The organism is Pseudomonas sp. WS 5411 (genome assembly GCF_012985595.1).
Classification (GTDB): domain Bacteria; phylum Pseudomonadota; class Gammaproteobacteria; order Pseudomonadales; family Pseudomonadaceae; genus Aquipseudomonas; species Aquipseudomonas shahriarae.
Window position 1 is genome coordinate 57,672 of the sequence record NZ_JAARMC010000017.1, and the last position, 41,726, is coordinate 99,397.

The 41,726-nt window shown below is 59.7% G+C and carries 36 protein-coding genes (1 of these 36 only partly in view); 10 read left to right on the forward strand and 26 right to left on the reverse strand.

The genetic code is table 11. The features are described from left to right. The 4 genes from HBR93_RS20120 to HBR93_RS20135 form a co-directional block, all read right to left on the reverse strand. Window positions 1–1,413: the 5' portion of an AMP-binding protein gene (locus tag HBR93_RS20120; RefSeq protein ID WP_057958999.1), read on the reverse strand. It extends 255 nt beyond the left edge of the window; the window shows 1,413 of its 1,668 coding nt (coding positions 1–1,413); the start codon lies at window positions 1,411–1,413; the stop codon falls past the left edge of the window. Between the two features lie 240 nt (window positions 1,414–1,653). Then, a complete protein-coding gene (gene sixA / locus HBR93_RS20125; RefSeq protein ID WP_057438880.1) occupies window positions 1,654–2,103 on the reverse strand; it encodes a phosphohistidine phosphatase SixA in 450 nt (149 codons plus the stop codon). Further along, window positions 2,100–2,447 (reverse strand): DUF4389 domain-containing protein, encoded by a 348-nt coding sequence (locus HBR93_RS20130; RefSeq protein ID WP_169960933.1) that lies wholly within the window; start codon window positions 2,445–2,447, stop codon window positions 2,100–2,102. The genes sixA and HBR93_RS20130 overlap by 4 nt, the downstream gene beginning before the upstream one ends. 10 nt (window positions 2,448–2,457) lie before the next feature. Next, window positions 2,458–3,483 (reverse strand): NAD(P)H-dependent glycerol-3-phosphate dehydrogenase, encoded by a 1,026-nt coding sequence (locus HBR93_RS20135; RefSeq protein WP_057958997.1) that lies wholly within the window; start codon window positions 3,481–3,483, stop codon window positions 2,458–2,460. A gap of 195 nt (window positions 3,484–3,678) precedes the next feature. Between HBR93_RS20135 and HBR93_RS20140 the strand changes: the two genes are divergently transcribed. The 5 genes from HBR93_RS20140 (at window position 3,679) to fabB (ending at window position 10,627) form a co-directional block, all read left to right on the forward strand. Then, the gene (locus HBR93_RS20140; protein WP_169960934.1) at window positions 3,679–5,799 is read left to right on the forward strand and encodes a TonB-dependent receptor; all 2,121 of its coding nucleotides are present in this window, start codon (window positions 3,679–3,681) and stop codon (window positions 5,797–5,799) included. Window position 5,800: 1 nt separating this feature from the next. Next, complete coding sequence (locus HBR93_RS20145; protein WP_258558591.1) at window positions 5,801–6,733, forward strand: ABC transporter substrate-binding protein; 933 nt, start codon at window positions 5,801–5,803, stop codon at window positions 6,731–6,733. Further along, window positions 6,730–8,631, forward strand: a complete 1,902-nt coding sequence (locus tag HBR93_RS20150) for an ATP-binding protein (protein WP_115127698.1) — start codon at window positions 6,730–6,732, stop codon at window positions 8,629–8,631. The genes HBR93_RS20145 and HBR93_RS20150 overlap by 4 nt, the downstream gene beginning before the upstream one ends. Window positions 8,632–8,879: 248 nt before the next feature. After that, window positions 8,880–9,395, forward strand: coding sequence for a 3-hydroxyacyl-[acyl-carrier-protein] dehydratase FabA (gene fabA, locus HBR93_RS20155; protein ID WP_057958993.1), 516 nt, complete (start codon window positions 8,880–8,882; stop codon window positions 9,393–9,395). Between the two features lie 11 nt (window positions 9,396–9,406). Further along, entirely contained in the window at window positions 9,407–10,627 is a 1,221-nt protein-coding gene (fabB, locus tag HBR93_RS20160) for a beta-ketoacyl-ACP synthase I (RefSeq protein ID WP_057438874.1), read from the forward strand. Window positions 10,628–10,796: 169 nt separating this feature from the next. On the opposite strand, the gene HBR93_RS20165 is transcribed toward fabB, so the two are convergent. The 3 genes from HBR93_RS20165 to HBR93_RS20175 all read right to left on the reverse strand — a co-directional run bounded on the left by HBR93_RS20165 (window position 10,797) and on the right by HBR93_RS20175 (window position 14,098). Beyond that, window positions 10,797–12,422 carry a methyl-accepting chemotaxis protein gene (locus HBR93_RS20165; protein ID WP_057438873.1) on the reverse strand — a complete coding sequence of 542 codons (1,626 nt, stop codon included), beginning with the start codon at window positions 12,420–12,422 and terminating at the stop codon, window positions 10,797–10,799. A gap of 139 nt (window positions 12,423–12,561) precedes the next feature. Further along, the gene (locus tag HBR93_RS20170; RefSeq protein WP_057438872.1) at window positions 12,562–13,026 is read right to left on the reverse strand and encodes a DUF3859 domain-containing protein; all 465 of its coding nucleotides are present in this window, start codon (window positions 13,024–13,026) and stop codon (window positions 12,562–12,564) included. A 67-nt stretch (window positions 13,027–13,093) separates the two neighbouring features. Continuing rightward, window positions 13,094–14,098 carry an amidohydrolase family protein gene (locus tag HBR93_RS20175; protein ID WP_115127695.1) on the reverse strand — a complete coding sequence of 335 codons (1,005 nt, stop codon included), beginning with the start codon at window positions 14,096–14,098 and terminating at the stop codon, window positions 13,094–13,096. A gap of 139 nt (window positions 14,099–14,237) precedes the next feature. Between HBR93_RS20175 and HBR93_RS20180 the strand changes: the two genes are divergently transcribed. Together HBR93_RS20180 and HBR93_RS20185 are read left to right on the forward strand one after the other, a co-directional pair. Next, window positions 14,238–14,654, forward strand: a complete 417-nt coding sequence (locus HBR93_RS20180) for an OsmC family protein (RefSeq protein ID WP_057438871.1) — start codon at window positions 14,238–14,240, stop codon at window positions 14,652–14,654. Between the two features lie 64 nt (window positions 14,655–14,718). After that, window positions 14,719–15,585, forward strand: a complete 867-nt coding sequence (locus tag HBR93_RS20185; protein ID WP_169960935.1) for a pirin family protein — start codon at window positions 14,719–14,721, stop codon at window positions 15,583–15,585. A gap of 93 nt (window positions 15,586–15,678) precedes the next feature. Here HBR93_RS20185 and HBR93_RS20190 read toward each other — a convergent pair whose 3' ends face one another. From HBR93_RS20190 to HBR93_RS20205, 4 genes are all read right to left on the reverse strand, one after another. Beyond that, window positions 15,679–16,407, reverse strand: coding sequence for a dienelactone hydrolase family protein (locus HBR93_RS20190; RefSeq protein ID WP_057958988.1), 729 nt, complete (start codon window positions 16,405–16,407; stop codon window positions 15,679–15,681). Window positions 16,408–16,474: 67 nt separating this feature from the next. Beyond that, complete coding sequence (gene htpG, locus HBR93_RS20195) at window positions 16,475–18,379, reverse strand: molecular chaperone HtpG (protein WP_057438909.1); 1,905 nt, start codon at window positions 18,377–18,379, stop codon at window positions 16,475–16,477. Window positions 18,380–18,468: 89 nt separating this feature from the next. Further along, window positions 18,469–18,933, reverse strand: coding sequence for a PaaI family thioesterase (locus HBR93_RS20200; RefSeq protein ID WP_057958987.1), 465 nt, complete (start codon window positions 18,931–18,933; stop codon window positions 18,469–18,471). After that, window positions 18,930–19,406: a PaaI family thioesterase gene (locus tag HBR93_RS20205; protein ID WP_057438867.1), complete on the reverse strand. Its 477-nt coding sequence runs from the start codon at window positions 19,404–19,406 to the stop codon at window positions 18,930–18,932. The genes HBR93_RS20200 and HBR93_RS20205 overlap by 4 nt, the downstream gene beginning before the upstream one ends. Window positions 19,407–19,564: 158 nt before the next feature. Between HBR93_RS20205 and HBR93_RS20210 the strand changes: the two genes are divergently transcribed. Next, complete coding sequence (locus tag HBR93_RS20210; RefSeq protein ID WP_029292691.1) at window positions 19,565–19,816, forward strand: hypothetical protein; 252 nt, start codon at window positions 19,565–19,567, stop codon at window positions 19,814–19,816. 73 nt (window positions 19,817–19,889) lie between these two features. Here the strand turns inward: HBR93_RS20210 and HBR93_RS20215 are convergent, their stop codons facing one another. The 12 genes from HBR93_RS20215 to sdhC all read right to left on the reverse strand — a co-directional run bounded on the left by HBR93_RS20215 (window position 19,890) and on the right by sdhC (window position 34,292). Then, the gene (locus tag HBR93_RS20215) at window positions 19,890–20,291 is read right to left on the reverse strand and encodes an MAPEG family protein (protein WP_057438866.1); all 402 of its coding nucleotides are present in this window, start codon (window positions 20,289–20,291) and stop codon (window positions 19,890–19,892) included. Continuing rightward, window positions 20,288–21,028 carry a DUF599 family protein gene (locus tag HBR93_RS20220; RefSeq protein ID WP_057958986.1) on the reverse strand — a complete coding sequence of 247 codons (741 nt, stop codon included), beginning with the start codon at window positions 21,026–21,028 and terminating at the stop codon, window positions 20,288–20,290. The genes HBR93_RS20215 and HBR93_RS20220 overlap by 4 nt, the downstream gene beginning before the upstream one ends. 200 nt (window positions 21,029–21,228) lie before the next feature. Next, window positions 21,229–22,542, reverse strand: coding sequence for a branched-chain amino acid transport system II carrier protein (gene brnQ / locus HBR93_RS20225; protein ID WP_057444573.1), 1,314 nt, complete (start codon window positions 22,540–22,542; stop codon window positions 21,229–21,231). Between the two features lie 373 nt (window positions 22,543–22,915). Next, window positions 22,916–23,797 carry a succinate--CoA ligase subunit alpha gene (sucD, locus tag HBR93_RS20230; protein WP_057438865.1) on the reverse strand — a complete coding sequence of 294 codons (882 nt, stop codon included), beginning with the start codon at window positions 23,795–23,797 and terminating at the stop codon, window positions 22,916–22,918. Beyond that, on the reverse strand, window positions 23,797–24,963 hold the full coding sequence (gene sucC, locus HBR93_RS20235) for an ADP-forming succinate--CoA ligase subunit beta (RefSeq protein WP_003233235.1): 1,167 nt from the start codon (window positions 24,961–24,963) through the stop codon (window positions 23,797–23,799). The genes sucD and sucC overlap by 1 nt, the downstream gene beginning before the upstream one ends. Before the next feature lie 202 nt (window positions 24,964–25,165). Next, entirely contained in the window at window positions 25,166–26,602 is a 1,437-nt protein-coding gene (lpdA, locus tag HBR93_RS20240; RefSeq protein ID WP_057958985.1) for a dihydrolipoyl dehydrogenase, read from the reverse strand. Window positions 26,603–26,703: 101 nt separating this feature from the next. Beyond that, on the reverse strand, window positions 26,704–27,927 hold the full coding sequence (odhB, locus tag HBR93_RS20245) for a 2-oxoglutarate dehydrogenase complex dihydrolipoyllysine-residue succinyltransferase (protein ID WP_057438862.1): 1,224 nt from the start codon (window positions 27,925–27,927) through the stop codon (window positions 26,704–26,706). Between the two features lie 44 nt (window positions 27,928–27,971). Beyond that, window positions 27,972–30,803, reverse strand: coding sequence for a 2-oxoglutarate dehydrogenase E1 component (locus HBR93_RS20250; RefSeq protein WP_057438861.1), 2,832 nt, complete (start codon window positions 30,801–30,803; stop codon window positions 27,972–27,974). 260 nt (window positions 30,804–31,063) lie between these two features. Further along, a complete protein-coding gene (locus tag HBR93_RS20255) occupies window positions 31,064–31,768 on the reverse strand; it encodes a succinate dehydrogenase iron-sulfur subunit (protein ID WP_057438860.1) in 705 nt (234 codons plus the stop codon). Window positions 31,769–31,779: 11 nt separating this feature from the next. After that, window positions 31,780–33,552: a succinate dehydrogenase flavoprotein subunit gene (gene sdhA / locus HBR93_RS20260; RefSeq protein WP_029292672.1), complete on the reverse strand. Its 1,773-nt coding sequence runs from the start codon at window positions 33,550–33,552 to the stop codon at window positions 31,780–31,782. A gap of 3 nt (window positions 33,553–33,555) precedes the next feature. Beyond that, entirely contained in the window at window positions 33,556–33,924 is a 369-nt protein-coding gene (gene sdhD / locus HBR93_RS20265) for a succinate dehydrogenase, hydrophobic membrane anchor protein (RefSeq protein WP_029292670.1), read from the reverse strand. Then, window positions 33,918–34,292, reverse strand: a complete 375-nt coding sequence (gene sdhC / locus HBR93_RS20270) for a succinate dehydrogenase, cytochrome b556 subunit (RefSeq protein WP_003172804.1) — start codon at window positions 34,290–34,292, stop codon at window positions 33,918–33,920. The genes sdhD and sdhC overlap by 7 nt, the downstream gene beginning before the upstream one ends. A 364-nt stretch (window positions 34,293–34,656) precedes the next feature. Here sdhC and gltA point away from each other — a divergent pair, with 364 nt between their 5' ends. Further along, the gene (gene gltA / locus HBR93_RS20275) at window positions 34,657–35,946 is read left to right on the forward strand and encodes a citrate synthase (RefSeq protein ID WP_003222994.1); all 1,290 of its coding nucleotides are present in this window, start codon (window positions 34,657–34,659) and stop codon (window positions 35,944–35,946) included. Window positions 35,947–36,456: 510 nt separating this feature from the next. Here the strand turns inward: gltA and HBR93_RS20280 are convergent. The 3 genes from HBR93_RS20280 to HBR93_RS20290 all read right to left on the reverse strand — a co-directional run bounded on the left by HBR93_RS20280 (window position 36,457) and on the right by HBR93_RS20290 (window position 39,540). Next, window positions 36,457–38,115, reverse strand: a complete 1,659-nt coding sequence (locus tag HBR93_RS20280) for a cation acetate symporter (RefSeq protein ID WP_057958982.1) — start codon at window positions 38,113–38,115, stop codon at window positions 36,457–36,459. Beyond that, entirely contained in the window at window positions 38,112–38,423 is a 312-nt protein-coding gene (locus tag HBR93_RS20285; RefSeq protein ID WP_057438858.1) for a DUF485 domain-containing protein, read from the reverse strand. Before HBR93_RS20285 ends, HBR93_RS20280 begins: the two co-directional genes overlap by 4 nt. Window positions 38,424–38,688: 265 nt before the next feature. Further along, the gene (locus tag HBR93_RS20290) at window positions 38,689–39,540 is read right to left on the reverse strand and encodes a glycine betaine ABC transporter substrate-binding protein (RefSeq protein ID WP_057438857.1); all 852 of its coding nucleotides are present in this window, start codon (window positions 39,538–39,540) and stop codon (window positions 38,689–38,691) included. A gap of 273 nt (window positions 39,541–39,813) precedes the next feature. Here HBR93_RS20290 and HBR93_RS20295 point away from each other — a divergent pair, with 273 nt between their 5' ends. Continuing rightward, window positions 39,814–41,367 carry a glycosyl hydrolase family 17 protein gene (locus tag HBR93_RS20295; RefSeq protein ID WP_169960936.1) on the forward strand — a complete coding sequence of 518 codons (1,554 nt, stop codon included), beginning with the start codon at window positions 39,814–39,816 and terminating at the stop codon, window positions 41,365–41,367. The last annotated feature ends 359 nt before the right edge of the window (window positions 41,368–41,726 follow it).

Below are 41,726 nucleotides of genomic sequence, written 5' to 3' on the forward strand. Positions count from 1 at the left end.
CACTGCAGACAGCACGCACAAACCCATCGGCGCGCTCAGGCCATCACCGACCACACACACCTGCTCAATGCGCCCGTGCTCCGCCAGGCGGTTTTCGATGGGGGCCGGGGCGACGTACTTGCCCTTGCTGGTCTTGAAGATCTCCTTGAGCCGCCCGGTCAGGCGCAGGCGGCCTTCGGCATCCTGCTCGCCCTTGTCGCCGGTACGCAGGAAGCCGTCTTCGGTGAGGGTCTCGGCAGTCTTCTGCGGGTCCTTGAAGTAACCGAGCATGGTCGCGCCGCTGCGCACCTGGACTTCACCGGCCGGGTCAATGCGCACCTCCACGTCCGGGCACGGCAGGCCGATCCAGCCAATCTTCTGCTGACCGGGGCGACAGACATGGGAATAACCACAGCTTTCGGTCATGCCATACACCTCCAGCACATCCAGGCCCAGGCGCAGGTACCAGCGTAGCAACGCCTCAGGCACCGGCGCCGCGCCGGACAGGGCCACCCGCACCGCGTCCAGGCCAAGCCCGGCGAGCACCTTGCGCCCGACGCGCTTGCCGATAAATGGCAGGCGCAATAGCAGCTCCAGACGTTTTTCCGGGATTTTGCCGTACACCCCCATCTGGAACTTGGTCCAGATCCGTGGCACGCCAAACAAGGCCGTGGGCCGGGCGCGTTGCAGGTCGGTGAGGAAGGTGTCGAGGCTTTCGGCAAAAAACACCGTTTGCCCGGTGTAGATCGCAGCCATCTCGACAAACATGCGCTCGGCCACATGGCACAGCGGCAGGTAGGACAGCAGCCGGTCGCCCTCCCCCAGGCCGAACAGCTCGGTGCCTCGGGTTGCCGCAAACGCCAGGGCGCCGAAGGTGTGCATCACGCCTTTGGGCAGGCCGGTAGTGCCGGAGGTGTAAATGATGGTGGCCAGGTCCGTGGCAGCCGGCGCCGGGTCATCCTGGATCGGTGAGCAGGCCTGCAGGTCGGCCCAAGTGAAGTCGAACGGGCCCTCGGGGCACAGCGGCAGGCTGATGGTCGCAAGCCCGGCCTTGATGCCTGGGGCCATGGCCGGCCAGTCGTCGAGCTTGCCGATAAACACCAACGCCGCCTCGGAGTGCTCCAGCACATGGGCCACGGAGTCGGCGGTGAGGTTGGGGTACAGCGGCACCGAGACATGCCCGGCCATCCAGATCGCCAGGTCGGCGATAATCCAGTGCGCGCAGTTTTTCGAGATCAGGGCAATGTGCGAGCCCTGGGGCAACTCCCGTGCCCGCAGCCAATGGGCGGCGCAACGGGCCTGGTGGCCGACCTCGCCCCAGGTGAGGGTCTGCACCTCGCCGCCACCCGTGGGCTGGACCAGGAAGCGCTGGCGCGGATGGCGCGCCTCACGTTCAAAGAAGACCTGCAGCGGCAAACGAAAAGCGACAGACATGGGACGCGCTCCTGTGTGTTCCGATGGTAGCCAACCAAGCACTTGCTTGGTGGACTATTCCATGCACACAGGAGCACTGCAAGTCGCTTGCGGGCAGAACGCAATCAAACTGTGGGAAAGGGCTTGTGTGGGGGTGGGCTTGCTCGCGATTGTGCCGTGTCAGTCGATACATTTAGCGACTGATACATTGCTATCGCGGGCAAGCCCGCTCCCACATTGTGCCCAGGTGCGCCTTGGGAACTAAGGGTTTTTCACGCTGTTGAGGCTCATCAGCCCCGCCAGCGGGAAGTCCCCTTCCAGCTCCGCCAGGCTGGCGGTGTGCATCGGTTGCGGCTGGCGCTGGTGCCCGTGCTGCAAAAAGCTGATCAGGTTGCCCACCAAAGGCTGATGGCTGACCAGCAGCACATTGTCATCGGTGTCGAGTTTTTCCAGGACTTGCAGGGGGTTGCCGTCCGGCGTCAGCCACGACACGGTGCGGATTTCTGGCACAAACCCCAACGCCTCGCGCACCAACTGGGCAGTCTGTTGCGCCCGCACATAAGGGCTGGCGATGATCGCGCTGATGGGCTGGCCGATCAGGTGCGCGGCGCTGTGCAGCACTTCTTCGCGGCCACGCTCGGTCAGGTTGCGCTGGGCATCGCTGGGTGCATGGGACTCGGCTTCACCGTGGCGCAACACCCACAGCTTCATAGTTTGGGCTCCTCATCGCGCACCGGGTGCGGGGCTGGCGGCACGCTGTGGGCGGCTTCGCCTTCCGGGGCGCGCGGGGCTGGCCAATCAGCAAAGGGCCAGGGTTTCTGCTCACTGTGGAAACTGCCAAAACGGCCAATCTGCGCGAGGAACTGGCTGAGGCTGTCGCCAAAGTTCATCAGGCCCAGGTTCGGTGCGCCGTAGATCAGGCGGTAGATCAATTGCACCACCACCAACGCCCCGAGGATGAACTGCGCTACTTGCCAGACCAGGGCAAACACCAGCATCCACAGGATGCGCAGGGCAATGGATTCATACTTGGGTGCTGCTTTCGGATCGTTCATCGCGGGTTCCTCAGTTGAAACCACTGGTGGAAATAAAGTCGACATCAGTCTTGGGCTCGGCACGCATCAGCAACTCGATGACCTGGTTCAAGGTGCGCCCTTCGAACAGGATCGCGTGCAGGCCGGCGACCAACGGCATATAGACCCCGGTTTCCTGGGCCTTGGCCTTCAGCACTTTGAGAGTATTGACCCCTTCGGCCACTTCACCCAGGCGGGTGACGGCATCTTCCAGGCTCAGGCCCTGGCCCAGGGCGAAACCGACCTGATAGTTACGGCTTTTCGGTGACGAACAGGTGACGATCAAGTCGCCCACCCCGGCCAGGCCGAGGAAGGTCATGGGGTTGGCGCCCTGGTTGACCGCAAAGCGGGTCATTTCCGCCAGGGCACGGGTAATCAGCATGCTCTTGGTGTTTTCCCCCATGCCCAGGGCCACCGCCATGCCGGCGATGATGGCGTAGACGTTTTTCAACGCGCCGCCCAGTTCTACGCCAAAGCGGTCAGCACTGGCATAGACACGGAAGGTACGGCCATGCAGCACGGCCTGCACCTGTTCGCACAGGGCCTCGTCTTCACTGGCGACCACGGTCGCGGTCAAGGCATGTTCAGCCACTTCCCGCGCCAGGTTCGGCCCGGAGAGCACACCAATGCGCGCCTGGGGCGCGATTTCTTCGAGGATTTCGCTCATCAGCTTGAAGGTCTGGGCCTCGATACCTTTGGTCAAGCTGACCAGCATCTTGCCCGCCAGCCGCTCGGCATGGGGCGCCAGCACCGAGCGCAGGGCACTGGAGGGCAGCGCAACGAAGCACAGGTCGCAGTCATCCAGGGTGGCCTGCAGGTCCGTGACCGGCGTGACCGCAGCGTGAATCTTGATGCCCTTGAGGTAACGGGGGTTTTCGCGGTTGACCCGGATGGCCTCGGCCTGTTCGGGATCGCGCATCCACTGGCGCACCTGATGGCCGTTTTCGGCCAGCAGATTAGCCACGGCGGTACCAAAACTTCCGCCTCCCAGGACCGCAATTGGGCGCTGTTCAGTCATATGCAATCCGTTAATCCATAAGCAGTGGCGATGGCGGCATTATACGGGCCGGCCAGACGGCGACCAGCCCTTCTGTGTTTTCCGCATTTGTCGGAAAATGGCCGAATAGACCACAGTAATTGCGATGGTGCCGACTGGCAAAAGCGCCCGCCTCAGTTAACATGGGCGGCTATCCGCAATTATCAAGGCCGTGCCGTGTATTTGGGCCCTCCTCCTCGTTCATCTCTGTTTCTGGCGCTGTTGGTCAGCACGCCGTTGCTGGCCGACGATCTGTTCCTCGACAACCAGCCACTGCCCCAGGTCCTGACGGCGACCCGACTCAAGCAGTCGGCCGCTGCCGTACCTGGCAGCATGACGGTGATCGACAGCGAACTGATCAAGGCCAGCGGCGCGCGGGATATCGCCGAGTTGCTGCGCCTGGTGCCGGGGATGATGGTGGGCTACACCTCGGGCAACCAGGCTGCAGTCAACTATCACGGCACCAACGCCAGCGAAGCGCGGCGCATGCAGGTGCTGATCGACGGCCGCTCGGTGTACCGCGCCGGCCTGGCCACGGTGGACTGGAGCGATATTCCGGTGGCCATGGAGGATATCGAGCGGATCGAGGTGTTCCGTGGGCCCAATACCGTCAGCTACGGCGCCAATGCGCTGATGGCGGTGGTCAATATCCTCACCCGCTCGCCGGCCAACAGCCAGGGCACTCGGATGAAAATGATCCGGGGCGAGCGCGGGATCAACGATTGGTATGCCAGCCAGGGCCTGGGCTGGGACACCGGCAACCTGCGGCTGTCGCTGTCCGGGCAGCAGGATGACGGCTTTGACAGCGACCGCGTGGGTGCCGACTACCGCGACAGCCGGCGCCTGAGCCGCTTCAGCCTGAAGGTCAGCCAGACCCTCGACCAGCAGCAAAGCATCGACTGGCAGATCAACGCCAAGGAAGGGACCAACCAGCGGCCATACACCTACAAGCCGGTATTTGCCGGGATTACCGATGGCGGTACCGATTCCGACGTCAGCGCCAAGGACTACGCCGCCTCCCTGCGCTGGAACTTCGATTTCAATCCCGACCACAGCATGTATATCCAGGGCTCGGCGCAGCAATGGGATCGCCGGCAGATCTGGAAAGCCTGTGATGCCAAGGTCTCGTTCAGCCCGCAGTTGACGCAACTGTGGCAAATGAACCCCAACTACGCTGAAAAGTTGGCGCGGCACATAAAGGATTTTGAAAACGGCAGCCCACCACCCGGCTCCCCTGCCGAGCAGGCATTGGCCGAAGAAGTCCTGAAACAGTGGAATGACGGCGGCAAGGAAAGTGTCTGCGGCAATATCGACCAAAGCACCAAGGAAAGCCGCTACGACCTGGAAGTGCAGGACACCCTGAGCCTGTCCGACAGCCTGCGCCTGGTCAGCGGCATGAATTACCGCTACGACCGCGCCGATTCCGACACCTACTTCAATGGCCGGCTGGACGACACCACCTGGCGCCTATTCGGCCACCTCGAATGGCGCGCCAGCGAACACTGGCTGTTGCAGGGCGGGGCGATGTATGAAAACACCCAACTGAGCGATAGCTCGCTGACGCCCAGGGTCGCAATCAACTACCTGATCAACCCGCGCCACGGGCTGCGGGCGGTGTACTCCGAAGCCATCCGCTCGCCGGACATGTTCGAGAACAACGTCAATTGGAGCTATAAGGTCACCAACCTCAGTTCCCCCACCTACGGGCAGAACTCCGGCCAGTATTTCGTCAAGACCCGGGGCCCGGGCAACCTCGACAAGGAACTGATGCGCTCCCGGGAACTGGGCTATAACGGCTTTTTTGCGGATTTCGGGCTGAACCTCGACATCAAGCTGTTCTATGACGAAATCACCGGCATGATCAGCGAGCCCCTGCGCAATAACCAGTACATCGCCAGCAACAGTAACAGCTCGCGGTTTACCGGCACCGAAACCCAGCTGGACTGGCACCTGAGTGCCGCCGACCGCCTGCGCCTGACCTATGCTTACGTGGATGCCCACGCCAGCAACGCGCTGGACCGGCAACAGACCGCGCGCAACAGCGGCTCGGCCGGCTGGATGCGCGAGTGGGGGCAAGGCTGGTCCAGCGCGCTGTTCTATTATGGCAACGACGCACTCAACCAATATCGCTTTGAACGGGTCGATATGCGGGTCGCCAAACGCATCGCCCTGGGCAAGGCCAACCTGGAGCTGGCCGGCATGCTGCAACAACGCCTTGACCGCCAGCCCACTACCCATGTCGACAATAACTACGACCAGCGCCATGTCCTCTACTTCAGCGCGGAGCTAGAGTTCTGACATGAACCCTGCCCAGTCAAGGATGACCGCCCTCTTCGGCGCCAGGTTCTGGCGCCGCTGCCTGCTGCTCGTCAGCCTGGCATTGGCCCTGCCCGCGTGGAGCGCCGAAATCCTGCTGACCGCCGCCGAGGATGGACCCGGCGTGCAGGCATTCACCCAGGCCCTGCGCGAACAGCGCCCTGCCGATAGCGTCACCTTCAAGGCCCTGCAAGACATGCCCGCCCCCGGCCAATTACCGACCAGCACCCGCCTGATCCTGCTGGATCTGCCGAGCCTCGACTGGCGCCTGCAGGACCCCCAGGGCCCGGCCACCCTGGTGCTGCGCATCAGTCGCCTGCAAGCCCGCGAGCGCCTGGGCAGCCATGTGCCCGGCAAGATCAGCCTGCTGTGGAGCGATCCGCCCCTGGACCGGCAGCTGCGCCTGATCGCCAATATCCTGCCCCAGGCCCGGCGCATTGGAGTGCTGTACGGTAGCGACAGCGAATTCCTGCTGCCGGAACTGCGCCAACATGCCGCAGCCCTGGACCTGGAAATCGTCGCCCAGCACTGGGACAACATTAATGACAGCCGCCCGCTGCTCAGCCTGTTTAAAAACAGCGATGTATTGCTGGGGCTGGATGATCCCCAACTGTACAACCCGAAAACCGTAAAAAACCTGCTGTTGAGCAGCTACGCCAGGCAACTGCCACTGATCGGTCCCAATGCCGGCTTCGTGCGGGCGGGCAGTCTGGCCAGTACCTACAGCGATCAGGCCGACTGGTTAAATGTGCTTGACCGCCTGCTCGATCACGCGCCGGCCGCCTGGCCGCGCTCGCTGTACCCGGAACACTTTAAAGTCGTGGGCAACCCGCAAGTGGCGCGCTCGCTGGGGATCGAAGTGGTGGACGAGACCACCGTCGCAACCCGATTGGCCGAAGGGGAAAAACACCCATGACCTTGGTTCGCCGCTGGGATATCAACACCCGCACCCAGATCATCACCCTGGGCCCGGCCCTGTTACTGACGCTGCTACTGATCAGCTTCTTTACCTTCGTGCGGATCCAGGACTTGCGCCAGGAACTGGACCACACCGGCCAACTGATCGCCAACCAGTTGGCCCCGGCCACCGAGTACGGGGTGATCTCCGGCAACAATGACGTGCTCGACAGCCTGCTGCGGGCGACGCTGGCCACGCCCCATGTGCGGTTCCTGGAAATTCAGGACAGCGCGGAAAACATCCTGGTGTATGTCGAGCAGCCGTCGGAAAAGCACGACCGTTCGCTGTCGGTGAAAGTCTTCCAGGCGCCGATTCGCCTGCAGCATATCCAGTTGGGCAACGATTTTTTCCAGGACAGCACCGCGCAACCCAAGGCGCCACGGGCCGACTATCTGGGGCGGGTGATTGTCGGCATGTCCAATGACGCCTTCAGCCAGCGCCAACAGGAAATCCTCTTCAAGGCCGGGATCCTCGCGCTGTTTGCCCTACTGTTCACCTTCCTTCTGGCGCGGCGCCTGGCCTCCAGCCTGTCGCAACCGATCAGCGCCATGGGCCATGCGGTCAAGGCAATCCAGCAGGGTGATTACAAGACCCCGCTGCCGATTGTCGACGACTCCGAGCTGGGCGACCTGTCACGGCATATCAACAACCTTGCCGAAGGCCTGCACCATGCCAGTCGCGAACAGCAGCAGGCCATGGCGCAGTTGATTCAGACGCGGGAGGAAGCCGAGCGCGCCAACAGCGCCAAATCCGACTTCCTGGCGATGATGAGCCATGAACTGCGCACGCCGATGAATGGCGTACTGGGCATGCTGCAACTGCTCGAAACCACCGCCATGACCGACGAGCAGACCGAGTACGCCGCGCTGGCCTCGGAGTCCACCGAACACTTGCTCAAAGTCATCAACGATATTCTCGACTTCTCGCGTATCGAACGTTCGGCCCTGGAGCTTGAGCATATTCCGTTCAACCTGGTGGACCTGATCAACAGCTGCGCCCAGGCCTTCCAGCACAGCGCCATACAGCGCGGGCTGGTCCTGGAGTTGCCGATCCCGCCGGGCATGGAAGCGCTGCGCGTGCAGGGCGACCCGACGCGGATCCGGCAGATCCTGGTGAACCTGATCGGTAATGCGCTGAAATTCACCGAACAAGGCACGGTCAGCGTCGAGCCGAACTGGCAGACCCTGGACCACGAACTGCTGTGGTTCACCTGCACCGTGCGCGACACCGGGATTGGTATTTCGGCCGAGCGCCTGGAACTGATGTTCGACGCCTTTCAACAGGCGGACAGCTCTATCTCCAGGCGTTACGGCGGCACCGGCCTGGGCCTGCCGATTGCCCGGACCCTGGCCGAGCGCATGGGTGGCACCTTGCGCGCCCAGAGCGAGGAAGGCCTGGGATCGGTGTTTACCCTGGAAATTCCCCTGGCGATCTGCCAGCAGAGCCTGCCGCAGATTGCTCCGGACGCGCAGCACAAAGCCGGCGCCGGTGAAGGCCGCCATGTGTTGCTGGTGGAGGACAACCCGGTCAACCGCACCGTGGTGCAAGCCATGCTGCGTAGCCTGGGGTTTGAGGTGAGCGTCGCCACCGACGGCGCCGAAGCGATCCGCAGTGCCGAAAGCCTGATCTTCACCGCGATCCTGATGGATTGCCGGCTGCCGGTGATCGACGGTTATGACGCCACCCGCCAGATCCGCCAATTGCCCGGCTGCGCCGACCTGCCGATCATTGCCCTGACGGCCAATGCGTTACAGGGTGATCGCGAAGCCTGCCTGGCCGCCGGAATGAACGATTACCTGGCCAAGCCGTTCAAACGCACGGATTTGCAGCAAATCCTACAGCGCTGGGTGCATTAGATGGGCAGCATCAGCCAACTGCGACTGGCGTGAAAGACGAAAGTGCGGCAGTCTTAGGCACCCGAGCGGGCCTATAAATGAGTCCGGTTTAAAATTTCAGTGCACAAGTGTACATTCATGTCCTTGATGCTGTGACTTTCACTACAACGCAATAGTCTACCTGTAGGCTGCCGACGTGAGGCAAGCACGCTTCAGTCGGTCGGGAAGATTTACCCGGCCCTGCCGCATGGGATTATTGAGGAGCTCGCATGACCAAACAAAACGCCTTTACCCGGGAAGACCTGCTGCGCTGCAGTCGCGGTGAGCTGTTCGGCCCAGGTAACGCGCAACTGCCCGCCCCCAACATGCTGATGGTGGATCGCATCACCCTTATCAGCGAAGAGGGTGGCAAGTACGGCAAAGGTGAATTGGTCGCCGAGCTGGATATCACCCCGGACCTGTGGTTCTTCGCCTGCCATTTCGAAGGTGACCCGGTGATGCCGGGCTGCCTGGGCCTTGATGCCATGTGGCAGCTGGTCGGCTTTTTCCTCGGCTGGCAAGGCCTGCCAGGCCGCGGTCGTGCCCTGGGTTCGGGCGAAGTGAAGTTCTTTGGCCAGGTCCTGCCGACCGCCAAGAAAGTCACCTATAACATTCAAATCAAGCGCGTCCTCAAGGGCAAGCTGAACCTGGCCATCGCCGATGGTTCGGTGAGCGTCGACGGTCGCGAGATCTATACCGCCGAAGGCCTTCGCGTCGGCGTGTTCACTTCCACTGACAACTTTTAAGGGTTATCCGCATGCGCCGCGTCGTTATCACTGGTCTGGGCATCGTTTCGTGCCTGGGCAATGACAAAGAGACCGTCTCCGCTAACCTGCGTGCAAGTCGCCCTGGCATCCGCTTCAACCCGGAATATGCCGAAATGGGTCTGCGTAGCCAGGTTTCCGGCTCCATCGACCTTCCCCTCGAAGAACTGATTGATCGCAAGATCTATCGCTTCGTTGGCCATGCCGCAGCTTATGCCTACCTGGCCATGAAAGACGCGATTGCCGACTCTGGCCTGAGCGACGACCAGGTGTCCAACGTCCGCACCGGCCTGATCGCCGGCTCCGGCGGCGCGTCGACCTTGAACCAGATGGAAGCGCTGGACATCCTGCGCGAGAAAGGCGTCAAGCGCGTTGGCCCGTACCGCGTCACGCGGACCATGGGCAGCACCGTTTCCGCGTGCCTGGCCACGCCCTTCCAGATCAAGGGCGTGAACTACTCGATCTCCTCCGCCTGCGCCACCAGTGCTCACTGCATTGGTACTGCGGTCGAGCAGATCCAGTTGGGCAAGCAGGACATCGTGTTCGCTGGTGGCGGTGAAGAAGAGCACTGGAGCCAATCGTTCCTGTTCGACGCCATGGGTGCACTGTCCACCCAGTACAACGAAACCCCGGAAAAAGCCTCCCGTGCCTACGACGCCAAGCGCGACGGTTTCGTCATCGCCGGCGGTGGCGGCATGGTGGTGGTCGAGGAGCTGGAACACGCTCTGGCCCGTGGCGCGAAGATCTACGCGGAAATCGTCGGCTACGGCGCGACTTCCGACGGCTATGACATGGTCGCGCCAAGCGGCGAAGGTGCCATCCGCTGCATGCAGATGGCCATGGCCACCGTTGATACCCCAATCGACTACCTGAACACCCATGGCACCTCCACTCCGGTGGGCGATGCCAAGGAAATGGAAGGCGTGCGTGCGGTATTCGGCGACAAGGCTCCGGCCATCAGCTCCACCAAGAGCCTGTCGGGTCACTCCCTGGGCGCCGCAGGCGTTCACGAAGCGATCTACTGCCTGCTGATGATGGAAGGCAACTTCATGGCCGGCTCCGCCAACATCGACGAGCTGGACCCAGCCGTTGCCGATATGCCGATCCTGACCAAGACCCGTGAAGATGCCACCATCAACACGGTCATGAGCAACAGCTTCGGCTTCGGTGGCACCAATGCCACCCTGGTGCTCAAGCGCTGGCAGGGTAAGTAATACCCCGCAGGTTGTGCTTATGAAAACGCCCCGACTGGTTCGGGGCGTTTTTTATGGGGTGGGGTTAACTTTAGACCGCGTCGCTTTCATCGCAGGCAAGCCAGCTCCCACATTGATCGCATTCCAACTCGGTCGGGTATGGGCTTGCCTGCGATGGCGATCTTCAGCCCTACACCGAAAACCGCGCCACCATGGTGTTCAGATCCACCGCCAAGCGCGATAACTCCTGGCTCGCCGCACTGGTTTGATTCGCCCCTGCCGACGTCTGCATCGACAGGTCGCGGATATTCATCAGGTTGCGATCCACCTCCCGCGCCACCGCTGCCTGCTGCTCCGAGGCGCTGGCAATCACCAGGTTGCGCTCGTTGATCAGGGTAAACGCCGAGGCAATCTCCTCCAACGCCGTGCCCGCAGACTTGGCAATCTCCAGGGTCGCACGCGCCCGGCCATTACTTTGCTGCATGGAACTGACCGCCTGATCGGTGCCCTGCTGAATCCCGCCGATCATCTGTTCGATTTCCTGGGTCGATTGCTGGGTGCGATGGGCCAAGGCCCGCACTTCATCGGCGACCACCGCAAAACCACGCCCGGCCTCGCCGGCCCGCGCTGCCTCGATCGCCGCATTCAACGCCAGCAGATTGGTCTGCTCGGCAATGGAGCGGATCACATCCAATACCTTGCTGATGCCGTACACCTTCTGCGCCAAGTCCTCGACCTGGGTGGCATTGGCGGTCACGTCGTCGGCCAGGGACTCAATCGACAGCACCGTCTGGTGTACCTGTTCGCGCCCGTGCTGGGCAATACGATCGGATTCGCGCGAGGCCTGTGAGGTAGCTACCGCGTTACTGGCCACCTCCTCCACCGCCGCCGTCATCTGGTTGACCGCCGTGGCGGCCTGTTCGATTTCCTGGCTTTGCTGGTGCAGGCCACGGGTGGCGTCTTCGGTGACCGAACTGAGCTCCTCGGAAGCGGAAGCCAGCTGGCTGGAGGACTGGGAAATACGCTGGATGGTCTCGCGCAGGTTTTCCTGCATGCTCTTGAGCGCCTGCTGCAGGCGCGCGGGCTCGTCCTTGCCGCTGACGGTGATCTCGCCGGTCAAGTCGCCGCTGGCCACCCCTTGGGCGACCCTCAGCGACTGCGCCAGTGGCGACACGATACTGCGGGTCAACAACACGGCCAGGCCGATGGTAATCAGCGCAGTCAGGGCAATCATGCCGATCACCCCTATTCGGGATTGACTGAACACTTGCTGGGCCAGTGCCGCCGCCTGATTGGCGCTGACCTTGTTGAGAGTGACCAGTTCGCCCAGGGTACCGGCCATGGTATCGGCCAGATGATTCATCTCGCCATTGACCACCTTGACCGCATCTTCCAACTGGTTCTGCCGGGACAACGCCATGACCTGCTCCTGGCGTTGCAGGTACTGTTGCTGCTCAACCTTGAAGCGGTCGAACAGTACCTGGTCCTCGGGCAGCACAATCAACGCTTCATACAGCAACTGCGCGGTGTGCAACTGCTTTTTGATTTCGAGGATTTTTTGCTCATTCTGCGCCACCGCCTGAGGGTCGCGATTGACCAGCAGGCGCAGGGTCAGAGCGCGTATGCGCAGCAGATCCTGACTCATTTCACCGGCCGCCATCACACTGGGCAGCCAGTTGGTTTCCACCTGGTCGGACTGCTCGCGCATATTGGCCATTTGCAGCAAGGCGAACCCGCCCAGCACAAACACCATCAACGCCAAAAATCCAAAACCCAAGCCTGCACGCGGAGCGATATTGAGACTTCTGATACTCATTGCGCTGATTCCTTTCAAGAGCGCTGCATCCACCTGCAGCGAGTTGCTCTTGAAAGGTATCGGCGTCTTCGGCTTTTTGCGTAAGACGAAAACGCGATATCAAAACGCCTTTATCTACTGAGTCTATTAGTGTAGCGATTCAGCGCACGGTAAAGCTCTTCTGGGTCAGCAGGCGATCACCCTGGAACACCATGAACCGCCACTCGCCCGGCACCACTTCGTGGCTTTCGGTGAACTCGTAGGCCATCACGTCCTGAGGCGCACCGGGCACCAGTTTCTGGGTCACTTCGAACTTGTCATGCCGCTGGCCATCAGCCGTGCGAATGCCTGGGGTGAAGTAGAGCAAGGTCAGCGGCGTGTCTTCGGCCACCTTGCCGAGCAACTGGTAACGCAGGCCAAACTTGGTCCCCAGCTTGGCCGGCACTACGGTGGTGGCCTGGATCTGCTCGTTGCTACGGCGCAACACGCGCTCGCCCGATTGCAGCTCGGCTTTCGGGCCTTCGAATACGCCGAATTCCACCGGGCCTTCGATACGGACTTCGGCACTGGCCAGGCCGCTGATCATCATCAATGCCGCCAGGGCGCTTAAACGGGTGAGGTGCATAGTGGGCTCCTTGAGTGAGATGGCGGGAGCTTATGACACCGGTATGACGGGACGATGACAAACCCGATCAACGCGCCTTGGGCAAAATCGCCAGGAAATTGTCCCGTGCGACTTTTCGCGCAACGTCTTCAGGCAAGGCATCGAGGAAGGGATTGAAGCTGCGCATCTCCTTACCCAACTTGTTGAACCGCCCTACTACATCAGACCCCAGCATAAAGCGCTCCGGGAAGCGCTCTACCAGCGCCAGCCATTGCGGACGGGGCTTTCCCGCCTCGTCCAGTAAATACGGGGTGAGCACGCTCCAGGACAGGTCGATGTACAGGTTGGGATAAGCCTCCAGCATGCGGCTCAAGGTCGGCAACAGGAAGTCCAGCTGCGTCTGGTGCCGGTGGATCTCCATGCTGGTACCGGCATGGGCCCAGATAAACCGGGTATGCGGATGATTACGCAGTGGCCCTTCGATCTCCGCCAGGTACAAGGGGTTGCGCTCGCGCTTGGAGGTGATGTTGGAGTGCACCAGCACCGGCAGGTCATTCTCGGCGGCCAGGTGATAGATCCGCGTCATGGCCTCGTTATTGGCCCGCGGTGTGTCACCGGAGGTCAGCGCAGTCAGGTCATCGTGGCGGGTGAAGACTTCGCCAATGCCCTGCCACAGGCCCGGATACAGGTCGAGCATGCGCTGGATATGGGCCTCGGAGTTCTTGTCGTTGGGGTTGAAGCCGCTGAGGAACGGGTGGAAATGCTGGCGCTGTTCGGGGGCCAGCTTGCTGACGGCTGCGGCGACGATTACATCGGTGGCGCTGTACCAGTAGGCATCCGCGTCATCTCCAGCGTAATAGCGTGGGCGCTTGGGTTCGTCTTCGTGCCACTTCTTCGCAACCGGGACGCCGGAAATCATCACATGCTCGATGCGATTATCGGCCATGGCCTTGAGCAGCTTGTCCATGCCGGCCGTCTCCTGGAAGAAGTCGACGTAATGCAGGTGCGCGTCGCTGTAGGCATAGTCGCGGGCTTGTACGGTAAGGCTGCTGGCGGCGAGCAACAGGGCAAGACTCAGGCGGGTCCAGGGCACGATACAACCTCAATAAGGGATTAGTCAGGTAGACCAGCGGCGGCCTGCCGGGGTTCAGCTGATAAAAACACGGAACACTCAGGTGCCAGCATGCTCTATAACTGCATGATCTTCATCCTGCCACCCTGTGAGGTTTACCATGCCTGTTATCGTTAATACGCTGAACACCGAGAACTTTCGCCATAGCGTCAACATCAATAACCATGAGCTGTTTACCGACCTGCCCAAGAGCCTGGGTGGCGATGACTCGGCGCCCTCGCCCCACGATTACTTCGACGCCGCGCTGGCCTCATGCAAGGCCCTGACCGTCAAACTGTATGCGCAGAAAAAGGACATCCCCCTGACCGGCGTGACCGTGGAAGTCACCCACGACAGCACCGAGGAGCAAAAGGGCAAGTACAAGCTCAACGTCAAGCTGACCCTCAAGGGTGTGCTCACCGATGAGCAACGCACCGAGCTGCATCGCGTGGCCGACAAATGCCCGGTGCATAAACTGATGACCACCGCCGAGATCAGCATCGAGACCAAACTCGCCGAAGGTGCGTTCAGCCAGTAACACCGATTCCCTGCCTGGCGGGTTATGCTCAAGCCCTACAAACCCGCTCAGACAGGGATGCTCCATGACCACCGTGACTGTGATCCGCCCGCGCGCCGAAGATGTCGAAGGCCAGCCCATCCTGCGCCCGCTGCCCTCGCGGGAATGCCGTAGCGTCGGGCCCTTCGTGTTTTTCGACCATATGCTCCAGACCCGCTATGCCCCTGGCAACGGCATGAATATCCGCCAGCATCCGCATATTGGCTTGTCCACCCTCACCTACCTGTTTGAAGGCGAACTCCTGCACAAGGACAGCCTCGGCTCCGATCAAGTGGTACAGGCCGGTGACGTCAGCTGGATGACCGCCGGCAGCGCCATTGCCCACGTCGAACGCACGCCCGACGCGCTCAAGGCCAAGGGGTTCGATCTACATGGCCTGCAGGTGTGGCTGGCCTCGCCCAAGGCACACGAGCAAGGGCCGGGGCATTACAGCCATCACCCTGCCGCCAGTTTGCCGGTCAGTGACAACCTCGGGGTGGTGATCCGCATGATCGCCGGCAGTGGCTTTTGCCTGGAATCACCGGTGCCAGTGCTGTCACCGACGCTGTATGCCGAAGTCCACATGCAAACCGCCACCACCCTGCTGATTCCGGATGAGCATGTGGAGCGGGCAGTGTATGTGCTGGAAGGTGATGCGCAGCTCGAGGGCGAACCCGTGGAACCCCATAGCCTGGTGGTGCTGCCGGCGGGCCAGAGCATGGCGCTGTTTGCCGAGACCGACTGCCATCTGGTGGTCTTCGGCGGTGCGCCACTGGATGGGCCACGGCGGATCAACTGGAATTTTGTCGCCAGTGACCCGGCATTGATCGAACAGGCTCGCCAGCGCTGGGCGGCCGGGGATTGGCCGACAGTGCCGGGCGAGGCAGGGAGAATTGAGCTGCCTCTGAGATAGCTATCGCGGGCAAGCCCGCCCTCACACTTGGAATGCCCTCCAACATGTGGGAGCGGGCTTGCCCGCGATGGGGCCAACTCAGGCGCTAAATATTCAGCCCTTGAACACTTCATCCAACAAATTATGCATCGCCTGGAACGCTCGCCCAGCGGTCTTGGCGTCGTACATCATCTTGCCCGGCACATTCGCCTGCGGGTCAGTGAACGAATGCACCGCGCCACCGTAGCTCAGCAATTGCCAATCCACCCCGGCCGCGTTCATCTCGTCTTCAAAGGCAGGCAACTGCTCTTTGGGCACCAACGGGTCAGAAGCGCCATGCAGCACCAGCACCGAACCCTTGATGTTCTTCGCGTCTGCCGGGTTGGGCGTGTCGAGGGTGCCATGGAACGACACCGCCGCCTTCAGCGGCGCGCCGGTACGCGCCAGCTCCAGAGAGCAGCAACCGCCAAAGCAGAAGCCAAAGGTCGCCAGCTTCGAGGTATCGACAGCCGCTTCGGCCTGGCCTTGCAGTTGTTCAAGGGCCGCCTGCATGCGCTTGTTGAGCAGCCCACGGTCATTCTTCAACGGCATCATTGCCGCGCCGGCTTCATCACCGTTCGACGGGCGCACCTGTTGCCCGTATAGATCGGCGATCAACACCACATAGCCCTTGCCGGCCACGGCCTTGGCGATCTCTTCGGCGCCTGCGCTGACCCCCATCCAGTTCGGCGCCATCAACAGGCCCGGCAGCGGGCCCTGGTGGCTGGCATCGAAGGCCAGGCGGCTTTCATAAGACTGGCCATCAATCTGATAGACCACGGAACGCACGGTGACTTGGCTCATCATTTTCTCCGGTTGATATCCATGAAAACGAAAAACCCCGCCGAAGCGGGGTTTTCTTGCAGCGTTGTTAAACCGACAGTTCAACCAACAGCTTGTTCAGTCGGCGCACGTAGGCGGCCGGGTCTTTCAAGCTGTCCCCTGCGGCCAGGGCCGCCTGGTCGAAGAGGATGTGCGACAGGTCGCCAAAGCGCTCTTCACTCTGCTCGCCGTCGAGTTTCTCGATCAGCGGGTGAGCCGGGTTGAATTCGAAGATCGGCTTGGAGTCCGGCACCTTCTGCCCGCTGGCTTCCAGGATCTGGCGCATTTGCATGCCCAGGTCCTGCTCGCCAATGGCCAGGATCGCCGGGGAGTCGGTCAGACGGTGGGAAACCCGCACTTCGCTGACAGCATCGCCCAGGGCGGTCTTGATGCGTTCAACCAGGCCTTCTTTGGACTTGGCCACTTCTTCAGCGGCTTTTTTGTCCTCTTCCGAATCCAGGTTACCCAGGTCCAGGTCACCACGGGCCACGTCGACAAAGCTCTTGCCGTCGAAGTCGCTGAGGTAGCTCATCAGCCACTCGTCGATACGGTCGGTGAGCAGCAGCACTTCGATGCCTTTCTTGCGGAAGACTTCCAGATGCGGGCTGTTCTTGACCTGGGCGTAGGTTTCGCCGGTCAGGTAATAAATCTTGTCCTGACCTTCCTTGGCGCGAGCCAGGTACTCGGCCAGAGACACCACCTGCTCGCCGTCTTCGCCTTGAGTCGAGGCAAAACGCAGCAGGCCGGCGATTTTTTCCTTGTTGGCGAAATCTTCAGCCGGGCCTTCTTTCATGACCTGGCCGAAGTTTTTCCAGAAGCCCTTGTACTGCTCAGGCTCGTTCTTCGCCAGTTTTTCCAGCATGTCGAGTACACGCTTGGTCAGCGCCGACTTCATGGAGTCGATGATCGGGTCTTTCTGCAGGATTTCCCGCGACACGTTCAGCGACAGGTCGTTGGAGTCGACCACGCCCTTGATAAAGCGCAGGTACAGCGGCAGGAAGGATTCCGCCTGATCCATCACGAACACGCGCTGCACGTAGAGCTTCAGGCCTTTGGGCGCTTCACGCTGGTACAGGTCGAACGGAGCACGGGCCGGGACGTAGAGCAGCGAGCTGTATTCCAGCTTGCCTTCGACCTTGTTGTGGCTCCAGCTCAGTGGGTTCTCGTAGTCGTGGGCGATGTGCTTGTAGAACTCCTGGTATTCCTCGTCCTTGACCTCGGTACGCGGACGGGTCCACAGGGCGCTGGCGCGGTTGACCACTTCCCATTCCTGGGCTGGAGCCTCCTCGCCTTCGGCCGCCGCTTGTTCTTTCGGCAGTTCGATCGGCAGCGCGATATGGTCGGAGTACTTCTTGATGATATTGCGCAGGCGCCAGCCATCGGCGAATTCATCTTCACCGGACTTGAGGTGCAGCACGATGCGGGTACCGCGGTCGGCCTTGTCGACGGTGGCGATTTCGAATTCGCCCTCGCCCTTGGAGGCCCAGTGCACGCCTTCGCTGGCGTCGAGGCCGGCGCGGCGGCTGAACACTTCAACTTTGTCGGCGACGATAAAGGCCGAGTAGAAGCCCACGCCGAACTGGCCGATCAGGTGCGAATCTTTCTTCTGGTCGCCCGACAGGTTCTTCATGAAATCGGCGGTGCCGGATTTGGCGATAGTGCCCAAATGGGTAATCGCATCTTCACGGCTCATGCCGATGCCGTTGTCTTCGAGGGTGACGGTCTTGGCGTCCTTGTCGAAGCTCACACGGATTTTCAGTTCCGCGCCACCTTCCAGCAACTCAGGCTTGGACAGGGCTTCGAAACGTAATTTGTCGACAGCGTCAGAGGCGTTCGAGATCAATTCGCGAAGGAAGATTTCCTTGTTGGAATACAGCGAATGGATCATGAGGTGCAGCAGCTGCTTCACCTCGGTCTGGAAGCCCAGGGTTTCCTTTTGAGTTTCCACACTCATGGTCATCAAACTCCAATTGGATGGCAGTGGCCGCACCCGAAAGGGTTAGCGGCGGGTTGTCATCAAAGTTGGGGGCTAAGACCAGGATTTCAAGGGCGGGCCTGCTCCTGAATCTTGAAATGCGCGCGAGCGGTCGCGATAGGTTCGGCCGGGGTGCTTTGCCAGGCAGTGATTGCCACATTGGCCACCCGCCGTCCCTGGCGCCACACCTGGCAGGTGGCAAAGGTGTCGCGAAACTGCCCGGCCCGCAGGTAATCCAGGGAAAAATCGACGATCTTGGGCAAGCCTTTTTCAACCCCTGGGGTGCCCGTGGCCACCCATAGATGAAAGGCTGCCGACAGCTCCATAAAGCCTGCGATCACACCGCCATGGATGGCCGGCAATATCGGGTTACCAATATTGTCCTTGTTGGCCGGCATGCGAAACAGCAACTCATCCCCCAGGCGCGTGCATTCAACACCGATCAGCCTGGCGTAGGGGATCAGTTCGAGCAGCGCCTTATAGTCGCCCCGGTGATGGGCCTGTTGCATGCGGGTCTTGAATTGATGGGTCATGCCTGTTCTCCCTTGATGCTGCTGCCCAGTCCTTTAGTGCCCTTCAGGCGTTTGCCCATGCGCATGAACGTGCCCACCACATGGGCAATCGGCTGCTGGGGGTCATCCTGATAAGCGAAGCCACGGGTGAAAATCACATCGGTGGTCACCCGATAGCATTGGGCAAAGCCGAACACCGCCTTGTGCGGCTCGGCCGGGTGCATGTAGTCGATACGCAGATCCAGGGTCGGGCAGACCTCAAACTCCGGAAGCACACACAGAGTGGCCATGCCACAGGCCGTATCCATCAGGGAGGTCAGGGCGCCGCCATGGATAATCCCGGTTTGCGGGTCACCGACAATCTGCGCGCTATAGGGCAAGAGCAAAGTCATGCCCTGGGGGCTCGCATCATGTACTTGGATGCCCAGGACCTGACAGTGACGCAGGGCCGAAACAAAACGTGCAGCACGCTCTAAAAGGGGGCTATCGGTCATTGGATAAAGACTCTTATTAGTAGTGATCCGGCGAAACAAATACCCCGGAAGAAAGTTCCTTAGCGAAACAGCCTATATATCTGTGGGATTAAAGGAACTAATGCGTGCACCCCATGCTCGAAAGGCCAGTAGATATCTTCAATAAGGAGAAACACCCCATGCGCAAGACTTTCGCTGTTTCCTTGATGTTGGCTGCCGCCCTTGGCCTCGCTGCCTGCGATAAAAAATCCGAGGACAAAGCTCAGGATGCCAACCAGCATGCTGAACAAGCTCAAGAAAAAATGAGCGAAGCTCAGGATAAAGTGAACGACGCTGCAAAAGAAAACGCCGAAGCCGCCAAAGCCCAAGCTGAATCTGACGCCGCCGCCGCTAAAGAAGCTGCTCCAGCTACACCTGCAACCGGTTCCTGATACCGTGGTTTAAATACCACGTTGCAAAAGAAAGCCCGCTTAATAGCGGGCTTTACTTTGTGCGGAGCTTTTATCAAATCAGCAAAGTGCGAAATGTCGGACTAAGCATCAACAACAGTGAACACAGTAACCCCACCACCCACACCAGGCTGCGTTGCCATGCCAAGTCGGCCCAGTAGCACGCAAGATAGACTACCCGCGCAATCACAAAGATGATCGCCAGCCAATCAATCAGGTAGCCCTGGGTCTGAGTGGTATGGGCCATCAATACACCCACTGCAAACAAGATAAACGCTTCAAAACTGTTTTGATGAGCGGCCACTGCCCGTGCGCCGAAGCCGGTCAATTGCGCTTGCTGGCTGCGGGGAAGGTGGTTGTCATACCCGCCCTGCTCTTTCATGGCCTTGCCCACGGGCATGCGCGCCACGAAAATCAGCAGTGCACTGATAAATACACACCAGAACGGAATACTCACGATGTTGCCTCCTTGGTCGCTTCAGGCATCGGTGCCTCTGTAGGGGTATAGACCATGACCTCCAGAACGTCGGAATGAAATTCCCGGCGATACAACACCAGCACCACCCCGCTGCTCATCAGCATGAACAGCCAGGGGCTGACAAACCAGGCAAGCATGGTCATGCCGAAGTAATAGGAACGCAGGCCGAAGTTGAACTGGTTGGCGGCCATCGAAATCACCCGCGCAGCCCGTGAGGCAAACGCCTTGCGCTCCTGCTCGGAGACGTGGCGTTCACCGACCATCGGCGCCGAGCCAATCAGGATCGCCGCGAAGTTGTACTGGCGCATGCACCAACTAAAAGTAAAGAACGCATAGACAAACACCAGGGCCAGGCACAGCAGCTTGATCTCCGACATCCCCTGGGACGCCTGCTGCACCATGGGAATGTCCGCCAGCAGCGAGACCGCGCGCTCCGAAGCCCCCAGCACGGTAAGGATACCGGCGAGGATGATCAGGGTGCTGGAGGCGAAAAACGAGGCGTTGCGTTCCAGGTTGCCGATCACGCTGGCATCGGCGATGCGGTTGTCGCGCAGGAGCATGCGGCGCATCCAGTCTTCGCGATACAGGTGCAGCACACTGGCCAGGCAGGCCGTGTCCCGGGCTTTCCAGCTGGCGTAGCGGGTGTAGCCGCCCCAGCAGATGACGAACCACAGTGCAGCAAGCAAGTGAATCAGGTTGGCTTCGACAAATGACATGCGGGTCCTCTAAACAATAGGGCTGGCTAACTCGGTCAGTATGGGAGCAGGCCAGCCCCCACACTGACCGTGCTCCTGATCTGGAAAATTCATCACCCTTTCGACGTTAGCCCACAAAAAAAGACACTGCCCACCGCCCATAAAAAATGCCCCGGATCGTTTGATACGGGGCATTTCGATGTCAGCTTGTGACGAGCGCTTTAGGCGATGGCTTCGCTGCGCTTGCCGAGCATACGGTCAACCCCGAATGCAGCCACCAGGGTAATCACACAAGGCACCAGCCAGGCCAGGCCTTGCTCGCTCAATGGCAGGTTAGCCATTTGCGCAGGCATCCAACCCGCCAGCCCCGCACCCTTAAGGGCGTCGATGGTGCCAAAGATAAACGACACCAACATCACCGGACCCAGGATGCGGCCATGCTCATGCCAGAAGTCTTTGCAGAAGCTCAGCGCCACCAGCACGATGCACGGCGGGTAGATGGCGGTCAGTACCGGGATCGAGAACGCGATCAGCTTGGTCAGGCCCAGGTTAGACACCAGCAGCGAAAACGCAGCAAGGATCACCACCAAAGTCTTGTAGGACAGTGGCAATACCCGGCTGAAGTACTCGGCGCAGGCACAGGTCAGGCCCACGGCGGTGACCAGGCACGCCAGGGAGATAAGCACCGCGAGGAAACCGCTGCCCAGGGAGCCAAAGGTGTGTTGAACATAGGCGTGCAACACGGCTGCGCCGTTGGCTGCGCCGGCGGCCACTTCATGGCTGCCCGAACCGAGGCGAAACAGGCTGATGTACACCAGCGCCAGACCCAGGCCGGCAATCAGCCCGGCAATGATCGCGTAGCGGGTGATCAACTGCGGCGACTCGACACCACGGGAGCGGATAGCGTTGACGATCACGATGCCAAACACCAGCGCGCCCAGGGTATCCATGGTCAGGTAACCATTGATAAAGCCCTGGGAGAACGGTGCGGCGACGTACTCAGGCGTAGCAACGCCGATATCACCCGCAGGCAGAGCAAAGGCCGCGATACCCAGGACCGCCAGCGCAATGATTTTCAGCGGCGCGAGAAAACGGCCGACGGTATCCAACAGGCGCCCTGGGTACAGGGAGATGAAGAACACCAGCAGGAAGTACACCGAGCTGTAGAGGAACAGTGCCAGCGGGCTTTCGCCGGTCAATGGCGCCAGGCCGACTTCAAACGACACCGTCGCGGTACGCGGGGTGGCGAACAATGGCCCGACTGCCAGGTAGCACGCGGCAGCCAGGATGCCACCGGCGACCTTGCCGATAGGGCTGCTCAACGCGTCCATGCCACCGCCGACCTTGGCCAGGGCGATGACCGTAACCACCGGCAGACCGACTGCGGTGATCAGGAAACCCAGCGCCGCCATCCAGACATGCGGCCCGGACTGCAAACCAACGATAGGCGGGAAGATGATGTTGCCGGCGCCCACGAACAGGGCAAAAGTCATAAAGCCCAACGCCAGGATATCCTGGCCTTTCAACACTTTCATTTGAGGAAATACCACACTACTGAATCGGAATTTAGAGGGGGATTCCCTATGGATGAGGGAAATACTGCCGGCCCTTATGGGGACCGACCGGTCTAGCACGCGGCTTCCTTTTGGGATGCAGGCGCATAAAGAGGCGGCAAGAGTACCGAATTTGTCTGACAAACGCACTGTTGCGGGGCGGACTGTCCGATAAGCGACACTTTGATGTCGCGTTTTCATACTTAATTTGGCAATGCTGTCCACTGTGGGAGCTGGCTTGCCTGCGATGCAAACGGCGCGGTGATACAGGCCAGCTCCCACAGTGGATGGCAGAATGCACAAAGGCCACCCGAAGGTGGCCTTTGTGTGGTGAAGCGTCAGTTAAGCGCGAGGCTTACTTGATCGCCCAGCCAGTCAGCTCGGACAAAGCCTTGCCGATGTCTGCCAGCGAACGCACGGTTTTCACGCCTGCGTCTTCCAGGGCAGCAAACTTCTCGTCTGCAGTACCCTTGCCGCCAGAGATGATTGCGCCAGCATGGCCCATGCGCTTGCCCGCAGGGGCAGTCACACCAGCGATGTAGGAAACAACTGGCTTGGTCACGTGTGCCTTGATGTAGGCAGCCGCTTCTTCTTCAGCCGAACCGCCGATCTCACCGATCATCACGATCGCTTCGGTCTTCGGGTCTTCCTGGAACAGTTTCAGGATGTCGATGAAGTTCGAGCCTGGGATCGGGTCACCGCCGATGCCGACGCAAGTCGACTGACCGAAACCGGCGTCAGTGGTCTGCTTCACAGCTTCGTAGGTCAGGGTGCCGGAACGGGAAACGATACCGACTTTGCCTGGCAAGTGAATGTGACCTGGCATGATGCCGATCTTGCATTCGCCTGGAGTGATCACGCCTGGGCAGTTAGGGCCGATCAGGGTAACACCCAGCTCGTCGCACTTAACTTTAGCGTCCAGCATGTCCAGGGTAGGAATGCCTTCGGTGATGCAAACGATCAGCTTGATGCCGCCGAATGCCGCTTCCAGGATGGAGTCTTTGCAGAAAGGAGCTGGAACGTAGATCACGCTGGCGGTGGCGCCAGTTTGAGCTACAGCTTCTTTCACGGTGTTGAACACTGGCAGGCCCAGGTGCTCGGTGCCGCCTTTGCCCGGAGTTACGCCACCAACCATCTTGGTGCCGTATTCGAGGGCTTGCTGGGTGTGGAAGCTACCTTGCGAACCGGTAATACCCTGGCAGATAACTTTGGTGTCTTTATTGATCAGGACGCTCATTATTTGCCCTCCGCAGCTTTGACAACTTGTTGAGCAGCGTCGGTCAGGCTGGTTGCAGCGATGATGTTCAAACCGCTTTCTGCCAGTACTTTAGCGCCCAGTTCAGCGTTGTTGCCTTCAAGGCGTACAACAACCGGGATTTTCACGCCGACTTCTTTCACTGCACCGATGATGCCTTCGGCAATCATGTCGCAACGAACGATGCCGCCGAAGATGTTGACCAGTACTGCAGCGACGTTGGAGTCGGACAGGATGATCTTGAATGCTTCGGTAACGCGTTCTTTGGTAGCACCGCCGCCTACGTCGAGGAAGTTGGCTGGTTTGCCGCCATGCAGGTTGACGATGTCCATGGTACCCATGGCCAGGCCAGCACCGTTGACCATGCAACCGATGTTACCTTCCAGGGCTACGTAGTTCAGTTCGAACTTGGCAGCGTGCGCTTCGCGCGGATCGTCTTGCGACGGATCGTGGAAAGTCTTCAGCTTAGGCTGACGGTACATGGCGTTGGCGTCGATGTTGATCTTGGCGTCGAGGCAATGCAGATCGCCGTCAGCCTTGATCACCAGCGGGTTCACTTCCAGCAGGGCCAGATCGTGATCCTGGAACAGTTTGGCCAGACCTACGAAGATCTTGGCGAACTGGGCAACTTGCTTGCCTTCCAGACCCAGCTGGAAAGCCAGCTCGCGACCCTGGAATGGCTGAGCGCCAACCAGTGGATCGATAGTGGCTTTCAGAATTTTTTCTGGGGTTTCGTGAGCGATCTTCTCAATGTCCACGCCACCTTCGGTGGAAGCCATGAACACGATGCGACGGCTCGAACGGTCAACGACAGCGCCCAGGTACAGCTCTTTAGCGATATCAGTGCACGATTCAACCAGGATCTTGGTGACTGGCTGGCCATTGGCGTCAGTCTGGTAAGTCACCAGACGCTTGCCCAGCCACTGCTGTGCGAAGGCCTTGGCGTCTTCTTTGCTGCGAACCAGCTTAACGCCGCCCGCTTTACCGCGACCACCAGCGTGGACCTGGGCTTTGACAACCCATTCAGTACCGCCGATTTTGTCGCAAGCTTCTGCTGCTGCTTCCGGGGTGTCTACTGCGTAGCCCTTGGAAACTGGCAGGCCGTACTCAGCGAACAGCTGCTTACCCTGATACTCGTGAAGATTCATGCTTTTTACCGTCTTCGTTAGGTACTGCGCATTCGGCGCTGCGCTCATTATGAGTGCCGCGCCACCTGTGACTGCTGCTTGCCCAGCTCCACCGCCCTAAGACCGGCAAAGCTGCGCAAGACTGCGTCCAGCGGATATTCCGCGGTGAGTCTTGCGCGCAAGGCTCACGACGGGCAACCGCCGTGGTTTCTTATTATCTCGCTTAGCGCTTCTTCTTGTTGGCAATGTGGATGGCATGGCCATTCACTGCCAACGCGGCTTCGTGCAGCGCTTCAGACAGGGTCGGATGGGAGAAAACCATCATGCCGATGTCTTCGGCGCTGGTGCCGAATTCCATACCGATAGCGCCCTGCTGAACCAGCTCTGCTGCGCCTGGGCCAATCACGTGGACACCCAGTACGCGGTCAGTCTTGGCATCAGCGATGACTTTGACAAAGCCGCCAGTGTCGTTCGCTGCCATGGCACGGCCAGAAGCGGCAAACGGGAAGGTGCCGACGTTAACTTCAACGCCTTCAGCTTTCAACTGCTGTTCGTTCTTACCAACCCATGCAATTTCCGGGTGGGTGTAGATGACCGAAGGGATCAGGTCGTAGTTCATCTGGGTCTTGTGACCCTTGATGCGCTCAACCACCATGATGCCTTCTTCGGAAGCCTTGTGCGCGAGCATCATGCCGCGAACCACGTCGCCGATGGCGTAGACGCCAGGTACGGTGGTAGCGCAGTGATCGTCAACATGGACAAAGCCACGCTCGTCGATGGTCACGCCGCTGTCAGCTGCCAGCAGATCAGTGGTCACTGGACGGCGACCAACGGCAACGATCAGCTTGTCGAAAGTGATGGTCTGTTCGCCATCCTTGTCGGTGTAGGTTACGACAACTTCTTCGCCGTTGACTTTCGAACCGGTCACGCGAGCGCCCAGCTTGATGTCCAGACCTTGTTTGGTCAGGGTTTTCAGCGCTTCTTTGGACACTGCGGTGTCGGCAGCCAGCAGGAACGTGTCCAGGGCTTCCAGCACGGTCACTTGCGAACCCAGACGGGACCACACCGAACCCAGTTCCAGGCCGATCACGCCAGCGCCGATCACGCCCAGGCGTTTTGGTACCGCTTGGAATTCCAGGGCGCCGGTCGAATCGACGATCACGTTCTGATCAACAGGAGCAGGCGGAATGTCGATTGGACGCGAACCTGGAGCCAGGATCACGTTTTCGGCTTCGATGATTTCAGTCGAACCGTCTGGCTTGGTGATTTCAACTTTCTTGCCGGCCAGCAGTTTGCCGTGACCTTGCAGGGAAGTGACGCCATTGGCCTTGAACAGGGTAGCAACGCCAGAGGTCAGGCCTTTGACGATGTTGGCCTTGCGGCCGACCATTGCTGGCACGTCCATGGTCACGCCAGCGTGGTTGATGCCGTGGATGGCAAAACCGTCCTGGGCTTCGTGGAATTTCCAGGAGCTGTCCAGCAGCGCCTTGGAAGGAATGCAACCGACGTTCAGGCAGGTACCGCCCAGGGCCAGTTTGCCTTCCTTGTCGGTGTATTTTTCGATGCAAGCAGTCGAGAGGCCCAGTTGAGCGGCCTTGATGGCGGCCACGTAGCCGCCAGGGCCCGCACCAATCACTACAACGTCAAATTTCTGAGACATGAAAATAGATCCTCTATTTTAGCGACAAGCTTCAAGCCTCAAGTTGCGAGCCAAGCTGCTCATTCCGGCAGCTTGCAGCTCGCAACCCGAAGCTGCTTCTATCAGATATCCAGGAGCAAGCGAGCCGGGTCTTCCAGCAGATTCTTGATGGTCACCAGGAACGTCACGGCTTCTTTACCGTCGATCAGGCGGTGATCGTAGGACAGTGCCAGGTACATCATCGGACGGATCACGACCTGGCCGTTGATGGCCATCGGACGCTGGATGATGTTGTGCATGCCCAGGATCGCAGCTTGTGGCGGGTTGACGATCGGGGTCGACATCATCGAACCGAAGGTACCACCGTTGGTGATGGTGAAGGTACCGCCGGTCATCTCGTCGATGGTCAGCTTGCCGTCACGGGCTTTCTTGCCGAAGCCGGCGATGCCGCCTTCGATTTCAGCCAGGCTCATCAGTTCGGCGTTACGCAGGACCGGTACTACCAGGCCACGGTCGCTGGACACGGCAACGCCGATGTCAGCGTAGCCGTGGTAGACGATGTCGCCGCCGTCGATGGAAGCGTTGACTGCCGGGAAGCGTTTCAGGGCTTCGGTGGCCGCTTTCACGAAGAACGACATGAAGCCCAGGCGCACGCCATTGTGGGACTTCTCGAACAGGTCCTTGTACTTCGAACGCAGGGCCATGACTTCAGTCATGTCGACTTCGTTGAACGTGGTCAGCATGGCCATGTTCGACTGTGCTTCAACCAGGCGCTTGGCCACGGTGGCACGTACGCGAGTCATCGGTACGCGCTTCTCGGTGCGGTCGCCAGCAGCGAATACAGGCGCAGCGGCAGCTGGAGCAGCAGCCTTGGCAGGTGCGGCAGCCGGAGCGTTTTTCTTGGCTTCGACAGCAGCAACCACATCTTCCTTGGTCACACGGCCGTCTTTGCCGGTGCCTTTGATGGAAGCTAGGTTGATGCCGTTTTCTTCAGCCAGCTGACGCGCAGCCGGTGCAGCGATTGGATCTTCACCACCCGCAGCCGGAGCGGCAGCAGCAGGTGCGGCAGCCGGAGCAGCAGCGGCGGCTGGAGCAGCGGCAGCAGCACTGCCCTCTTCGATCGAACCCAGTACCTGGTTGGACAGGACGGTAGCGCCTTCTTCGGCAACGATGGCGCCCAGGACGCCGTCGGCTTCGGCCAACACTTCCAGAACAACCTTGTCGGTCTCGATGTCGACGATCAGGTCGTCACGCTTGACGGCCTCGCCTGGTTTCTTGTGCCAGGTGGCAACGGTGCCATCGGCAACCGATTCCGGGAATGACGGGGCTTTGATTTCGATAGCCATTATCTGTGGGTCCTTAAAATTCGGTTTCAGTCAGCGCGAAGGCGTTAAACAGTGAAAGCATCTTGCAGCAGTTTTTCCTGCTGCTCGGCGTGCATCGACGCATAACCACACGCAGGTGCAGCAGAAGCATCACGGCCGGCATACTCCAGGCTCAGGGCCTTGTTGTGGTTACCGATGCTGCGACGCAGATGATGCTGGCTGCTGTACCACGCGCCCTGGTTCATCGGTTCTTCCTGACACCACACCACGTGGGTGAGGTTGGTGTAAGGCGCGATGGCCTCCATCAGGTCGTCTTCCGGGAACGGGTAAAGCTGCTCGATACGCACGATGGCGATGTCTTCGCGGCCTTCGGCACGACGTTTTTCCAGCAAGTCGTAGTAAACCTTGCCGCTGCACAGGATCAGGCGAGTGACCTTGGCTGCGTCCAGGGTGTCGATTTCCGAAATAACGGTCTGGAACGAACCGTCGGCCAGATCTTCCAGGGTCGAGATGGCCAATTTGTGACGCAACAGCGATTTCGGAGTCAGCACTACCAGCGGCTTGCGCAGCGGGCGGATCACCTGGCGACGCAGCAAGTGGTAGATCTGGGCCGGGGTAGTCGGCACGCACACCTGGATGTTGTGCTCAGCGCACAATTGCAGGTAACGCTCCAGACGGGCCGAGGAGTGCTCCGGACCCTGACCTTCATAACCGTGTGGCAGCAACATGGTCAGACCGCACAGACGGCCCCACTTGTGCTCGCCGCTGGTGATGAACTGGTCGATAACCACCTGGGCACCGTTGGCGAAGTCGCCGAACTGGGCTTCCCAGATCACCAGCGCGTTTGGCGTGGTGGTCGAGTAACCGTATTCGAACGCCAGAACGGCTTCCTCGGACAGGAACGAATCGTACAGGTCGAAACGTGGCTGGCCTTCATACAGGTTCTGCAACGGGATGTAGGTGCCCGCGTCTTTCTGGTTGTGCAATACCGCGTGACGGTGCGAGAACGTACCGCGGCCGATGTCCTGGCCGGTCATGCGGATCGGGTGACCTTCGAACGCCAGGGTCGCGTACGCCATGGTTTCAGCGTAACCCCAGTTGATCGGCAGGCCGCCGGCTTGCATCTTCTGACGGTCTTCGTAGATCTTCGCAACCTGGCGCTGTACGACGAAGCCGTCTGGAATTTCCAGCAGCTTGGCGGACAGTTCCTGCAGGGTTTTCAGATCGAACGAAGTGTCATGACGTGCAGTCCAGGCGTGGCCCAGGTACGGACGCCAGTCCACGAACAGCTCTTTGTTCGGCTCTTTGACCAGGCTTTTTACTACATGCAGACCATTGTCCAGGGCGTTGCGGTATTCGTCGATTTTCGCCTGAACACGCGCGTCATCCAATACACCGGCCTTGGTCAGGCTTTCGGCGTACAGCTCACGGGTGGTGCGCTGCTTGGTGATCTGCTGGTACATCAACGGTTGGGTGCCGCTAGGCTCATCCGCTTCGTTGTGACCGCGACGGCGGTAGCAAACCAGGTCGATGACCACGTCACGCTTGAACTGCATGCGGTAGTCAATGGCCAGTTGGGTCACGAACAATACGGCTTCCGGATCATCCCCATTCACATGGAGAATCGGCGCCTGGATCATCTTGGCAACGTCGGTCGCGTACTCGGTAGAGCGTGCGTCCAGCGGGTTGCTGATGGTGAAACCAACCTGGTTGTTGATAACGATGTGAACCGTGCCGCCGGTCTTGAAGCCGCGAGTCTGCGACATCTGGAACGTTTCCAGGACCACGCCTTGACCGGCGAATGCCGCGTCACCGTGGATGGAAATCGGCAGAACCTTCTCACCGGTGGAGTCGTTGCGACGATCCTGACGAGCACGCACCGAACCCTCGACCACTGGAGAAACGATTTCCAGGTGGGACGGGTTGAACGCCATGGCCAGGTGAACTTCACCGCCGGTGGTCATCACGTTGGACGAGAAGCCCTGGTGGTATTTAACGTCACCGGAACCCAGCTCGACCTTCTTCTTGCCTTCGAACTCGTCGAACAGCTCGCGCGGGTTCTTGCCGAAGGTGTTGACCAACACGTTCAGGCGACCACGGTGAGCCATGCCGATCACGATTTCCTTGGTGCCGTAGGAACCGGAACGCTGGATCATCTCGTCAAGCATCGGAATCAGGCTCTCGCCACCTTCCAGGCCGAAACGCTTGGTGCCTGGGTATTTGGTGCCCAGGTACTTTTCAAGGCCTTCGGCAGCGGTGACGCGCTCAAGCAGGTGGCTGCGCACATCGGCGGACAGCACCGGACGGCCACGCACGCCTTCCAGGCGATGCTGGAACCAGTGGCGCTGCTCGGAATCGGTGATGTGCGTAAATTCAGCGCCGATGGTGCGGCAATATGTCTGCTGCAACGCTTCGTGAATTTCGCGTAGGCTCGCTTCCTCTTTGCCGATGAACAGGTCGCCGGCACGGAAGGTCGTATCAAGATCGGCATTGGTCAAGCCGTAGTGATTGATCGACAGGTCCGCAGGTGCAGGACGCTGCCACAGCCCCAGCGGATCAAGCTGGGCTGCCTGGTGGCCACGCATACGGTAGGCCTGGATCAGTCGCAATACTTCAACTTGCTTCTTCTCGTGCTCACTGCTCACGCTTCCGGCGGAAACCGGCTGGGCGCGGCGCTGGTTCTTTGCCAGCAGCACAAATTGATCGCGAATTGTTGCATGCGATACATCGGTGGCAGCGTTGCCGTCTGAAGACAACGTCTGAAATTTGGTGCGCCATTCTTCTGGCACAGCGTTAGGGTCGTGCAGGTAGAGCTCATAAAGCTCTTCCACATAGGCAGCGTTACCACCTGAAAGATAGCCGCTGTTCCACATGCGCTGCATCACGCTTTCTTGCATGCTTGGTCACCCTCGATTTGGGGACACCACCGGCGAAAACACCGAGTTTGCTTGCAAAAGGCCAAGTGCAGCGACCAAAACAAGCCACTTAGGATCACGCTGATAGTTCGGGTACCAACCCGAATGCCCCTGCTTGTCTCATTTCTTCAAAATAAGAGCCGCGGCTTTGTAAGTCGCTGCTCAAGTTAAAACTACGGCGCCGGTTGAAGCCTGCGCCGTAGCATTTACGGGCACAACGGTCCTGCTTTTACTACAACGTCTTACACGCCGCTTTGCAGCAGCATGTTACGGATGTGACCAATGGCCTTAGTCGGGTTCAGGCCTTTGGGACATACGTTGACGCAGTTCATGATCCCGCGGCAGCGGAATACGCTGAACGGGTCATCCAGTGAAGCCAGACGCTCGGCCGTCTTGGTGTCACGGCTGTCTGCCAGGAAGCGATAAGCTTGCAGCAGTGCAGCTGGACCCAGGAACTTGTCCGGGTTCCACCAGAAGGACGGGCAAGAGGTCGAGCAGCAAGCGCACAAGATGCACTCGTACAGACCGTCGAGCTTTTCGCGCTCTTCCGGGGACTGCAGACGCTCGATGGCCGGAGCCGGCGTGTCGTTCTGCAGGAATGGCTTAACCTTTTCGTATTGCTTGTAGAAGATGCTCATATCGACGACCAGGTCACGGATAACCGGCAAACCTGGCAGTGGACGTACAACAAGCTTGTTCTTCTTGACCACGGCCGACAGCGGCGTGACGCAAGCCAGGCCGTTTTTGCCGTTGATGTTCATGCCGTCGGAACCGCAGACACCTTCACGGCAAGAGCGACGATAGGAGAAACCTTCGTCCTGCTCTTTGATCAGGGCCAGCACATCCAGCACCATCAGGTCTTTACCACCGGTATCGACCTCAAATTCCTGCATGAACGGCGCAGCGTCCTGATCAGGGTTGTAGCGATAAACACTGACTTTCAACATGGCAGCCACCCTTAGTAAGTCCGAATCTTCGGTTCAAACGTCGGAACCGTCTTCGGCGAGAAGTTCACGGCACGCTTGGTTACGCGCTTGTCACCCGGGAAGTACAGGGTGTGGCACAACCAGTTTTCGTCATCGCGATCTTCAAAGTCTTCACGAGCGTGAGCACCACGGGATTCTTTACGAACCTCGGCGGCAATCGCAGTCGCTTCAGCCACTTCCAGCAGGTTTTGCAGTTCAAGGGCTTCGATACGAGCGGTGTTGAACGCCTGGCTCTTATCGTTGATCTTGACGTTGGCAATCCGCTTGCGCAGGTCTGCCAGCTGGGTAATACCCTTCTGCATGTATTCGCCAGTACGGAATACACCGAAGTAGTTCTGCATGCAGCTTTGCAGCTCGCGACGCAGGGTTGCTACGTCTTCGCCATCAGTACGCTCGTTCAGAGCATTCAGGCGTGCCAGGGCAGCCTCGATGTTGGCGTCGGTCGCGTCATCGTATTCGATGCCGTCGGTCAGGGCTTTTTCCAGGTGCAGGCCGGCAGCGCGGCCGAATACCACCAGGTCGAGCAGCGAGTTGCCGCCCAGACGGTTGGCACCGTGAACCGATACGCAAGCCACTTCGCCTACCGCGAACAGACCATGAATGATCTCGTCCACGCCTTCGGCGTTCTGGGTGATCGCCTGGCCATGAATGTTGGTCGGCACGCCGCCCATCATATAGTGGCAAGTTGGAACCACTGGTACTGGAGCAACCACCGGGTCAACGTGTGCGAAGGTCTTGGACAGTTCGCAGATACCTGGCAGGCGGCTGTGCAGCACTTCTTCGCCCAGGTGATCGAGCTTCAGCATCACGTGGTCGCCGTTCGGGCCGCAACCGTTGCCGGCGATGATTTCTTTAACCATCGAACGGGCAACCACGTCACGACCAGCAAGGTCCTTGGCGTTCGGAGCATAACGCTCCATGAAACGCTCGCCGTGCTTGTTGATCAGGTAACCGCCTTCACCACGGCAACCTTCTGTAACCAGTACACCGGCGCCGGCGATGCCGGTTGGGTGGAACTGCCACATTTCGATGTCTTGTACCGGCACGCCTGCACGCAGGGCCATGCCAACGCCGTCACCGGTGTTGATCAGGGCGTTGGTGGTCGAAGCGTAGATACGACCTGCACCGCCCGTCGCCAGCACGGTAGCCTTGGCGCGGATGTAGGTGGTTTCACCGGTTTCGATGCAGATAGCGATCACGCCGACGAATGCGCCGTCCTGGTTCTTCACCAGGTCAACCGCGTAGTACTCGTTCAGGAACGTGGTGCCGGCTTTCAGGTTGCCCTGATAAAGAGTGTGCAGCAGTGCGTGACCGGTACGGTCGGATGCCGCGCAGGTACGGGCAGCCTGGCCGCCTTTGCCGTAATCCTTCGACTGGCCGCCGAATGGACGCTGGTAGATACGACCCTGTTCGGTACGGGAGAACGGCAGACCCATGTGGTCCAGCTCGAACACCGCAGCCGGGCCTTCCTGACACATGTACTCGATAGCGTCCTGGTCGCCGATATAGTCGGAACCCTTGACGGTATCGTACATGTGCCAGCGCCAGTCATCGTTCGGATCCGCAGAAGCGATGGCGCAGGTGATGCCACCCTGGGCCGATACGGTGTGGGAACGGGTCGGGAACACCTTGGTGATCACGGCAGTCTTGTGACCGCCCTGGGCCAGCTGCAGTGCAGCGCGCATGCCGGCGCCGCCGCCACCAATAATGATGGCGTCAAAAGAAATCGTTGGAATGTTAGCCATGAATCAGATACCCCAGAGAATCTGCACACCCCAGACGAAGTAAGCGAACATCGCGACGCCGCATACTGCCTGGAAAAGGAAACGTACTGCAGTCGCGGACTTGCCCAGCGCCATCGGCGTCAGGTAGTCGGTCGCGATGGTCCACATGCCGACCCAGGCGTGAGCGCCCAGGGCCACAAGGGCGAGCAGACTGAAGATACGCATCCCGTTGTGGGAGAACAGACCGTGCCATTGGGCGTAGCCAATGCCAGGGTTTGCAACGAGGTACCCGATCAGGAAAATGAAATAAGCCGCGAGAACGACCGCAGACACACGCTGCGCCATCCAGTCATAGAGGCCTGAACGCGATAGGTTCGTAACGCTGGTTACCATATCCAAACTCCTGCCAGAACGATCAGCACCACGGAAATGGCGATGATGATTTTCGAGCCCAGGCGGCCGCCTTCCAGCGTCTCACCGATGCCCATATCCATGATCAAGTGGCGCACACCGGCTACCAGGTGATACAGCAGAGCGGACAGGAGGCCCCATGCTACGAACTTGGCCAGCGGGCTGGTCAAGCATGCCTTCACCTCGGCGTATCCTTCCTCGGAACCCAGGGATTTGCTCAATGCATAAAGCATGATGCCCAAGCCCAGGAACAGGATGATGCCGGAAACACGGTGCAGGAACGACGTAACGCCGGTGATGGGGAGTTTGATGGTCCTTAGGTCTAGGTTTACAGGTCGTTGGCTATTCACGGCTTTTTTTCACACTGAAGAGCCCCTAACAATCAGGGCAAAGTTGTTGGGGAGTGCACTGGTCAGGTAAGCACCACCCAGGGAGTGCGACCCCCAATGAAAGCAAGCCCAAAAGCCCTTGGCGGTCGGTGGCCGAGTATAGACAGTTAGGCTACTAATGACAACGCGCACTCCTCACCCTAATAGCTGATTGCGCTGACGGGATAAAAGGCGTAAACGGCAGGCAATTTCGAGGAAAAAGTACGGTTAAAGCCTTCTGGAGCAAGACTTTAGGCAAATTGACATCTGGATTTATATCAATATAGTGGTGCGGGCCCTGCGTGGGGGGTCTGTCTGATGATTTGAAGCATAAATAGGAGGCCACATGGCTGACAAAAAAGCGCAGTTGATCATCGAGGGCGCAGCCCCCGTCGAGCTGCCCATTTTAACCGGCACCGTTGGTCCCGATGTTATCGACGTACGGGGCCTGACGGCCACGGGCCGTTTCACTTTCGACCCAGGCTTCATGTCGACCGCTTCTTGCGAGTCGAAGATTACCTATATCGACGGCGATAATGGCATTCTGCTACATCGCGGCTACCCGATCGAACAACTGGCCGAGAAATCGGACTACCTGGAAACCTGCTACCTGCTGCTAAATGGCGAATTGCCAACAGCTGAGCAAAAGGCCCAGTTTGTCAGCACCGTGAAGAACCACACCATGGTTCACGAGCAGTTGAAGACCTTCTTCAACGGCTTCCGTCGCGACGCCCACCCAATGGCCGTCATGTGCGGTGTAGTCGGCGCCCTGTCGGCCTTCTATCACGACTCCCTGGACATCAATAACCCGCAGCATCGCGAAATCTCCGCGATCCGCCTGGTTGCCAAGATGCCCACCCTGGCCGCAATGGTTTACAAGTACTCCATGGGCCAGCCCATGATGTACCCGCGCAACGACCTGACGTACGCGGAAAACTTCCTGCACATGATGTTCAACACCCCGTGCGAGATCAAACCGATCAGCCCGGTGCTGGCCAAGGCCATGGACCGGATCTTCATCCTCCATGCCGACCACGAACAGAACGCCTCGACGTCCACCGTGCGCCTGGCGGGCTCCTCGGGCGCCAATCCGTTCGCCTGTATCGCCGCGGGCATCGCTGCACTGTGGGGCCCTGCCCACGGCGGTGCGAACGAAGCCGTATTGACCATGCTCGATGAAATCGGCGATGTGTCCAACATCGACAAGTTCATCGCCAAGGCCAAGGACAAGAACGATCCGTTCAAGCTGATGGGCTTCGGTCACCGGGTCTACAAGAACCGCGACCCGCGCGCCACCGTCATGAAGCAGACCTGCGACGAAGTGTTGAAGGAACTGGGCATCAACAACGATCCGCAACTCGAACTGGCCATGCGCCTGGAAGAGATCGCGCTGACCGACCCGTACTTCATCGAACGCTCGCTGTACCCGAACGTCGACTTCTACTCGGGGATCATCCTCAAGGCGATCGGCATTCCAACCAGCATGTTCACCGTGATCTTCGCCCTGGCGCGGACCGTGGGCTGGATCTCCCACTGGAAAGAAATGCTCTCCAGCCCGTACAAGATTGGCCGCCCGCGCCAGCTGTACACAGGCTACGAGTCGCGTGACATTACCAAGCTGGAAGACCGCAAGTAAGCATTCAACTGCTTAGCTGCATTGAGAACGGCCTCCCTTAGTGGAGGCCGTTTTGTTTGTGCTGCCTGACATACTGCTTTCGCGAGCAAGCCCACAGTTGACCGCATTTCAAAGGATGAACGCGGTCAACTGTGGGCTTGCTCGCGAAGGCAATAGCGCAGGCAACACAGAACCCCAGGCAAAAAAAACCGGCCTTTCGACCAGGGCATTTCTTACTGAGCTACAACCTAAGTGGTTGACCGCCCCGCTCGCCCCAGGCCAGTCTGCGAACGCACAAACTGCGGAAAGCGCTTTCACTGCCGCCACCGACTTATCGGTGATGGAGAAGAGCCAGTGATCATCCAGAACAGCGCCGGGTACTCCCACAGCTGACCGCATCGCCCGGGCGCACATCATTCAACTGTGGGAGCCGGGCTTGCCTGCGATGAGGCCGCCCCAAACACTACAAATCATCCAGCCAAAAAAATGCCCCGGCCTTTCGACCGGGGCATTTCTTATTGAGCTACAACCTTAGTGGTTGACCGCCCCGCTCGCCCCCAGGCCAGTCTGCGAACGCACAAACTGCGGGAAGTACAGCGCCCGTTCTTTCACTGCCGCCGCCGACTTGTCGGTGATGGAGAAGAACCAGATACCCACGAACGCGATGATCATCGAGAACAGCGCCGGGTACTCGTACGGGAAGATTGCTTTTTCATGGTGCAGGATCGAGACCCAGATGGTCGGGCCCAGGACCATCAGGCCAACCGCACTGACCAGACCCAGCCAGCCACCAATCATCGCGCCACGGGTGGTGAGGTTTTTCCAGTACATGGAAAGCAGCAGCACCGGGAAGTTACAGCTGGCGGCAATGGAGAACGCCAGGCCGACCATGAACGCGATGTTCTGGCTTTCAAACAGGATACCCAGACCAATCGCCAGCACTGCCAGGGCGATGGTGGTGATCTTCGACACGCGAATCTCATCCTTCTCGTTGGCCTTGCCTTTCTTGATCACGCTGGCATACAGGTCATGGGACACCGCCGAAGCACCGGCCAGGGTCAAACCGGCAACCACCGCGAGGATGGTGGCAAACGCCACGGCCGAGATGAAGCCCAGGAAGATACTGCCGCCCACCGCGTTGGCCAGGTGCACCGCCGCCATGTTGTTACCACCCAACAGAGCGCCTGCTGCATCCTTGAACGCCGGGTTGGTGCTGACCAGCAGAATCGCGCCGAAGCCGATGATAAAGGTCAGGATGTAGAAGTAGCCGATAAAGCCAGTGGCATACAGCACGCTCTTGCGGGCTTCTTTAGCGTCACTCACGGTGAAGAAGCGCATCAGGATGTGTGGCAGGCCAGCTGTACCGAACATCAGGGCCAGGCCCAGGGAGAACGCCGAGATCGGGTCTTTTACCAGGCCGCCAGGGCTCATGATCGCCTCACCTTTAGGGTGAACCTTGATCGCCTCGGAGAACAGCAGGTTGAAGTCGAAGTTGACGTGCTTCATCACCATCAGTGCCATGAACGAAGCACCGGACAGCAGCAGCACTGCCTTGATGATCTGTACCCAGGTGGTCGCCAGCATGCCGCCGAACAACACATAGAGGCACATCAGGATACCCACCAGGATCACCGCAACATGGTAATCAAGGCCGAACAGCAACTGGATCAGCTTGCCGGCGCCGACCATCTGCGCAATCAGGTAGAACGCCACCACCACCAGCGAACCACAAGCCGACAGGCTGCGGATCTGGGTTTGCCCGAGGCGATAGGACGCTACGTCGGCAAACGTGTACTTGCCCAGGTTACGCAGGCGCTCGGCGATCAGGAACAGAATGATCGGCCAGCCCACCAGGAAGCCGATCGAGTAGATCAGGCCATCGTAGCCAGAGGTGAACACCAGTGCGGAAATCCCCAGGAAGGACGCCGCCGACATGTAGTCGCCGGCAATCGCCAGGCCGTTCTGGAAACCGGTGATCTTGCCGCCAGCGGCATAGTAGTCAGCCGCCGAGTTGTTACGCTTGGACGCCCAGTAGGTGATGCACAATGTTGCGCCGACAAAGGCGACAAACATCAGGATCGCCGCAACGTTCAACGGTTGCTTGTGCACTTCACCGGTCAATGCGTCCGCCGCCCAAACGGCAGGAGCAAAAAGCGAAGCGCCGAATACAGCCAATAGACGACGGATCATTGCGCAGCCTCCTTGAGAATCGCATTGTTCAGGTCGTCGAATTCGCCATTGGCGCGTCGCACGTAGATGCCTGTGAGCACAAAGGCCGAGACAATCAGCCCAACCCCAATCGGGATCCCCCAGGTGATGGACGACTCAGGGCTGATCTTGGCCCCCAAGACTTGTGGCCCATAAGCAATCAACAGGATGAATCCGGAATACAGCCCGAGCATGATCGCCGAGAGAATCCAGGCGAACCTTTCCCTTTTTCTCACCAGCTCCTTGAAGCGCGGGCTGTTTTGAATCGAGAGGTAAATGCTGTCGTTCATTGTTTTTATCCTCGCAGCACAGCTTTTTTATTATTGGAACATATCCACTGTATGCGGCTGCGGGAGAGGTTCCAGACGACCTTAGTCTTAGAACCAGTGTAGCGAGGGTTTGGGAGGTGACAGAAACAATTGCGGGAGTGAGCTTATGTGAGAGCAGGCTTGCCCGCGAAGGCGGTGAATCAGTCAGGTATCCATCAACTGACACACCGCAATCGCGGGCAAGCCCGCTCCCACACAAGGCACACCACCAATACTTTTCAGGGGATCAAGGAGCGGTCCACTCAGCCACACGCTCAGGGTGCTTGGCCACCCAATCCTTGGCCGCCGCATCTGGCTTGGCACCTTCCTGGATAGCGAGCATTACTTCGCCGATTTCATCCTTGGAGGCCCACTGGAATTTCTTCAGGAACGCCGCGACTTCCGGGGCTTTCTTTTCCAGGCCCTTGCTGCCGATGCTATTGACCGTCTCGGCGGCGCCATAGATGCCTTTTGGATCGTCAAGGAAACGCAGCTTCCACTTGGCGAACATCCAGTGTGGCACCCAGCCGGTCACCGCAATGGAATCCTGCTTGTCTTCGGCACGGGTCAACTCAGCGATCATTGCCGCCCCGGAACTGGCCTGCAGCTTATAGTCCAGGCCATATTGCTTGATGGCTTCGTCAGTCTTGAGCATCACGCCCGAACCGGCATCAATGCCAACGATCTTGTTCTTGAAGGTGGTGTCGGTCTTCAAGTCCTCGATGGACTTGGCCTTGACGTACTCCGGCACGATCAAACCGATCTTCGCATCCTTGAAGTTGGGGCCGTAGTCGACCACTTTGTCCTTGTTCTTGGTCCAATACTCGCCGTGGGTGACCGGCAGCCAGGCCGAAAGCATGGCGTCCAGTTTGCCAGTGGCCACGCCCTGCCACATGATCCCGGTGGCAACCGCCTGCAGTTTCACGTCATAGCCGAGTTTTTGCTTGATCACTTCAGCCGCCACGTGGGTGGTGGCGACACTGTCCGACCAGCCGTCCACATAACCGAGGCTCAGGGTCTTGCTGTCGGCGCTGGCCAGTGTGGAACTCATCGCAACTACCAAGGTGGCAGCTGCGCCCAAGAGTCGTCGCATCTTCATAGTGCTTCCCCGAAAGTGCTGCGCCCGACGGATGCCGAGCGACGTCAACCTGTTGTCATGTGGTGCCGTTCGATCATCAACCTGCTGAACCTGTGGACCTGCTCTGACTACGACCTCAGCGGAGCAAGAAACGACATCACAACGCCAGCAGGAAAATTCCTAGGACGCAGCGTCAAAATCCCGCCCGAACTTTGCATGTCAAAATTATGCGGTCCCCCTGAAAACCGGCAAATGCAGGTAAGATGCGCGGCTTTGTTCCCACACGGCCTGACCATGACCGCGACTGCCCGCTTCCCCTTCATGCCTTATGTATTTGCCTTGCTGCTCGGCCTGTTCGCGCTGGGCGGCTACTGGTATGGCCTCGGCCAGCCAGTTGTGCTGCCGGACGTCGCCAGCGCCAGCCACAAGTTGCAATGCGCGTCCTACACGCCCTTCGACAAGGACCAGTCACCGTTCGACCAGCCGTTCAAACTGCGCCCCGAGCGCATGGACGCCGACCTGGCATTGCTGGCCACGCGCTTTGAGTGCATCCGCACCTACTCCATGACCGGCCTCGAAGCCCTGCCGGACCTGGCGCGCAAACACGGCCTGAAGTTGATGATCGGTGCCTGGATCAACAGCAACCCGGTGGACAACGCCAAGGAGGTCGACCTGCTGATCGCCTCGGCCAATGCCAACCCTGACGTGGTCACGTCGGTGATCGTCGGCAACGAAGCCCTGTTGCGCAAGGAAATCACCGCCACGCAGTTGGTGAAGCTGATCGAAAAGGTCAAAAGCCAGATCCAGCAGCCGGTCACCTATGCCGATGTCTGGGAGTTCTGGCTGCAACACCCGGAAATTGCCCCGGCGGTGGATTTCCTGACCATTCACTTGTTGCCGTATTGGGAAGATGACCCGGCGGGGATCGACCAGGCCCTGCGCCATGTCGGCGATATTCGCCAGACCTTCGGCAACCGCTTCGCCCCCAAGGACGTGATGATTGGCGAAACCGGCTGGCCCAGCGAAGGCCGCCAGCGGGAAACCGCAGTGCCGAGCCGGGTCAACGAAGCCAAGTTCATTCGCGGTTTTGTCGCCATGGCCGAAGCCAATGGCTGGCATTACAACCTGATCGAAGCCTTTGACCAGCCGTGGAAACGCGCCAGCGAAGGGGCGGTCGGCGGTTACTGGGGGCTGTTTGATGCCGATCGCCAGGACAAGGGCATCCTGGCCGGCCCGGTCACCAATGTGCCGTACTGGCCGCTGTGGCTGGGCGTTGGCGGGCTGATCCTACTGGGCACCCTGGTGCTCGGCGGGCGTGTGCGCAGTACCCGCGCCGCGTTGTTGCTGCCATTGCTGGGCGCGGTGGCGGCGGGCTCGATTGGCAGCTGGGCCGAACTGACCCGAGTGACCGCGCGCTTCACTGATGAATGGATCTGGGCCGGGCTGTTGCTGGCCCTGAACCTGTTGGTGCTGGCCCATGGGGCCCTGGCCTTGAGCGCTCGCCAGGGTCGGCGCGCACGGGCCTACGCCTGGCTGGAGCAGCGCGCTGGCTGGTTGATTGCATTCGCAGGGTTCGCCACGGCGGTAATGATGCTGGCACTGGTGTTCGACCCACGCTACCGCAGCTTCCCCACTGCCGCCCTGCTGCTGCCGGCGCTGGTCTACCTGCTGCGCCCGGTCAGGGGGCCACGCCGGGAAATGGCCCTGCTGACCTTCATCATCGGCGCCGGCATTGCACCGCAGCTGTACCGCGAAGGCTTGATGAACCAGCAGGCCCTGGGTTGGGCGCTGGTCAGTGTGTTGATGGTTGCAGCCTTGTGGCGTTGCCTGCGGGTGCGCAATCCCTGAGATCGCTATCGCACCGCTCCCACATTTTGATCTATGAATAGGTTTGCCTGCGATGAGCATAGGTATCTACACAACTCTTTAGCTTATTGGGTTTGTGTACATATCCGTTGCTGCGGTCACGGCCACTTAGGGTTCCGCCCTGACGGCGGCTCACTTTGGAGAAGCGCCAAAGTAAGCAAAACGCTCTTGCCCCACCACTCGGTGCCTCGCCTAGGCTCGGCATGCCCGCAGTCAGGCATTGCTCCGTGGGCCCGCCGCGATCGGCCATCCATGGCCGTGTCGCGGCTACCCCGGCATCCATGCCGGGGTGCCCACTGCGCAATACCTGCCTGCGGCCAGCGTGGTTTAACGGGGCGCCT

Bases quoted from the DNA above. Each gene is read 5' to 3' on its own strand.
- HBR93_RS20150 (WP_115127698.1), top strand. From the start codon at position 6,730: ATGACCTTGGTTCGCCGCTGGGATATCAACACCCGCACCCAGATCATC.
- sucC (WP_003233235.1), bottom strand. From the start codon at position 24,963: ATGAATCTTCACGAGTATCAGGGTAAGCAGCTGTTCGCTGAGTACGGC.
- sdhA (WP_029292672.1), bottom strand. From the start codon at position 33,552: ATGGCTAACATTCCAACGATTTCTTTTGACGCCATCATTATTGGTGGC.
- fabA (WP_057958993.1), top strand. From the start codon at position 8,880: ATGACCAAACAAAACGCCTTTACCCGGGAAGACCTGCTGCGCTGCAGT.
- HBR93_RS20205 (WP_057438867.1), bottom strand. From the start codon at position 19,406: ATGACCGATAGCCCCCTTTTAGAGCGTGCTGCACGTTTTGTTTCGGCC.
- brnQ (WP_057444573.1), bottom strand. From the start codon at position 22,542: ATGAAAGTGTTGAAAGGCCAGGATATCCTGGCGTTGGGCTTTATGACT.
- HBR93_RS20250 (WP_057438861.1), bottom strand. From the start codon at position 30,803: ATGCAAGAAAGCGTGATGCAGCGCATGTGGAACAGCGGCTATCTTTCA.
- lpdA (WP_057958985.1), bottom strand. From the start codon at position 26,602: ATGTCTCAGAAATTTGACGTTGTAGTGATTGGTGCGGGCCCTGGCGGC.
- HBR93_RS20290 (WP_057438857.1), bottom strand. From the start codon at position 39,540: ATGAAGATGCGACGACTCTTGGGCGCAGCTGCCACCTTGGTAGTTGCG.
- HBR93_RS20210 (WP_029292691.1), top strand. From the start codon at position 19,565: ATGCGCAAGACTTTCGCTGTTTCCTTGATGTTGGCTGCCGCCCTTGGC.
- HBR93_RS20295 (WP_169960936.1), top strand. From the start codon at position 39,814: ATGACCGCGACTGCCCGCTTCCCCTTCATGCCTTATGTATTTGCCTTG.
- odhB (WP_057438862.1), bottom strand. From the start codon at position 27,927: ATGGCTATCGAAATCAAAGCCCCGTCATTCCCGGAATCGGTTGCCGAT.
- HBR93_RS20145 (WP_258558591.1), top strand. From the start codon at position 5,801: ATGAACCCTGCCCAGTCAAGGATGACCGCCCTCTTCGGCGCCAGGTTC.
- HBR93_RS20190 (WP_057958988.1), bottom strand. From the start codon at position 16,407: ATGAGCCAAGTCACCGTGCGTTCCGTGGTCTATCAGATTGATGGCCAG.
- HBR93_RS20255 (WP_057438860.1), bottom strand. From the start codon at position 31,768: ATGTTGAAAGTCAGTGTTTATCGCTACAACCCTGATCAGGACGCTGCG.
- sucD (WP_057438865.1), bottom strand. From the start codon at position 23,797: ATGAGCGTCCTGATCAATAAAGACACCAAAGTTATCTGCCAGGGTATT.
- HBR93_RS20165 (WP_057438873.1), bottom strand. From the start codon at position 12,422: ATGAGTATCAGAAGTCTCAATATCGCTCCGCGTGCAGGCTTGGGTTTT.
- HBR93_RS20180 (WP_057438871.1), top strand. From the start codon at position 14,238: ATGCCTGTTATCGTTAATACGCTGAACACCGAGAACTTTCGCCATAGC.
- HBR93_RS20285 (WP_057438858.1), bottom strand. From the start codon at position 38,423: ATGAACGACAGCATTTACCTCTCGATTCAAAACAGCCCGCGCTTCAAG.
- HBR93_RS20130 (WP_169960933.1), bottom strand. From the start codon at position 2,447: ATGAACGATCCGAAAGCAGCACCCAAGTATGAATCCATTGCCCTGCGC.
- fabB (WP_057438874.1), top strand. From the start codon at position 9,407: ATGCGCCGCGTCGTTATCACTGGTCTGGGCATCGTTTCGTGCCTGGGC.
- sdhD (WP_029292670.1), bottom strand. From the start codon at position 33,924: ATGGTAACCAGCGTTACGAACCTATCGCGTTCAGGCCTCTATGACTGG.
- gltA (WP_003222994.1), top strand. From the start codon at position 34,657: ATGGCTGACAAAAAAGCGCAGTTGATCATCGAGGGCGCAGCCCCCGTC.
- htpG (WP_057438909.1), bottom strand. From the start codon at position 18,379: ATGAGTGTGGAAACTCAAAAGGAAACCCTGGGCTTCCAGACCGAGGTG.
- HBR93_RS20280 (WP_057958982.1), bottom strand. From the start codon at position 38,115: ATGATCCGTCGTCTATTGGCTGTATTCGGCGCTTCGCTTTTTGCTCCT.
- HBR93_RS20200 (WP_057958987.1), bottom strand. From the start codon at position 18,933: ATGACCCATCAATTCAAGACCCGCATGCAACAGGCCCATCACCGGGGC.
- HBR93_RS20220 (WP_057958986.1), bottom strand. From the start codon at position 21,028: ATGTCATTTGTCGAAGCCAACCTGATTCACTTGCTTGCTGCACTGTGG.
- HBR93_RS20170 (WP_057438872.1), bottom strand. From the start codon at position 13,026: ATGCACCTCACCCGTTTAAGCGCCCTGGCGGCATTGATGATGATCAGC.
- HBR93_RS20135 (WP_057958997.1), bottom strand. From the start codon at position 3,483: ATGACTGAACAGCGCCCAATTGCGGTCCTGGGAGGCGGAAGTTTTGGT.
- sixA (WP_057438880.1), bottom strand. From the start codon at position 2,103: ATGAAGCTGTGGGTGTTGCGCCACGGTGAAGCCGAGTCCCATGCACCC.
- HBR93_RS20185 (WP_169960935.1), top strand. From the start codon at position 14,719: ATGACCACCGTGACTGTGATCCGCCCGCGCGCCGAAGATGTCGAAGGC.